The 57,671-nt window shown below is 41.3% G+C and carries 55 protein-coding genes, 1 tRNA gene and 1 pseudogene (2 of these 57 running past the window's edge); 40 read left to right on the forward strand and 17 right to left on the reverse strand.

Features of this window, described 5'->3' with window-relative positions; translation table 11 throughout:
- Positions 1-1,015 carry the 3' portion of an IS91 family transposase gene (locus MTP09_RS11325; protein ID WP_243548492.1) on the forward strand. 92 nt of this gene lie to the left of the window's left edge, so the window shows 1,015 of its 1,107 coding nt (coding positions 93-1,107); its start codon lies off the left edge, out of view; it ends in the stop codon at positions 1,013-1,015.
- A gap of 249 nt (positions 1,016-1,264) precedes the next feature.
- On the opposite strand, the gene MTP09_RS11330 is transcribed toward MTP09_RS11325, so the two are convergent.
- Together MTP09_RS11330 and MTP09_RS11335 are read right to left on the reverse strand one after the other, a co-directional pair.
- Positions 1,265-1,594 (reverse strand): DMT family transporter, encoded by a 330-nt coding sequence (locus tag MTP09_RS11330; protein ID WP_035590939.1) that lies wholly within the window; start codon positions 1,592-1,594, stop codon positions 1,265-1,267.
- Positions 1,595-1,857: 263 nt separating this feature from the next.
- The gene (locus tag MTP09_RS11335) at positions 1,858-2,451 is read right to left on the reverse strand and encodes a pentapeptide repeat-containing protein (RefSeq protein ID WP_243548493.1); all 594 of its coding nucleotides are present in this window, start codon (positions 2,449-2,451) and stop codon (positions 1,858-1,860) included.
- A 472-nt stretch (positions 2,452-2,923) separates the two neighbouring features.
- Between MTP09_RS11335 and MTP09_RS11340 the strand changes: the two genes are divergently transcribed.
- Positions 2,924-3,703 (forward strand): tyrosine-type recombinase/integrase, encoded by a 780-nt coding sequence (locus MTP09_RS11340; RefSeq protein ID WP_035572951.1) that lies wholly within the window; start codon positions 2,924-2,926, stop codon positions 3,701-3,703.
- Positions 3,700-4,866: an IS91 family transposase gene (locus MTP09_RS11345; RefSeq protein ID WP_024564049.1), complete on the forward strand. Its 1,167-nt coding sequence runs from the start codon at positions 3,700-3,702 to the stop codon at positions 4,864-4,866. The genes MTP09_RS11340 and MTP09_RS11345 overlap by 4 nt, the downstream gene beginning before the upstream one ends.
- A 248-nt stretch (positions 4,867-5,114) precedes the next feature.
- On the opposite strand, the gene MTP09_RS11350 is transcribed toward MTP09_RS11345, so the two are convergent.
- Entirely contained in the window at positions 5,115-5,600 is a 486-nt protein-coding gene (locus MTP09_RS11350) for a M23 family metallopeptidase (protein WP_243548494.1), read from the reverse strand.
- A 207-nt stretch (positions 5,601-5,807) separates the two neighbouring features.
- On the opposite strand from MTP09_RS11350, the gene MTP09_RS11355 reads away from it, so the two are divergent.
- The gene (locus tag MTP09_RS11355; RefSeq protein ID WP_024567409.1) at positions 5,808-6,878 is read left to right on the forward strand and encodes a tyrosine-type recombinase/integrase; all 1,071 of its coding nucleotides are present in this window, start codon (positions 5,808-5,810) and stop codon (positions 6,876-6,878) included.
- A gap of 30 nt (positions 6,879-6,908) precedes the next feature.
- Here the strand turns inward: MTP09_RS11355 and MTP09_RS11360 are convergent, their stop codons facing one another.
- A complete protein-coding gene (locus tag MTP09_RS11360) occupies positions 6,909-7,379 on the reverse strand; it encodes a GNAT family N-acetyltransferase (RefSeq protein WP_024565583.1) in 471 nt (156 codons plus the stop codon).
- 671 nt (positions 7,380-8,050) lie between these two features.
- Here MTP09_RS11360 and MTP09_RS11365 point away from each other — a divergent pair.
- The 28 genes and pseudogenes from MTP09_RS11365 (at position 8,051) to MTP09_RS11500 (ending at position 39,582) form a co-directional block, all read left to right on the forward strand.
- Positions 8,051-8,959, forward strand: coding sequence for an IS1595-like element ISBbi1 family transposase (locus MTP09_RS11365; RefSeq protein ID WP_095073168.1), 909 nt, complete (start codon positions 8,051-8,053; stop codon positions 8,957-8,959).
- Between the two features lie 71 nt (positions 8,960-9,030).
- On the forward strand, positions 9,031-9,846 hold the full coding sequence (gene sul2, locus MTP09_RS11370) for a sulfonamide-resistant dihydropteroate synthase Sul2 (protein WP_001043260.1): 816 nt from the start codon (positions 9,031-9,033) through the stop codon (positions 9,844-9,846).
- Between the two features lies 1 nt (position 9,847).
- A pseudogene (locus MTP09_RS11375) lies at positions 9,848-10,348 on the forward strand (IS1595-like element ISBbi1 family transposase); the annotation flags it as partial.
- Between the two features lie 28 nt (positions 10,349-10,376).
- Positions 10,377-11,015: an HlyD family secretion protein gene (locus MTP09_RS11380; RefSeq protein ID WP_214649541.1), complete on the forward strand. Its 639-nt coding sequence runs from the start codon at positions 10,377-10,379 to the stop codon at positions 11,013-11,015.
- Positions 10,997-11,680: an HlyD family efflux transporter periplasmic adaptor subunit gene (locus tag MTP09_RS11385; protein ID WP_243548495.1), complete on the forward strand. Its 684-nt coding sequence runs from the start codon at positions 10,997-10,999 to the stop codon at positions 11,678-11,680. The genes MTP09_RS11380 and MTP09_RS11385 overlap by 19 nt, the downstream gene beginning before the upstream one ends.
- 968 nt (positions 11,681-12,648) lie before the next feature.
- Positions 12,649-13,443, forward strand: a complete 795-nt coding sequence (locus MTP09_RS11390) for a hypothetical protein (protein ID WP_024565584.1) — start codon at positions 12,649-12,651, stop codon at positions 13,441-13,443.
- A 23-nt stretch (positions 13,444-13,466) separates the two neighbouring features.
- Positions 13,467-13,817, forward strand: coding sequence for a hypothetical protein (locus MTP09_RS11395; RefSeq protein WP_024565585.1), 351 nt, complete (start codon positions 13,467-13,469; stop codon positions 13,815-13,817).
- The gene (locus MTP09_RS11400; RefSeq protein ID WP_024565586.1) at positions 13,814-15,283 is read left to right on the forward strand and encodes a relaxase/mobilization nuclease domain-containing protein; all 1,470 of its coding nucleotides are present in this window, start codon (positions 13,814-13,816) and stop codon (positions 15,281-15,283) included. The genes MTP09_RS11395 and MTP09_RS11400 overlap by 4 nt, the downstream gene beginning before the upstream one ends.
- A 2-nt stretch (positions 15,284-15,285) precedes the next feature.
- Positions 15,286-15,939: a ParA family protein gene (locus MTP09_RS11405; RefSeq protein WP_024567408.1), complete on the forward strand. Its 654-nt coding sequence runs from the start codon at positions 15,286-15,288 to the stop codon at positions 15,937-15,939.
- Between the two features lie 62 nt (positions 15,940-16,001).
- On the forward strand, positions 16,002-16,535 hold the full coding sequence (locus MTP09_RS11410; protein ID WP_024567407.1) for a hypothetical protein: 534 nt from the start codon (positions 16,002-16,004) through the stop codon (positions 16,533-16,535).
- A 36-nt stretch (positions 16,536-16,571) separates the two neighbouring features.
- Positions 16,572-16,895, forward strand: a complete 324-nt coding sequence (locus MTP09_RS11415; protein ID WP_024567406.1) for a DUF4134 domain-containing protein — start codon at positions 16,572-16,574, stop codon at positions 16,893-16,895.
- A gap of 1 nt (position 16,896) precedes the next feature.
- A complete protein-coding gene (locus tag MTP09_RS11420) occupies positions 16,897-17,211 on the forward strand; it encodes a hypothetical protein (protein WP_024567405.1) in 315 nt (104 codons plus the stop codon).
- A complete protein-coding gene (locus MTP09_RS11425) occupies positions 17,183-20,257 on the forward strand; it encodes a TraG family conjugative transposon ATPase (protein WP_243548496.1) in 3,075 nt (1,024 codons plus the stop codon). The genes MTP09_RS11420 and MTP09_RS11425 overlap by 29 nt, the downstream gene beginning before the upstream one ends.
- A complete protein-coding gene (locus tag MTP09_RS11430; RefSeq protein ID WP_024567403.1) occupies positions 20,244-20,966 on the forward strand; it encodes a hypothetical protein in 723 nt (240 codons plus the stop codon). Before MTP09_RS11425 ends, MTP09_RS11430 begins: the two co-directional genes overlap by 14 nt.
- A gap of 43 nt (positions 20,967-21,009) precedes the next feature.
- Complete coding sequence (locus tag MTP09_RS11435) at positions 21,010-21,717, forward strand: hypothetical protein (protein ID WP_024567402.1); 708 nt, start codon at positions 21,010-21,012, stop codon at positions 21,715-21,717.
- A gap of 2 nt (positions 21,718-21,719) precedes the next feature.
- A complete protein-coding gene (locus tag MTP09_RS11440; protein WP_035590942.1) occupies positions 21,720-22,385 on the forward strand; it encodes a hypothetical protein in 666 nt (221 codons plus the stop codon).
- 17 nt (positions 22,386-22,402) lie between these two features.
- A complete protein-coding gene (locus MTP09_RS11445; protein ID WP_243548497.1) occupies positions 22,403-23,233 on the forward strand; it encodes a hypothetical protein in 831 nt (276 codons plus the stop codon).
- Between the two features lie 2 nt (positions 23,234-23,235).
- Positions 23,236-24,486, forward strand: coding sequence for a hypothetical protein (locus MTP09_RS11450; protein ID WP_243548498.1), 1,251 nt, complete (start codon positions 23,236-23,238; stop codon positions 24,484-24,486).
- 5 nt (positions 24,487-24,491) lie between these two features.
- Positions 24,492-25,106 (forward strand): conjugative transposon protein TraK, encoded by a 615-nt coding sequence (traK, locus tag MTP09_RS11455; RefSeq protein ID WP_055041580.1) that lies wholly within the window; start codon positions 24,492-24,494, stop codon positions 25,104-25,106.
- A 2-nt stretch (positions 25,107-25,108) separates the two neighbouring features.
- Positions 25,109-25,462 carry a hypothetical protein gene (locus tag MTP09_RS11460; RefSeq protein WP_243548499.1) on the forward strand — a complete coding sequence of 118 codons (354 nt, stop codon included), beginning with the start codon at positions 25,109-25,111 and terminating at the stop codon, positions 25,460-25,462.
- Entirely contained in the window at positions 25,458-26,666 is a 1,209-nt protein-coding gene (gene traM, locus MTP09_RS11465) for a conjugative transposon protein TraM (protein ID WP_243551654.1), read from the forward strand. The genes MTP09_RS11460 and traM overlap by 5 nt, the downstream gene beginning before the upstream one ends.
- Before the next feature lie 2 nt (positions 26,667-26,668).
- Positions 26,669-27,538, forward strand: coding sequence for a DUF4138 domain-containing protein (locus tag MTP09_RS11470; RefSeq protein ID WP_076782001.1), 870 nt, complete (start codon positions 26,669-26,671; stop codon positions 27,536-27,538).
- 248 nt (positions 27,539-27,786) lie between these two features.
- A complete protein-coding gene (locus MTP09_RS11475) occupies positions 27,787-29,781 on the forward strand; it encodes a type IV secretion system DNA-binding domain-containing protein (RefSeq protein WP_243548500.1) in 1,995 nt (664 codons plus the stop codon).
- Entirely contained in the window at positions 29,771-30,619 is an 849-nt protein-coding gene (locus MTP09_RS11480; RefSeq protein ID WP_024565603.1) for a M23 family metallopeptidase, read from the forward strand. Before MTP09_RS11475 ends, MTP09_RS11480 begins: the two co-directional genes overlap by 11 nt.
- Positions 30,609-31,319, forward strand: a complete 711-nt coding sequence (locus tag MTP09_RS11485) for a hypothetical protein (RefSeq protein ID WP_185208550.1) — start codon at positions 30,609-30,611, stop codon at positions 31,317-31,319. Before MTP09_RS11480 ends, MTP09_RS11485 begins: the two co-directional genes overlap by 11 nt.
- Positions 31,320-31,331: 12 nt before the next feature.
- Entirely contained in the window at positions 31,332-33,704 is a 2,373-nt protein-coding gene (locus MTP09_RS11490) for a JAB domain-containing protein (RefSeq protein ID WP_185208552.1), read from the forward strand.
- A 75-nt stretch (positions 33,705-33,779) separates the two neighbouring features.
- Complete coding sequence (locus MTP09_RS11495) at positions 33,780-34,460, forward strand: hypothetical protein (protein WP_185208555.1); 681 nt, start codon at positions 33,780-33,782, stop codon at positions 34,458-34,460.
- Positions 34,453-39,582 carry a helicase-related protein gene (locus MTP09_RS11500; protein WP_243548501.1) on the forward strand — a complete coding sequence of 1,710 codons (5,130 nt, stop codon included), beginning with the start codon at positions 34,453-34,455 and terminating at the stop codon, positions 39,580-39,582. Before MTP09_RS11495 ends, MTP09_RS11500 begins: the two co-directional genes overlap by 8 nt.
- Positions 39,583-39,651: 69 nt before the next feature.
- Here the strand turns inward: MTP09_RS11500 and MTP09_RS11505 are convergent.
- The 7 genes from MTP09_RS11505 to greA all read right to left on the reverse strand — a co-directional run bounded on the left by MTP09_RS11505 (position 39,652) and on the right by greA (position 45,718).
- Positions 39,652-39,725: transfer RNA gene (locus MTP09_RS11505), tRNA-Met, on the reverse strand.
- A 47-nt stretch (positions 39,726-39,772) separates the two neighbouring features.
- A complete protein-coding gene (locus tag MTP09_RS11510; RefSeq protein WP_243548502.1) occupies positions 39,773-41,056 on the reverse strand; it encodes a TlpA family protein disulfide reductase in 1,284 nt (427 codons plus the stop codon).
- A 95-nt stretch (positions 41,057-41,151) separates the two neighbouring features.
- Positions 41,152-41,382 carry a signal peptidase gene (locus MTP09_RS11515; RefSeq protein ID WP_243548503.1) on the reverse strand — a complete coding sequence of 77 codons (231 nt, stop codon included), beginning with the start codon at positions 41,380-41,382 and terminating at the stop codon, positions 41,152-41,154.
- Positions 41,383-41,395: 13 nt separating this feature from the next.
- Positions 41,396-43,393: a T9SS type A sorting domain-containing protein gene (locus MTP09_RS11520; RefSeq protein WP_243548504.1), complete on the reverse strand. Its 1,998-nt coding sequence runs from the start codon at positions 43,391-43,393 to the stop codon at positions 41,396-41,398.
- Between the two features lie 88 nt (positions 43,394-43,481).
- The gene (gene clpX / locus MTP09_RS11525; protein ID WP_243548505.1) at positions 43,482-44,663 is read right to left on the reverse strand and encodes an ATP-dependent Clp protease ATP-binding subunit ClpX; all 1,182 of its coding nucleotides are present in this window, start codon (positions 44,661-44,663) and stop codon (positions 43,482-43,484) included.
- 112 nt (positions 44,664-44,775) lie between these two features.
- Positions 44,776-45,165: an HIT family protein gene (locus MTP09_RS11530; protein ID WP_243548506.1), complete on the reverse strand. Its 390-nt coding sequence runs from the start codon at positions 45,163-45,165 to the stop codon at positions 44,776-44,778.
- A gap of 82 nt (positions 45,166-45,247) precedes the next feature.
- A complete protein-coding gene (gene greA, locus MTP09_RS11535; RefSeq protein ID WP_243548507.1) occupies positions 45,248-45,718 on the reverse strand; it encodes a transcription elongation factor GreA in 471 nt (156 codons plus the stop codon).
- A gap of 100 nt (positions 45,719-45,818) precedes the next feature.
- Here greA and MTP09_RS11540 point away from each other — a divergent pair, with 100 nt between their 5' ends.
- From MTP09_RS11540 to MTP09_RS11560, 5 genes are all read left to right on the forward strand, one after another.
- Positions 45,819-46,268 (forward strand): hypothetical protein, encoded by a 450-nt coding sequence (locus tag MTP09_RS11540; protein WP_243548508.1) that lies wholly within the window; start codon positions 45,819-45,821, stop codon positions 46,266-46,268.
- 22 nt (positions 46,269-46,290) lie between these two features.
- Complete coding sequence (dtd, locus tag MTP09_RS11545; RefSeq protein ID WP_243548509.1) at positions 46,291-46,740, forward strand: D-aminoacyl-tRNA deacylase; 450 nt, start codon at positions 46,291-46,293, stop codon at positions 46,738-46,740.
- 63 nt (positions 46,741-46,803) lie between these two features.
- Complete coding sequence (locus tag MTP09_RS11550; protein ID WP_243548510.1) at positions 46,804-47,304, forward strand: hypothetical protein; 501 nt, start codon at positions 46,804-46,806, stop codon at positions 47,302-47,304.
- A gap of 55 nt (positions 47,305-47,359) precedes the next feature.
- Positions 47,360-47,908, forward strand: coding sequence for a hypothetical protein (locus MTP09_RS11555; RefSeq protein WP_243548511.1), 549 nt, complete (start codon positions 47,360-47,362; stop codon positions 47,906-47,908).
- 32 nt (positions 47,909-47,940) lie between these two features.
- Positions 47,941-48,723 (forward strand): alpha/beta fold hydrolase, encoded by a 783-nt coding sequence (locus tag MTP09_RS11560; RefSeq protein WP_243548512.1) that lies wholly within the window; start codon positions 47,941-47,943, stop codon positions 48,721-48,723.
- A 114-nt stretch (positions 48,724-48,837) separates the two neighbouring features.
- On the opposite strand, the gene MTP09_RS11565 is transcribed toward MTP09_RS11560, so the two are convergent.
- Positions 48,838-49,845: a DHH family phosphoesterase gene (locus MTP09_RS11565; protein ID WP_243548513.1), complete on the reverse strand. Its 1,008-nt coding sequence runs from the start codon at positions 49,843-49,845 to the stop codon at positions 48,838-48,840.
- Positions 49,846-50,285: 440 nt separating this feature from the next.
- On the opposite strand from MTP09_RS11565, the gene rpmH reads away from it, so the two are divergent.
- From rpmH to MTP09_RS11580, 3 genes are all read left to right on the forward strand, one after another.
- Complete coding sequence (gene rpmH / locus MTP09_RS11570) at positions 50,286-50,444, forward strand: 50S ribosomal protein L34 (RefSeq protein ID WP_039365072.1); 159 nt, start codon at positions 50,286-50,288, stop codon at positions 50,442-50,444.
- Positions 50,445-50,592: 148 nt separating this feature from the next.
- Positions 50,593-51,303, forward strand: a complete 711-nt coding sequence (locus tag MTP09_RS11575; protein WP_243548514.1) for a cell division ATP-binding protein FtsE — start codon at positions 50,593-50,595, stop codon at positions 51,301-51,303.
- A gap of 82 nt (positions 51,304-51,385) precedes the next feature.
- Positions 51,386-51,847, forward strand: a complete 462-nt coding sequence (locus tag MTP09_RS11580; RefSeq protein ID WP_243548515.1) for a methyltransferase family protein — start codon at positions 51,386-51,388, stop codon at positions 51,845-51,847.
- Positions 51,848-51,851: 4 nt separating this feature from the next.
- Here the strand turns inward: MTP09_RS11580 and MTP09_RS11585 are convergent, their stop codons facing one another.
- The 5 genes from MTP09_RS11585 to MTP09_RS11605 form a co-directional block, all read right to left on the reverse strand.
- Positions 51,852-53,450, reverse strand: a complete 1,599-nt coding sequence (locus MTP09_RS11585) for a hypothetical protein (RefSeq protein WP_243548516.1) — start codon at positions 53,448-53,450, stop codon at positions 51,852-51,854.
- An 83-nt stretch (positions 53,451-53,533) separates the two neighbouring features.
- Positions 53,534-53,743: a YgaP family membrane protein gene (locus MTP09_RS11590; RefSeq protein WP_243548517.1), complete on the reverse strand. Its 210-nt coding sequence runs from the start codon at positions 53,741-53,743 to the stop codon at positions 53,534-53,536.
- Between the two features lie 18 nt (positions 53,744-53,761).
- The gene (locus MTP09_RS11595) at positions 53,762-54,067 is read right to left on the reverse strand and encodes a P-II family nitrogen regulator (RefSeq protein WP_243548518.1); all 306 of its coding nucleotides are present in this window, start codon (positions 54,065-54,067) and stop codon (positions 53,762-53,764) included.
- Between the two features lie 69 nt (positions 54,068-54,136).
- Positions 54,137-57,442, reverse strand: coding sequence for an efflux RND transporter permease subunit (locus MTP09_RS11600; RefSeq protein ID WP_243548519.1), 3,306 nt, complete (start codon positions 57,440-57,442; stop codon positions 54,137-54,139).
- 72 nt (positions 57,443-57,514) lie between these two features.
- A protein-coding gene (locus tag MTP09_RS11605; protein WP_243548520.1) for an efflux RND transporter periplasmic adaptor subunit crosses the window boundary here: on the reverse strand, positions 57,515-57,671 show its 3' end. The gene runs 929 nt beyond the window's last position; only the last 157 of its 1,086 coding nucleotides appear in the window; its start codon lies beyond the right edge, outside the window; the stop codon is at positions 57,515-57,517.

Consider the following 57,671-nt stretch of genomic DNA (forward strand, 5'->3'; position numbering starts at 1 on the left):
ACTTCGGGCTTTGTCGTATTGCCGGACTTCCGCTTTGGGTGGACATATTGATGCGTGTGATAGTTGCGGAAATCTTTCCATCAGTTACAACTCGTGTAGAAACCGGCATTGTCCGCAATGTCAAGGTCATAAAAAGGAAGAATGGATTCAAAAACGGGAGCAGGATTTATTGCCGTGCAGTTATTACCATCTGGTTTTTACGCTGCCTGAAGAGCTGAACAGTTTGGCCATTGCCAATCCCACACTCACTTACAAAACCCTGTTTGAAGCGGCGTGGGCGACTTTAAACCAGTTTGGCAAAACCGAAGGAATCCAACTGGGAATGATTGCCATTTTACACACCTGGGGGCAGAACCTGAGCCTGCATCCGCATCTGCACTGCATTGTTCCGAGCGGTGGAATCAATAAACAGGGAAAATGGAAAAAGAAAGTAAGGACGGATAAATATCTCTTCTCCGTAAAAGCAATGAGCAAAGTGTTCCGGGCAAAGTTTGTGGCTTTATTGAGAGCTAATGGTATGAGTGACCAAAACTTGACTGAAAGGCTTTTCTCCAAAAACTGGGTTGTGTATGCGAAAAGACCTTTTGGTGGCCCCAAGCAAGTCATCGAATATTTAGGCAGATACACGCACAAAGTGGCCATCAGCAATCACCGGATTAAGGAAGTCACAGATAAAGAAGTTCGTTTTGCCTACAAAGATTACCGCAAAGGCGGCGAGAAAAAAGAAATGACTTTATCGAATGTGGAGTTTATCAGGCGCTTCAGTCTGCATATCCTGCCGAAAAGATTTGTAAGGATCCGCCATTACGGTATTTTAAGCAGCAGCTGGAAGCGTGGAAAACTCCAGGATTTGCAAGAAAGTTTAAAAGTGGAACGGAGCGTTTTTGTTCCCCAGACTATGCTCAGAAAATGCCGCTGTTGCAAAAAAGGAAAGCTAGTGGTCATTGCCATTTTCGGGCAACGTGGTCCGCCACAGGATTTTCTTTTCGTCACCCAAACTTTCTCTGCGAAATAAACTTTGCGGGTAAGGGAAACTGTGTTTTGCAGCGAAGAAAAACCGCTGAAACCCACCAATAAAGGCTACCAAATGCCACAAAAAAAGCAGTCCTTCTGAAAAACTGCTTTGTATCTCTAAATTCTAAAAACGATAACTCCATAAGGTTACCAACTGCTGGCAAAAAGCTACCGGAGCTTCCGTTCAACGGGCTTTCATTGTTGGCTTTTCAAGCCCAACGAAAGCTTAGTTATTATCTGCAGGCATTTTTTAGTGTGTTGAAGATTTAGAGAAAAAGTTCATAACAAAAACACCTGCAACAATCAAAATAATTCCAATAATTGCTGCTAAATCCAAAGATTGTTTAAAGATAATTACTGAAATCAATGCAGTTAAGACAATTCCTAAACCTCCCCAAATCGCATAAGCAATTCCTAAAGGTATTGATTTTAATGCTTGAGAAAGGAAGAAAAAGCAAGCAATATATGCTATTATTGTTATTGTCGTGGGTAAAAGTTTTGAAAATCCGTCAGATGCTTTCATAAAACTTGAACCTAAAACTTCAAGAACAATCGCTAATGCTAAATATAAATATTTCATTGTTTGTTATTACTTTTTGTTAAGATAAAATTACTATAATTTAAATTCTTAGATAGTTTTTTTGTGAAATTCCTTCTATGAAATGGGTTTGGATATGCTTGCAGATAACGTCCCGCCGGCTTTGTGGAGGTGGGGATTTTTGTTCCCAAACCTTTCCATTAGGACTGAAGTCAAATATATAAAATTACCTTTAAATTTTGCCTTAAAACCCCACTTTCACAAAACCGCTGTTAGCAGCCGTACATTTTCTATCTTTCTGTTTGTTACTGTTCAATGTCAAGATTATATTTATACAACAATCCCACAAGTCCTAAATGCGAAAATTTAGCTCCTTTCACTTTGTTCTGTTCAGGGTCAAGCGAATAGTTTAATGCTGTGCGGAAGTCCGTTTTTTCAAGGTTTGTCCGCACAAAGGAAGCTAATGTCAAGTCGCAGTTTTTGAAAACAGCCATTGATAAATCCGTTTCGCTAAAGTCCACTTGTTTTAAGGAACAGTCTGTGAAATTTGTCTTTTTCATTTTGCACTGAAAAAAAGAAGAATAGTCAAGAATGCTGTCCTGAAAAGCTACGGAAAATGAAAAACTATTGACTACGCTAAAATCAATGCCCATTAGCTTGCAACCAATAAATTTTATGGTTCTTAACCCTGTGTTGCGAAATACTGTCAGTGAAAAGTTGCAACTTTTAAAAGAGCAGTCCTCAAAAATATTATTGCTTAAATCACTTTTTGTAAAGTTACAGTTCTTAAACTCGCAGTTTAGAAACTCTCTGCCCGATAATTTTTTCTCGGAATAGTTTATGTTTTCAAATGTTTTTGCCTCGTGTGTTACTGTGTCCATTTTAGTTTCTATTTTCATTCTACAAAGTTCGGAATTTTAACGGCGTTCGTTGTATGGCTGCTAACGGGCCGCGCATTGGCGATAGTGGCGGATTAGAAAGCGAAAACTTTCAATTTTGCACTAAGCTAAGCAACAGCCTTTTATTATTTTCTAAATTTAAGAAAAAAGGAAATATAAAAGGCTGTTGCGACTAAAAAAGGAGAAACTTTCAATTTCTCCCTTAAACCGCCATTTTGCCAATGCGATGTTGAACTAAACCTTCGGTAGCTTTCTCAGCGCTATATTTAGTTACTTTGTAAAACTAATTAAAAATCAGTAAAATGGCAACAAAAAAAAGAGTGTAGAAGAGCTTAGAGAAAACAAGATCATCAATCAGGCAAAGCGCGAAGTTCCGGGATTTGCGGAGCTTTTGCATAGGTTTGAACGTACGGTTTCTGTATTGGGAAGAAGCCAAAGTACCTTTCAAAATTACTCCAGACACGTCGCTGCGGTGTCGCTACATTTCGGAAAAATTCCTACAGAATTGGATCCCGAGCAAATTCACGATTACCTTTTTTACCTTCAGAAAAAATCAAAATCACCTTCACAGTCGTATTTTAAACACACCGTTTACGGACTTCGATTTCTGCTTAAATCGGAAGGTTTGAGCTATGATTATTTGAGTCTTCCGGAAATTAAAAGAGAGAAAAAACTGCCTGTAGTGCTTAGTAAACAGGAGGTTTGGCAGATGTTGTCCGGCTGTAAACTTTTAAAACATAAAATTTTGATCGGCATTCTTTACGGCTGCGGATTGCGCTGTATGGAAGTTCGAAATCTCCGTTTGTGCGACTTAGATTTTGGTCGAAAACAACTCAAAGTGGTTCAGGGAAAAGGCAAAAAAGACCGCTATTTACCACTTTCCGAACATCTGATTCGTGGGCTCAAAAAGTATATCGAAGCGGAAAAACCGGAAGATTATCTCTTTGGAGAACCTCGTGGAGGGCGTGCTGGTGGCGATTTCGATTCCCGTTACTCCCAGCGCGGCGTTCAGTGGGCGGTAAAGCAGGCATCAAAAACGGCAAATATCCTGAAAGAAGTGAGTGTCCATACGCTTCGGCACAGTTTTGCGACGCATCTTCTGGAAGATGGGATGGATATTTTGAGCATCAAAAATCTTCTCGGTCACGAAAGTATCGATACCACGCTGGTTTATCTTCAAATTGCCCAGCTTTCAACCCAAAAACTCTTTTCACCGCTCGATACCCTTTTTTCAGAATTTGGGAAAAAATGAGCGGTTTAAAAACCTCAAAAAAACAGTCAGTTCAACCTCAATCTCAACCTCAATACGAAGTCGCCGATGTTTTAAACAAATTAGGTTCAAAATTGGAAGATTTAGGACTTAATTCTTGGCAATTACGAACACTTTCAGCGTTGAAAAAATGCCGTACCTCTGCTTTGGGTGGTCATATTGACGCTTGTGATGAATGTGGAAATGTAAGCATCAGTTACAACTCCTGCCGAAACCGTCATTGCCCAAAATGTCAGAGCAAAAACCGAGAGCAATGGATTGAAAATCGGGAAACCGAACTGCTTCCGGTACCTTATTTCCACGTGGTTTTTACGCTTCCTGATGTATTGAACAAAACCGCGCTTCACGAGCCCAAAATGTTGTACGATTTTTTATTTGAATCTGCCTGGGAAACGCTTCAAACGTTTGGTGAAAATCGAGGTTTAAAAATGGGAATGATTGCTGTTTTGCACACTTGGGGGCAGAATCTGAGCCTTCATCCGCATTTGCACTGCATTGTTCCGGGCGGTGGAGTGGATGAAAGCGGAGCTTGGAAAAATCTACGTTCAGACGGCAAATTTTTGTTTCCGGTAAAGGCTTTGAGTAAAGTTTTCAGGGCTAAATTTTGTGAGAAATTAAAAGATAAAAACTTTGAAGAGTATACCAAAATCAGGCAAAATCTGTGGGAAAAGTCTTGGGTTGTTTACGCCAAAAAGCCTTTTGGAAGCCCAAAATCTGTGGTAGAATATTTGGGCAGATACACGCATAAAATCGCCATCAGCAACCAGAGAATCAGGAAAATTGACGCGGAAACGGTAACTTTTTCTTACAAAGATTACCGCCAAAAAGGCATCAAAAAGCAGATGGTTTTGAGCCATGAAGAGTTTATCCGCCGTTTTGTGATGCATATTTTACCGAAAAGATTTGTAAAAATCCGTCATTATGGTTTTTTGAGCAGCACCTGGAAGCGTATCAAACTTAAAAATCTACAACAAAATTTAGGCATCCAGCCCAAAGAAAAGCTTCCGCCAAAAGCTTTTCAGCCGAAATGTACGTGTTGTAAAGATGGAAATCTTGTGACGATTGCCACGTTCGATCTACGAGGTCCGCCAAGTTGGTTTTTGGAGATGAGCCGAAATTTACCTGCTCCTAAATCTGCATTTTAGCGGATTTGGGTAAGGGAAATGTTAACCTAACGTGAAGGAAAGCACGATAAAACCAAGAAAAACTCGCCAAAATCACCCACAAAAAAAGAGACTCTTCTCAAAGTCTCTTGTATCTCTAAAAATCTTTTGTCGATAAACCCATAGTGTGGGAAAATACCCAACCAAAAGCTGCCGAAGGTTCCGTTCAACAGGGTTTTCATTGTTCGTGCTGCGCACGCAACGAAAACTTAGCTATTAGGCGATGTCCTTTATTTTCCATTTTTTAAAAATTCGATTGGATTCAATTTTTCATTTTTATTCCAAACTTCAAATCCAAGATATTTTTTATCATTCTCAGTTCCAATTTTTCCAATTTTTTGATTTTTAATGATTTTATCATTTTCTTGAACTTTTACTTCAATAAGATTCATATAAACATAAATAAATTCCCCATTTTTTAGTAGAACTATTTTTGTATTATTTTCATCAAGTATTTTTACAATTTTACCAGAATCAATTGCAATAGCATTAGATTCATTCCCATTAGTGTAGATTCGCAATTCGTTTTCAATAGGATTTATTCCTCGTTTAATTAATGTTGTTTCATTTCTACAGCAAATTTCATAAAATTTATATTTATCAACTGGGATATTTTCTTTTAATCCTAAAAGATTTTGTGCATTTTTTGTTTGTCCAAAAACTGTTGAAGTTAAAACAAAAAAAACAAAAATTTGAATTTGTACTGTTATTTTCATAGGATATCGCCTAACACTCAAATATATGAATATTTATGAATCAAGCATCATAAAATCGTAATTTTTTTTGAATCTTTATTAAGTATTTGTATATTAATATTTTATAGCTATATTTGGATTGCGTATTTTAAATTATTGGCGGCGGATAACATCCAACGCCATCTGATTTTAGCTTTTTTTAATATATAAAAAATACGCAGTGGTGGTATGGATTTTTCAGACAAAAGATTTCAGTTTTCCTCCGGAACTCACAACGGCTCCAACGTTATTTGGGTGCAGTTTGAAAAAGACCGGCAGCTCATTTCCTTTCTGCGCGAACACACAAAAGCACGGTGGTCCGCCTCACAAAAAAAATGGTATGTTACCGATAACAGGCACTACCGCAAACTTTTTGGGCTGCCCGAGAAAATAACCGGCAAGGCAGTACTCTCCAAAATTCACCTTGTCAATTTGCCGGAGTTCCAGCGTTTCCAGGAACATCTCCTGCTGAAGCGGTACAGTCAAAATACCTTACGCACTTACAGCATAGAATTTGCACAGTTGCTCTACATCCTAAAAAGTTATCCCGTGCAGGAGCTTTCTCCCGAACGTTTGCGGTCTTATTTCCTCTACTGCCACGAAAAACTGAAACTCTCGGAAAGCGAAATCCACAGCCGCATGAATGCCGTAAAGTTTTATTTTGAGCAAGTGCTCCACCGCCAAAAAATGTTTTTCGACATTCCGCGCCCAAAGAAAAAGCTGCTGCTTCCCAAAATGCTCAGCAAAGCTGAAATCAAGAAAATAATAGCTGCCACACTAAATCTCAAACATTCACTTGTTCTGAAAGTGTGTTACGGCATGGGGCTCCGTGTGAGTGAAGTGGTAGCGTTAAAACTTTCCGATATCGACAGTGCGGAAATGCTGGTGCGCATCGAACAGGGGAAAGGTAAAAAAGACCGCATCGCCGTACTTCCCCAAAGCTTACTGCCCGAATTGCGGGAATATTACCTGAGCTACCGCCCAAAGGTTTACCTTTTCGAGGGTAAAGAAGGCGAGGCATATTCTGTACGGTCTGCGCAGGCGGTATTTAGGAAGGCGATGGAAAAGGCAGGCATTCGCAAGAAAGTCGGTATTCACGGATTGCGCCACAGTTTTGCCACTCACTTAATGGAAACAGGAACCGATATCCGCTTTATTCAGGAGCTCCTTGGGCATAATTCCATTAAAACCACCCAAATCTACACGCATGTGACAGACCTTTCAAAGTCCAGGATAAAAAGTCCGCTGGATTCTTTATAATTTTTTTCTAAAACGGCTGTTCTTTCCTGTTTAAAAGTGTTTCTCCATTTTGATATTTGCTCTTTCGTAAACTCCACTTTCAAGTTCAACTTCTTCAAACCCATATTTTCTAAATAAATGAATAGCCGATTGCAACGTTGTGTTTGAGTATAAAATAAGTATCGTTATTTGTTTTTGTTTGGCAATATTTAAGCAATGTTCAATCAATATTGTCCCAATACCGTGTCCCTGTGCTTTGTCGCTGACAGCCAATTTACCTAATTCGTAAACCGTTTCACTTTTCTTTAACAGTGAGGCTGTACCAACAATTTCACCATTGAGTTTAGCATAATAAATATGGCCGCCTTTGTCTATGATATGCTTTTGGGGATCTGAAAGTGATGCAACATCACCTTCTTCTATACGAAAATATTTTTCAAGCCACTCGTAATTCAGTGTCTTAATTGGTTCAGATAACTCTTCTGAAAATTCTATGATATCAACCAAGTTTTTTTTACTCATTTGCCGGACAATTACATTTATAGATTTTTTTAAATCGACTGTTCTTCCCTGCTTACATCACTTCTTCCACAGTATAGATCCAATTTAAAACCAAAAATAAATTGGAGAAATAACAGATTTATTATAGATTTTTCTATTTTTTTAAAGAAATTAATAACTTAAAGATCCGCTGAACTAAAGCTTCGGCAGCTTTAACAACCGCCTAAATCTGTAACTTTGTAAAATTAACTAAAAACGGGTAAACCGCCCAAAAAAGAGACTCTTTCAGAAATCCCCTGTAAATCTCTAAAATCCTTCGCCGATAAACCCATAATGCTGAAAAAAAACTCCCGAAGCTTCCGTTAAATAGGGTATCACTGTTCGTTATTCGCACGCAACAAGAACTTAGCTGTTGAACTAAACCTCCGGTAGCTTTTCCCATTTGCCGTTTTAGTAACTTTGTTTTTATTAACCTTTTAAAAACTCATGAAATGGCTAAAAAAAAAAATCTACGGAGGATTTAAGGACCAACTATATAGCTCCAACAGATAATTGTATTCATGATGGCTCCACAGTTAATACAAAGAGTTTGGATATTGTTATGACGTATTTGGGACATTTTAAAATTTAATCTGATTCTCCGCAAACACACCTAATATTTTTAGTATATTAGCGCTCAAAAAGCAGGGATTATGAACATATTCAGTTTTACGGCTCATTTCGGTTCGGAGGAAGATTGTCGTTTGCATTTCAAGGAGCAGCGTGATAAGGAAGGGGTTGTCTGCAAGCGATGCGGGGGCACTTCCCATTATTGGTTACAGGGTAAATGGAGTTATGAATGCAAAGGTTGCCGTTTCCGCACCTCGTTGCGCAGCGGTACGATCATGGAGAGCTCCAAGCTGCCGTTTCTGGTGTGGTACAAAACGATGTTCCTGATGAGTTGCACAAAAAAGGGATTCTCCACCAACGAACTCCAGAAGCAATTAGGATTGAAGCGTTACGAACCGGTATGGGCGATGGTACACAAACTCCGCAGGGCGATGGGCAACCGGGATGCAAGGTATACACTGGAAGGGATGATAGAACTGGATGAGGGTTACTTTTCGGTGGCCAGTAAGGAAATCGAGCGAGGCAAGGGTACACGTGGCCGGGGAGCCGAGGGAAAGCAGAACGTTGCGGTGATGGCCGAAAGCACCCCGTTGGAAGATATCGAAACGGGCAAAAAGGAGAAGCATGTGCGTTATTTCAAGGCCAGGGTACTGGATAGCCATCAAAGTGAAGGAATCAACGGCGTGGTCAGGGACTGCATGGAGGATGATGCCATCGTATTTTCGGACAAAAGCACTTCTTACGTTGACATCTCCGATCTGGTGGAATTGCACGTCACCGAGAAATCAGACGCCAAAACCACCAAGGAAACACTCAAATGGGTGCATATCGCAATCAGTAATGCAAAACGGACATTGCTGGGCAACTACCATAAAATCAAAAGGAAATACTTACAGTTGTATCTCAACGAGTTTATTTACAAATTAAACAGACGGTATTTTGGAGACAAACTCTTTGACAGAATAGTAATTGCGAATATAACAGGTGCATAAACGGATAATCAGAATCTTTAAACATCCTAATTAACTACCTGCGGATTTTAGGTATTATTATAGAAGCCCCCATGAATAAATCGCTCATCATTTTCGGCATCGTCAACATAACCTCGGACAGTTTCTCCGATGGAGGCCGGTATCTGGCGCCAGACGCAGCCATTGCGCAGGCGCGTAAGCTGATGGCCGAGGGGGCAGATGTGATCGACCTCGGTCCGGCATCCAGCAATCCCGACGCCGCGCCTGTTTCGTCCGACACAGAAATCGCGCGTATCGCGCCGGTGCTGGACGCGCTCAAGGCAGATGGCATTCCCGTCTCGCTCGACAGTTATCAACCCGCGACGCAAGCCTATGCCTTGTCGCGTGGTGTGGCCTATCTCAATGATATTCGCGGTTTTCCAGACGCTGCGTTCTATCCGCAATTGGCGAAATCATCTGCCAAACTCGTCGTTATGCATTCGGTGCAAGACGGGCAGGCAGATCGGCGCGAGGCACCCGCTGGCGACATCATGGATCACATTGCGGCGTTCTTTGACGCGCGCATCGCGGCGCTGACGGGTGCCGGTATCAAACGCAACCGCCTTGTCCTTGATCCCGGCATGGGGTTTTTTCTGGGGGCTGCTCCCGAAACCTCGCTCTCGGTGCTGGCGCGGTTCGATGAATTGCGGCTGCGCTTCGATTTGCCGGTGCTTCTGTCTGTTTCGCGCAAATCCTTTCTGCGCGCGCTCACAGGCCGTGGTCCGGGGGATGTCGGGGCCGCGACACTCGCTGCAGAGCTTGCCGCCGCCGCAGGTGGAGCTGACTTCATCCGCACACACGAGCCGCGCCCCTTGCGCGACGGGCTGGCGGTATTGGCGGCGCTGAAAGAAACCGCAAGAATTCGTTAACTTTTCGGTGGCCAGTAAGGAAATCGAGCGAGGCAAGGGTACACGTGGCCGGGGAGCCGAGGGAAAGCAGAACGTTGCGGTGATGGCCGAAAGCACCCCGTTGGAAGATATCGAAACGGGCAAAAAGGAGAAGCATGTGCGTTATTTCAAGGCCAGGGTACTGGATAGCCATCAAAGTGAAGGAATCAACGGCGTGGTCAGGGACTGCATGGAGGATGATGCCATCGTATTTTCGGACAAAAGCACTTCTTACGTTGACATCTCCGATCTGGTGGAATTGCACGTCACCGAGAAATCAGACGCCAAAACCACCAAGGAAACACTCAAATGGGTGCATATCGCAATCAGTAATGCAAAACGGACATTGCTGGGCAACTACCATAAAATCAAAAGGAAATACTTACAGTTGTATCTCAACGAGTTTATTTACAAATTAAACAGACGGTATTTTGGAGACAAACTCTTTGACAGACTAGTAATTGCGAATATAACAGGTGCATAAACGGATAATCAGTAAATTTAATAATAAATTGGAAAAGGAAAAAGACATATTAGACAATCTTGAACTACGTTCAGAAAACGTGCAGGATATTCTCACGCAGCCGCCACATTGGATGATTCGATGGGGAAACACGGTAATTTTCGTCATTCTCCTGATGGTTCTCTTGATGAGTTATGTAATTAAATATCCTGAGTTTATACCTGCCCCCATAGTCGTAACTTCCAAAAATCCACCTGAAAAACTTGAAGCAAGAACAAATTCTAAAATTGAAAAAATTTTAGTGAAAGATCATCAGTCTGTAAATAAAAATCAAGTCATGATGGTGCTTCAGTCAGCTGCTGATTACAAGGATATTCTAGCTCTAAAAGATATAGTTGATTCAATGTCATCATCACAAGTTCTCTACTTCCCTACTCAACAGGCATCAACCTTCAAACTTGGCGAAATACAGGGAGAATACAATAGTTTTGCAAAAGCATTGCAGGATGAAAAACTTTTTACTCGTCTTAAGCCCTATGCTCCTGAAAATATTGCAGCAAACCAAAGTCTTGGGGAATACAGGGCAAGGATTGCTACATTACAACAGCAGCGGAACTTAGAAGTTACAAAATTTGACCTTACCAAAAAAAATACTTGCGCTCCCAAGAATTGTTCAATCAAGGTGTAATTGCCGCGATGGAACTAGAAAATGAAAAAACAAAATTTCTACAGGCAGAACAAAATTTGAAAAATATCAATATAACATTGTCACAGATGCAGGAAGCGGTTTCAAATCTAAATAAAACCAAAAGCGGTGCATCAATAAATACTGAGAAAGATAAGATTACATACAGCTCCCAAACGCTCCAATTATTTGAACAGCTAAGAAAATCACTGAGACAATGGGAACAAAATTATCTCATTATTTCTTCTACTGAAGGAGTAGTTAGTTTCCAACAATTTTGGGGCGAGAACCAATTTGTAAAACCCGGTGATATTGTGATGTCTGTTCTACCCAATGATAAGGAATTAGTTGTTGGTCGGATGTTGATTCCATCAGTGAATTCCGGTAAAGTTAAACCAAATCAAAAGGTTTTAGTAAAGCTTGATAATTACCGATACCAAGAATATGGAATCGTTGAAGGCAAGGTCCAAAACATTTCTCTTACTCCAGATGATAAAGGGAACTATTATGTTGACGTTTTGCTTCCAAAAGGATTGCGGACTTCTTTTGGGAAAAAGTTGCCATTTGACAGAGAGCTCAAAGGAAGTGCCGAGATTGTCACCGAGGATTTAAGGCTAATTGAAAGGTTTTTCTATCAAATTAGGAAATTGTTGGGGTATCAAGCTTGATGTTTTTTTTAAAAAAATAATTGTTAATGCTAAGATTTCTTACAGAAACGAGGGATTTCCGTGCATTATTAGTGCAAATTCTCAACAAATAAAGTCATCTTTTTCAAAAACCTGCCTGATTTAACCACAGGCAATTTTTCAACCTGCGTAAATTGGGCACATCCCAATCACAAAGCCGCGTAAAAAAGCCCATTTCCAAGAGAATCTTTTTCATTATTTTTAATTCCAAGATTATCTAAACTAAAATCTAAAAAATAACTCTGAAATAATCATCTACAGAATTTTCAGTCCTTCCGATTCTTTTGTTAAATATGCACTCCCAAAGTAACCACCTGCGAAAAATAGACACAAGTTCAAAATCAACCTGGGTAAAATAGACCCACCCTACATTTTCCTAAATGATAAGCATTCTGACAAAAATTTCAATGATAAAAAGACACACCTTCCTTCAAAACCTGCACCAAATAAACTTATCTTTTTCAATAAGTTGGGTAATTTAGCTACAGGTTATCATGCAACCTGCGTAAATCAGCCACATCCTACTCGCAAACGTGGGTAGAAAAGTTACACCTCAATTCTCCCCGTTTTCCATGTTTTTTTCCTTCCAAAGCAACTTTATCATAAAAAACCGCAAAACAACCCTAATATAAGCATTCGAGGAACCTTTTCAGACCTCTAAAAAAATCAGTAAACTTTTGTTGCAAGATGTGTCTTTGTACCCACAAACTTTTCAAGTTTTGGGACAAAGACGGTCTTGCCTTTTTGCAAAAGGGGAAAAAACGGCGGAACTTGTTTTTTTTAATCACCAAATCTGGTTCAAGCATCTAAACTCGTCTAAATTATTCTTTTTTAATCTTCGGAGAATCTAAACTCGTCTAAATTGTTCTTATTTAGCCCACGCCCCATGAACACTATTGTTTTCACGGATTTGATGTCCCAATTTTGCAACAGAAATTTTAATCAAAAAAATGAAAGCAACCCTCTATGTTCTCCTGACACTTTTTGCCATCAACCTCAATGCGCAGGTCGGAATAAACACACAGACACCCGAAACTACTTTTGATGTAGTAGGAAAACCAAACGACACCTCACATCATGACGGGATTATTCCTCCAAGGATAACGGGCGACCAGTTGGCGAACAAGTTTTACACACAGGCAAAAAAAGGTGCGGTTGTATTTGCCACCGCTCCGGCTTCCAATCTTTCGGGGCAGGTCATCAATATTTCAGAATCAGGAATGTATTATTTTGACGGCAACGTATGGCAGAATTTCGCAAAGGAGAAACAGCCTGTCGAATACAGAATTGTACTCACCTTCGATCCCAACAGCACCGCCGCACTGACAGCAACTTCAACTTGGTCCGCCCCTGTAAACTATTCGGGAAATAGCCACGCCTATCTTACCTCCTCAAAATATTACACCATCGGAACCAAAAATTTCGGAGGACTAAAGGGAGCGGTTTTGTTCAGAAAAGTACAGGGAATTGTAAATGTATGGTTTCAGATGTACAGGTCTTCTGATTCCGCACCGATTACGGGAAACGCCTTCATCAGCATTGCGAGCATCTACAGCGACATCGGATACATTCCCAACCAGATTGTCTTACTGCATACGGAAAATTCCACGCAATATTTTCCAGCCCTGCTGGAGAATTACAGCATCCAGATTCCGCAAACCTCCCTAAACGCAATGTCCACATCCTACTACACCTACGGAGAAGTTCAAGGATATTCCAACTGGATCAAGCCTTATCTGCCCTAATTGATGATTCAACAAAGTCCTTAATGGAAAAAGAAGACTACATAAAATTCAGAATATCCAAAACCAAAAAACAGGACTGGAAAAAAATATGCAAAGACAGAAACCTCACATTGACCGACTTACTGACGGCATCAGTTGAGAACAGAATTTTAGACAACGAAAGAAGACAGATACTGGCGTTCATTGAAAAACAAGACAACGTCTTCATCAAGATAGAGACCAACATCAACCAGGTAGCGAAAATTGCAAACGGACAAAAGTTTATTTCGGAATCAGAACTGAAAAACTTCACCGCAAAGCTTTCAGAAATCGCCAAATTGAAGAAGCAGCAAAACCAAATCTTCGAAAAGATCTATGAAATGCTCGCAAAATGATTGTCAAGATTATTCCTGCTTCAGGCTCGGATTTTCACGGCGTTCAGTACAACGACAAAAAGATGGAGAAAGGAACAGGAGAACTGATGCTGATGAAAAACTTTCCCTCCTTCATCAATGGGGAAAGCAGTCCGGAGCAGGTTCGGGACTACTTCAAATCCATTTCAAAAAATGAGAAGGTAAAGAAACCACAGTTCCACGCCGTCATTTCTGCAAAATATCAGAATCATGGCAAGGAAGAAATCACCGAAATCGCCAAAGACTTCATGCAGGAAATGGGCTACGGAAAACAGCCGTTCATAGTTGTTTACCACAGCGACACCGAGAACAACCACGTCCATATCGTCTCCACAAGGGTTGACAAGCAGACCGGAAAGAAAATCAACGACAGTTACGAACGCTTGAAAGCCCAAAAAGCATTGGCAGATACACTAGAAAAACGATACGGAGTAAGTTCCGAGGAAAAATTAGAAAAACTGCTAAACTATCAAATTGCTTCACTCAGCCAACTGGAACTCCTGCTTGAAAGAAGCGGGTTCAAACTAACTAAAGACACAAATGATGAAAATGACTTTTCCATTCTGAAGAACGGGGTAAAACTTAAAACCATCCACGGTAACCAAATCAGTTTTACCCCCAATTCGGACAACGGACGAATGAGACAGCTGAAAGCCATTTTGAGCAAATACAAAGACCTCTGTTCCAATAAAGTCTTCAAGGTAGAGGACAGAAGGGCGCAGGAATCACTGCTACCGGAAGAAAGGCACAGCGACCATTGGAAACCCAAGATAGAGTTCGAGAGCGAGCTCCAGAAAAAATTGCGGGACATCTACGGACTGGATGTGGTCTTCCACCACAAGGACGGACAGAAACCCTTCGGATACAGCATCATCGACCACAAATCGGGAAAGGTGTTCAAGGGAAGTGAGATCATGAAGATGGACGACCTGTTTGAGATGACCGATGAGAAAATTGACAAGAAACTTTTTGAAAGTCTAAAGGACTATAATCTGGCGGACAGTTTTTCAAAACAAATATTAATGGAGCATCTGAAACGCCAGAATCCCGAAAACGCTATAATAGAATTTATGCTTTTCGAGTCTAAGAAAATAAAGAACAGGGAGGTTTTCAACGCCATAAAAAACGAGGTAAAGGATTATGTCGAAACACAGAATAACAAGGATGTCCACCTCATAAAATCGGAAGATGGAAAATATTATGCCGTCCACTCCAAACTGCATTATGTGGGTTCATTGGAAAACTTAATTGGAGAGAATGCCTATCAAAAATTCCTCAATCCAAGCAAAGAATTGACACCGGAAAGTAGAGATGAAAATCTTTCCAAGGAACTGGATAGAACCATAGACGACCTGATTTTCCAATTCACCAAACCGTCGGGAGGAACAGGGAGAGACCCTGCCGAAGAAGAGTTAAGAAAAAGACGCAAAAATAAAAAAAGAACATAAGAATGATCATCACATTTGCCACCCAAAAAGGCGGAACAGGGAAAACCACCCTCGCCATCGCATTCGCCAACTATCTCTCCAGAATTTCTACAAGGAAGATCAAGGTGTTTGATTTCGACTACCAAAAATCCTTCTTCAACAAATGGAGGGAGGATGCGGACTCGGAACTGCCCAAACTCTACGAGGTGGAAGTCATTGGCGAAGATGACGATGAGCCGCCTTTCGAGGACTTGGAACAGGTTGTCGACCTGAAAGAAAGCAAAGACCTGTTCCTGTTCGATCTGGCGGGAACACTGGACCAGAGATACAGCGATGTTTTGGTGTACAGCGACTTCATCATCATTCCCTTTGAGTATTCCGATGTGTCCGTAAAATCAACCTTGGTATTCAAAAATCTTCTGGGTTTGTTGGAAAGCGAGGCGGAAAGAATCTTCATCCGCTCCAAATACGACAAGGGCTACAAATATCTCAACCAAAAGGAAATGGATATCGAGTTGGCAAAATACGGAACTCTACTAGAAAATCCCGTGTTCAAGAGAAACTGCCTCCAAACCATCGACACGAGAAAACTCACCTACGAGCAAAAATACGCCGTAAAGAAGCCGTTCGACGAAATTATACAGCAGATCAGCGAGGTCAAAAAAGTTGCGCTTTAACGAGAGACAAAAGAGACAAGAAAAAAATAATCCATAAACCACAAACCTCAAATCAATACATTATGTTAAAATACTCACTCATCCTTTTAGGAGCCTACTTTCTGTACTATGCCGGAAATATCGTCTACGACCTTTTCCTAAAAAAAGAGAAAACCGTTCAGACCGATGTTGCAGAAGAATACTCACTCGGCGACTTTGCACAGGCGGAGAATGAGGAACCCACCTTGATCGGCATCGAGGATGTGGAAAATCTCAAAACCCCGAAATCATTCCTAAAAAGCGAACCCATTCCGATTCAAAGACAGAACAATTTTGAAGACAATCCCAGTTTGGAAGAATTGAGGAAACGATTTGAAGAGGAAGAGGATTTGGATGGGACCAGCTCAAAACAGCCCGAAACCAAACACCATGAAAATCCGCCACAGCAAACGGAAATCAGCAAAAAGCCAGAAATTATTGAGCCAATAGTTTCCAAGAAAAAAAATGATGCACAGAGCAAGAAAGACCAATGGAAAGAATTTGTCAACCTTTCTGAAACCAACGTAAAACTGGTGGACAATATTGAGGGACAAAAGGTTTACCACTCGACGATTTAACCAATTTACCATACATAACTAACCTAAATTTTAAAAATGATGAAAAATTTTATCAGAAAAAACGTGACAAAAAAGAAAGTTCTAACCCTTGCCTTGGTGATGCTGGCAATGACCCCGATGCTTGCGCAGGGCGGAGCGACCGCCATCTCCAATGCCGCTTCCGACATTAAGGACTATTGGGACCCCATCAAGCTGATATTAAAGGCAGTCGGTGGACTCGTAGGATTTATCGGAGGATTGAGGGTGTACAACAAATGGACGAACGGCGACCAGGATGTCAACAAAGAAATCCTCGGCTACGGCGGTGCGATGATCTTCCTTATCGTGGTTCCGGAATTTGTAACCGCATTCTTTGCTTAAGATGGGATACTACCTGTACAAGGGGCTCAAAAAACCCCTTGTATTCTTCGGACTCAAAGGCAAATACATCATTTATGCGGTAGCCGTCATCGGCGCAGGTGTGGTTGCGGCACTCATCTTATCCAAATTCGGATTGCTGGGTTCATTATTAGGTTTATTGGTAACCGCAGGAGGTGTCTACCTCATTTTCAAGAAGCAGGACAAAAACGGACTCTACGACAAGACCAAAAATTTTGACCAGATATTCATTTTTCCAAAAAAACTCAACAACAAAAGATTTTTAAAAGATGGTAAAGACAAAGAAACAGGCATTTGACATTCCCTTCATCGGCTACGATTACGGAAAGGATTTTGGATGGGATTTTGATGTCCTCTTCGGACAGTACGGGAATCCGATTATCGGCATCAGAATTAAGAACATTGTGGAACAGTATTCCGCCGACCCAGACAACTACCTGAACTTCCATACCGTGCTGAATCAAGTCGTATCCATTATTGGCGAAGGAAGAATCGTTCAAAAACTCGACATCTTTTCCAAAAAGAGATATACCGCCGAATCCTCCAACCAGTTCCTCCAGCAGAAATACTCCGAGCATTTTGACGGAAGACTATTTAAAACCATCGAAACGGTACTCCTGTTTACGGACATTGTGGACGACAAACTCAAGAAGAAAAACAAGCACTACCAGTTTTCCGAAAAAAGTTACAAGGAACTTCGCGACAAATGCCAAAAGGTGTTGATGCTCTTGAAGCAGAGCGGTTGCGAACCCCAATTTTTATATGAGAAAGATTTTGAATACTACATTTCGGGTGTATTGTCGATGCAGTTTACGGAAACCCCGGTTTTTGACAATATCAAAAGTACCAACGAATATCTCCAAATCGGAAACCGCTTCGTCAAAAATATTTCCTATGTGGATGTCGAAAATATCGACCTGCCTTCAGAAATAGATCCTTTTTCCATATTGGGAGGAAACGGAGCAGCCTCGGAAACGGCGGTGGACAACTTCACCTTCATCAATGAATTGGAGGATTACGAAGCCATCATCTACAATCAGGTCATCACCATTCCCCTGCAGGCGCAACAACAGCGGGAACTCGACAAAAAGAAGAAAAAGCACGAGGGAGCGGCAAACAACTCGCCATCCAACGCCATTATTGCAGAAGAAATCCAGACCCTTCTGCACAATATCGCCATCGACGGACAACTCGTGGTCAATGCCCATTTCTCCCTAATATTTTCAACACATACACTGGAAAAAATGGAAGGGATACAGTCGATGATTGAGAACAAGCTCTTTACGAAGGGGATTATCGTTTCCAAGAATGCCTACAACCAGCTCGAACTCTTCCGCTCCGCCATTCCGGGCAATGCCACGGAACTTCGAGAGTACGATTTATTTATGACGACAAGCGAAGCGGCCTTGTGTTTTTTTTTTAAAGAAAGTTACCCCGTGAACGAGGAATCCAATTTTTATCTGCGTTTTACCGACCGACAAGGCGTTCCATTGAAAGTTGATCCGGCGGACTTGCCGATGAAGACAGGAAGAATCAACAACCGAAACAAGTTTGTCCTCGGTCCGTCAGGTTCTGGAAAGTCCTTCCTGATGAACAATATCGTTGAGCAATACCTGACCTACAATTATGACGTGGTCATTGTGGACACGGGAGATTCCTATTCGGGAACCTGCAAATACAAAGGCGGGAGATACATCCAATACACTGAAGAAAAACCAATCACCATGAATCCCTTTCTGATGGACAAAAAAGAGTTCAACATCGAAAAAATAGAATTTTTGACCAATTTGATTTTCCTGATTTGGCAAGGTCCCGATGCCACGATGTCGTCCGCACAAAAATCTATTTTGGACAATGTGCTGATGTCGTATTACCACCAATATTTCAATTCGGGAACCAGGTGGTATGAGCATAAGACCTCGGAGGAACTCATTCTCTATCTGAACAAATACAACATCCACGAGGAAGACATTATTTCAGATTTTGAGAACCAGTCGAACGGACAGTACAACTATTACGATATTTTGGGAATCGCTTTCGATGCAGGTTCTGACGAGATTAAGGAGGCTTTCCGAAAACTCGCCATCGAATATCATCCGGACAAAAATATGAACAACCCGAATTACGACAGCGAAAAATTCTACAAGGTTTACGAAGCTTATGAAACCTTGAACGATGAAGATAAGAGAAAAATCTACAATGAGACGCAACTCATCCTCATCAAGTCCAACGAGATTATCAGGCAGCCGAAAACGGCGGAAGAATGGAACGAGTCCTTCCGAAAAACCATCATCAAGAAAATTAAGGAGCTCGAAGAAAAATTGGAGGCAAAAGAACTTTCCTTCAACGGATTCTATGACTACTGCGATAAATTTCTGCCCCTTTACCTGAACAATAAGAAACACCACATCACCGAAAAGGAATTTAATCTAAGGACATTCTTGTTCGTGCTGAAGGATTTCTACAAAGGCGGAAGATATGGAACGACACTCAACGAAAGTGCAGACAACACGCTCTTTGACGAACCATTCATCGTCTTTGAAATCGACAATGTGAAAGACAACCCGAAACTGTTTCCGATCGTGACACTCATTATCATGGATACCTTCATCCAGAAAATGCGTCTCCGAAAAGACCGAAGAAAGGCGCTCATCATCGAGGAAGCATGGAAGGCGATTGCCAGCAAACTGATGGGCGGATATATTCTCTATCTCTACAAGACGGTTCGGAAATTTTGGGGAGAAGCAGTGGTTGTTACCCAGGAATTGGACGACATCATCGGAAATGCCGTCGTAAAAGACAGTATTATTAATAACTCGGACACCTTCATATTGCTGGATCAGACCAAGTTCAAGGACAACTTCGACAAGATTGCATCACTGCTTTCATTGAACAAGGTGGAACAAAACAAGATTTTCACCATCAATAATTTGAACAACAAATTTGGAAGAAGCCGTTTCAAGGAATTTTATCTGAAGCGGGGTTCCAAAGGAGAAGTGCACGGCAATGAGGTTTCCTTGGAGCAGTATTTAACCTACACCACGGAAAAACCAGAAAAATCCGCAGTCGAATACTATGTCCAACAATACGGAAACTACGACGAGGCTTTGCAAAAAATTGTAGGCGATTTGAAAAATTTCGGAGACAGCCTTGAAAACTTGGTATCGCTCGTCAACCTTTATCAAAAGCCATTGGACAAAAAGGTGGTTTCCTATTACAGGATGATGAAGAAGACGCACAAAGGGCAAAATATCTTCAAAATCATCTCGCAGGAATTGGAAAACCGAAATATCCATTTTTCAGAATTAATCAACCAAAAACACGAGGAATATGAAAAAGTATAAGCCCCAAAATCCCCAAAGGGGACTTTCAATAAATTCCCTCTCTTGGAGGGTTTGGAGGAGGCTTTTCCTGTTGATTCTCCCCCTTTGGGGGACATGGGGCTTCTCCCAAAACACCTACATCGACCCGACGGTAACGGCGGCGATGATCCTCTATTCAGAAAACTTGAAAGCCAAGCAGAACGATGTGATTGATGAAACCTCCAAACTGAAGGATGCCCAAGCGTGGGTGGGAACCCAGATGGTGGTTGCCAACGATATTCAGAATAAGATTCTGAAAGGTCTGAAGGAAGTTTCGGGAACCTTGCAGAACGGAATCCAGGTGAAGGAGATTTATTCGGAACTCAACAAATGCTACAATTATTCATCGCAGGTAGTTCAGTTGGCATCGGCACATCCACAATATGCCATTTTCGGGGTAAAGGCTTCACAGAAAACCTATGAACAGAGTATAAAAATAGTGACTGATGTCTCCGACATCCTCGCCTCGGGAGAGCTGAACCTTGCCACTGCGGGAGACCGATACAAGATATTGCACAACATTTCCGAGAATGTCAAAAACCTAAAGCTTTGGCTTCTGGCAATCAAGTTAAGACTGGAAAAAGCCAATCGTTTGGGATTCTGGAACTCCATCAATCCATTTGCAGGATACATCAATACCGACAAGGGAATTGTAGAAAATATTATGAACCGATACAAAAGAAATTTCTAGCCCCTGTCCCCAAAGGGGAACAATGTAAAAAAATAAGATGAAAATGAAACATCCCATAATTAACGCTTTAAAAAGCCCCCTTCGGGGGTTTGGGGGCTTGCTGATTTATTTTGTGCTCACTTCATCCAGTGGCGGCTCCACGCCGTCTTGGCAGCAGGAAAACGTATCCTTTCCGATGATGAACCTAGAAATCAAGGCGACGATGGATGAAAACGAGAGGCAGAAGGAGATGCGGAAAAACCAAATTGCCAATGCCACGGTGGAAACTGCCAACAAAACCCAGTGGAACAATTTCAAGGACAAGGTGACCAAAATTCAGGACAGACTTCGAATCGTATCGTTCGCCATTCAAGCGATTCCCACAGGAATTGCGATGAGCAGGGAGATTACGAAAATCACCCAAAACCAGCAAGCCATTATCCATGAAATCAGTACCGCACCTTATTCCATCATCGCGGTTCTGCCTTCACAGGTTCAGTTTGTGGATGATCTGCAAATGGTGACGAGGCTGATTGTCGGGATTGTGGTTTCCTATGGGGCAATGAACCAGATGGAAAAGTCGGAGCGCAAGATTTTATTGGATTATGCCTTGGGAGAAGTCAAGACGCTGAGCAGAAATTCTACCCATATGCTTTTAAAGATTCGGGACATCAAGGCAAAAGTCTTACGAAACAAAAGAGCCTTTCAATACTATGTGAATCGGGACAAACAGGTGGTCGAGAACATTATGAAAAACATCAAATCCTTTTAAAAATGAGAAAACTATTTATCGGAGGAATCTTGTTTTTTTCTGTTGGTTTTGTAAGCGGACAGCAGATTGTTATCAACGACAAACTCTTGGTGCAGATGACCACCAACCACGGCGTAAGGCTGGGAAGCGAGCAGGCATTTCTAAACTCTTATGAAAAACAGAAGGAACTGTACGACGACATTAAAAACAAGACTGCACAGGTCATCGCCATTCAGGAATACATCTACCAACAACTAAAAAATGTCAACTCGGCACTCACGCAGAGCAAAAAGTTAATCTATCTGTACCAATATCTGGGAAAGGTAGCGAACAACTCCAACAAAATGCTGGACTTGTCGGCGCAACATCCAGAATATGCCGTCTTGGTTTCCAAATACTATGTCGAAATCGGCAAACAGGCCTTAAAACTCAAACAGGAAGTTACGCAGGATATTTTGAATGAGAACAAGGATTTCCTGATGGATCCGATGGACAGGGAGATGCTTATTGAAAAGGTGTTTACTCGAGTTAGGAATATCAACGGGAACATCCTCTACATTATACTGAGGTTAGAAAACGCCAAGAAGATTCCTTACCTGTACCAAGTTCCCGTACTAAGAAACTACCTCAATATTGACAAGGCCATTGTCGGAGACATTATCCAAAAATACAAATATGTATTCAACTAAAAACAACAAGTATAAAGATGAAAAAATTAGTCAAAAAATTAGCCCTCGTTCCGCTCTTGCTGACAGCAGTCGGCGTATTCGGGCAGTTTACCGTAAAGCGTTTGAACGACCCCTCCATCGTAGCCCAGCACAAAAGGATGGTGTTCCAGAGTTGGGGCGATTGGCGTCCCTATCCAAAATACCTTTTGGGGATTCAGACCAACTTCGCGTATGCCACCGTTTGGGGAATGTGGGCTCCCAGCAGAAACAGGGATTATAAGGATGGAGAAGATATCCGACCGCTAAAACCGACGGGACTTCAAAACCAGCGTTTTGCCCAAGTGAAATTTCAAGAGGAAGAGGCAAAAAAGATAAAGGCGGCATCCGACACCATCTATAAAAGAAGCGTCCAAGACTTTGCCCATTGGACTTCGGCGACGGTCGATGCAGACCCGCTCTGGTTGCTCTACTACAAAAGGATGCTCAGACCCATTACCGAATTTCCAGACAATCCTCAAAACTTTATCGAATGGAGGCTGAAGAACCAGCAAACCTACGAAACGCTCAATACCACGGGAACTTTAAAAAGACTTCAGGAGGAATTGGACTTAATCAAGGAAAAGTATTCGATGTCGAGATCTATGGATATGCCGAGAGGAAAACGCTTTTTGATGTACCATGACACCCTTATCAAATGGAGAAGGTTTGTGCAGGAATTAAGGAAACACAACGATAAGACGACGCTTCTTTTAGACTACAAAAATATTCTGAAAAACCATTCACCCTATGCGTTGCCACAGGCTTGGACTCCCGCTTCAGACAAGCAGATCGTCCACAACACGATGCAGCAATACAAACACAAATTTTAGTGATGAAAAGAAATATTACACCCTTATTTTGCCTCTTGGCAATATTGCTGCCGTTTATTGGCTTTGCCCAAACCGACGGCGACTACAGCAATTTGCTTCAGTTCTTAAAAGGCGACGGCGCATTTGAGAAATGGTTTATGGAGGTCTTCACCAAACTGGACAACAGCATTCAGGACGGTGCTGTCGGCTCCGCTTTGGTTGGAAGGGCAATCGGAGGATTGGGAGCATTGATGTATCTCGGATACATGGGTTGGCAAATGGCGGCGGGCGACCGGGAATGGGAAATCACCCCGATGCTCAAACCCATCCTTATTGGATTTACCCTGGTGTACTGGAGTGGATTTGTCAATCTGATTCAGGCACCCTTTGAAGCCATTGCAGAACCGGGAATCGCCATCTTCAGCGACATCGAGTCCGAAGTGAATGATTTGAGGATTCAACGATTCAAGAAACAGCAACAGTTACTCGATGCCGTCATCAAACTCAAAGCTGACGAGGATGCGAAGCAGGACGTCATCAACAACACCGGCAAAGATGCAGACGACTCTTGGTTCGACATCAGCGAGGGACTCGACAAACTCATCCAACCCATCAAGGAATGGCAGTTACGGATGGAGTTCCAGCTCCAAAAACTGGTTGCAGAAATTATCGAGTTCGTTTGCCTTTCCATCCTTCGAATCTGTGTCTACCTTATTTTCTTCATCCAAAAAATTTGGGCCTACATCCTTATTATTCTGGGACCTATCGCTGTGGGAATGGCACTCGTTCCAGGATTTGAAAACTCGCTGTACAGCTGGGTTTCCAAGTTCATCAACATCAACCTGTACACCTTTGTTGCCTATACCATCATCAATATCGGTCAGCAACTGATCGCTTCGGGTTACGAGATGGAGATTGAGCGATACGACACCCTTTTAACGAACGGAACCATCACCAATCTGGACGCCTTGATGGTCTATGTGAGCAATTCCGGAATGATTTACAATGGACTTTTTACCTGTGTCGCCTACATCGTGACGGGAATCGGGGTTTTGATGACGCCCACCATTGCCGACACCATTGTTACGGCAGGAGGCGCAGGTGCGATGACCAAGATGAAGAGTGCGGCAGGAAGAATGGCGAGTGCCGCTAAAACAACGGTATTGGCAGCCAAAACGGGCGGAGCTTCAGTAGCGGGAGCAGCAGCAAAATCGGCTGCATCAGGTTCCGCATCGGGAATGGTCAACAGTGCGATGAATAACAACAAAAAATAAATAAGATGCTGATCAAAAATATCGAACAAAGAATAAAAATCAACAAGGTAGTTTCATTGGGAACGGTGGCATTTGCCGTAATTATCGTATTGGCGGGCTTCTTCTTTGCCTATAGGATGATTCAGGATTCCAGAAAGTCCATCTACATTTTGGACAACGGAGTTCCGGTACTGGCAAAGCAGACCGATGTCTTGTTAAACAGACCCGTAGAATACAAAGCCCAAATTGAACTGTTCCACCGACTATTTTTCACCTTGGCTCCCGATGATGCCTACATCAAAGAGAATATTCAAAAATCACTGTACCTCATTGACGACAGCGGAAAAAAAGAATACACCAATCTCAAGGAAAAAGGCTTCTACAACCAGATTGTGGCCTCCAGTTCCATGGTCAGTATTCATACGGATTCCATCTCGCTCAATATGGAGCAACAGAAATTCTCCTTTTTCGGAAAGCAGATGATTACCAGAAAGTCTGCCGTGATTACAAGAAAATTGATTACCGAAGGATACTTTGAGGACATCATCCGAAGTCCAAACAATCCGCACGGTGTGATGCTTAAAAATTGGAGGATTATCGACAACGAGGAAATCTCCAACCAAACCAAAAATTCCTACTAAAAATGAAAAATTTTCTAAAACAAACCGTAAAAAAGGGATTGGAATGGGCGGCAAAAAATCCGAAGAAGTTTTTCACTTATTCGATGGTTTTTCTCTCCTTGTCTTTTATCGGATCGCTGATACAGGGAATTTTCTTTCCGAGTCAGTCGGCATTTAAGATTAAGCCCCCAAACCTCTATTCCAAGAGCAACACGACCCAGCAAATTAATAAAAACCAAGAAAAAGAGATGGAGAAAATAGTTAATGAACTCAAAATTTTAAAAATGAAAAGAGACCGAAAAGAACTCCAAAAAGAAGACAGCCTGAGAATAGAATATTTGTACAACCAATACCAAGAACTGCAACATGGACATTAAGAAAATCAACTTTAAGGAAAAAAAATATGTGATGCCCCTTCTGGCATTGCCATTCCTGCTGCTCTTTGTGTATGTGGGTGCCCAATTTACCAAAGAGGACACCTCTAAAAAAGACAAGCCGAAAGAACTTTCCCTATCTCTGGGAGAAACACGGGACTCCATCATGACGAAGAATGATGCCTACGACGCCTTTTTCAAGAAGGACGACAATAGGACGATGCTCGGAGGATTGGACAAGGAACAGGATAGCCTGCTCAGTTATGAAGACCAGTTGTCCTTGGACCAGAAAAGAAAAATAGACTCACTAAAGGCGGTATCGAGCAGACAAAATCAGCAAGCGTCAAAAGGAGGCAACTCTTCCTACTACAATCCAAAACAACAAAACGAGGACAAGGACTTTAAAAGGTCTTCCGAAATCATTAGAATGCTGAACGACAAATCCTACGGAAAACAGGATAATGAGCAACTATCAGAAAATACAAAATCCGGCAATCAAAATGCCCAGCAGGACCCCGTAAAATATTTAAAACAGCAGATGCTCGTTATGGATTCTTTAGAGAAAGCAAGAGATCCGGAATACCAAGCCAAACTATTGGCGGAACAGAAACTCAAGGCAAACAGGGAAAAGATGGACGAGTTCCTCAATTCCACCTTCAATGTCGGCAAGTCGGGAATCAACAGTGGGTTCAATGCCTTCTACAGAAAGAATGAGAACAGCTTCATCAAAGCCGTGATTGATGAGAACAACAAGGGATTTCTGGGAAGCAGAATCCGGTTTCGATTGTTGGAAGACATCTTCGTCGGCAACAGAAAAATTGAGAAAGGCTCCATCCTTTACGGGCAAATCTCGGGATTTTCCATGCAGCGGGTTGACCTCAAGATTGTCTCGGTATTTACCAAGGGAGAAATTCTTCCCGTCAACCTTTCCATCTATGATATCGACGGTTTGAAGGGACTTTATGTTCCGGAAAGCGTCTTCAGGGACATGATTCGGGAAATGGGGAGCAACTCCGTACAGGGAACACAGATGGATATGGGCGGACAGGGATTTTTCACGAGCATCGGCTCAAAATTGTTCACTTCCACCTCCAAATCCATAGCCAACCTCATTAAAACCAACAAAGCCAAACTGAAATACAACTCCTATGTATTTCTCATCGACGAAAAACAGCTTAAAGACTCACAAAACCAACAAAAGAAATAAAAATGAAAACAGCAATCAATATCCTATTATTCCTTATATCCAACCTTTTTATTGCCCAAACCGCAACCAAGGAACAAGTCATTTCGGAATTGCCCGAACTAGTGATTACGGAGGGCGTCAACCTGCACATCATCTCACCGGAACCCATCCAATATGTGGATTTGTCCACCCAAAAACTCACGGGTGATCTACCGAACACCAATATCGCGAGAATCAAGATCACGGATGCTCCTACCAACGTCGACCCAAAGGAAAAGGCAAAAACCACCTCTTTATTGAATGGCGACAAAATAGGAATAATAACCGTTGTAGGTCAGTCTTTTATTGCCCAATATAAGGCTATTTACAGAAATTCGGAAAATAAAAACACCGTGACCAACATCCATATCCAGTCGGAAGAGATGCAGCCGATTGAACTGGACAAAACCCGTTTTTCCAACTTGGAGCTGACCAAGTTTGCGATGGACATCATCCAGAAGAAGACGGAAGAAAATCCAATCAGGGAGCAGAAAGATCTTAAACTCAGTATGCAGCTCAACAATGTGTACGTTATCAGCGACTATATCTTTCTCGATATGACCTTCAAAAACAGCTCGAACCTGAGTTACGATATCGAAGACCTAAAATTTTCCATCGAGGACAAAAAAATCTACAAGGCGACCAACAATCAAAGCATCGAGATGACACCGATTTTTAGACTTTACGCCCCGAAACATTTCAGGAAAAATTTCAGAAACATCTATGTCTTCAAAAAATTCACTTTTCCGAACAGCAAGGTGATGATGATCCGCCTGATTGAGGAACAACTCTCGGGAAGAACCATCGACATGAAGGTGAATTATTCAGATATTTTAAAAGCAGATACATTTTAGTTATGAACCCATTACCAACAGAATTAATTATTGTCCTTCTCCTGGCGTTCATCGCTTTCATCGCTTCTTGCATATCCATATTTTTTTTATTCCGTCTCAGAAAAGCAAAGAAGGAAATAGAAAAGGAAATTATAAAAATGGCTTATCTGAAAGCGTGGTATAAGGAGATTGCAGTGAAGATTTATGGTAAAGACCGTATTGAGGAAGAAGAGAAAGAGTTTTTAAAAAACTACAATTTATAGGAAGTAATGCAGGAACAACAACACCAAATTAAGATTTACGGATTCCTTCAGAAGGCGGTTTATGCGGTCGTGGCATTGGATTGTGCGTCGCTTTTCTACCTCGATGCAGATATTCCTATAGTTTCAAACCTATTGAAAAATTTCTCGAAGATGAGTTTCTTTTACCCACCCATCAACGCAAAGTTTGCGACCCTGATTCTCATTGGATTGGTCGCTGTCGGGACAAAGGCGAAGAAGAAAAAGGATTTGAACATCGCCACGGAAATCGTAATCCCCATGATATTGGGCTTGTTGATGATTTTTTCTTCACTCGTTTGGCAAAACGAGGCAGGAAACTCCAAACTCCCTAAAATTTTTCCTGCGCTGAATCTTTATCAGGTCATCTATGCCGTATTGTCTTTTTTGGGTGCAGTAATCCTTCAAATGGGAGCAGACGCCATCTCAAAACTCATGCAACAAAAAATGGGAAAAGACCGATGGAATGTAGAGGAAGAAAGTTTTGCCCAAAATCAGGAACTTGTAGAAACGGACACCTCGATCAATATCCCATATCTCTTCAGATACAGTAAAAAAATCAACAAGGGATGGGTCAATATCAATCCATTTCGTGGGACGATGGTGATTGGAACGCCTGGAAGTGGAAAGTCTTTCGGAATCATCAATCCCGCAATCAGGCAAATGATAGCGAAAGGCTTCTGCCTGTGTATTTACGATTTCAAGTTTCCCGATTTGGCGCAGATTGCCTACTACCATTATCTGTTGAAGAAAAGCAAAGATTCAGGGTATGAATACGATTTTCATGTCATCAATCTGAACGAGGTAGAAAAATCCAAAAGGGTAAATCCATTCAAAAAAGAATACATCCAAACCTTGGCGGAAGCACAGGAAATGGCGGAGTCAATGGTATCGTCGCTCCAAAAGGGAGGTTCAAGTTCGGGAGGCGGCTCCGATGCCTTTTTCACCCAATCTGCCATCAACTTTCTTTCGTCGAGTATCTACTTTTTTGCCACCTACGAGGACGGAAAATATTCGGATTTACCACATATCCTGTCCTTTATGAACCGAAGTTACAAGGAGATTTTTGACACACTTTTTACCAACGAGGAAATATTCTCACTGCTTTCTCCCTTTAAGACGGCGTATGAAAACAAGGCATTTGACCAGTTGGAGGGACAGGTCGGAACCTTGAAGATATTTCTCTCACGATTGGCGACCAAGGAAAGTTTCTGGGTGTTTTCGGGCGACGAAGTGGAACTAAAAATTACGAACAGGGAGAATCCTTCCATCCTGATTTTGGCATCCGATCCAGGAACGCAGGACATCAATTCCGCCCTTTATTCATCGGTTTTGAACAGGACTTTACGACTCATCAACTCCAAACACAATTTGCCGGGAGGAATTATTGCTGACGAGTTTCCCACCATCTACATACATAAAATCGACAACGTGGTGGCGACCGCAAGGAGCAACAAAGTGGCAGTCTTATTGGGACTTCAGGAAATCCCACAACTCCGACAGTTTTACAAAAAAGAAGTTGCCGACACCATTTCCGCCATTGTTGGAAATATCCTTTCAGGTTCCGCAAGGGACAAAAATACTCTGGAATGGCTGGAGAAACTGTTCGGAAAAATCAAGCAAAAATCCTATTCCCAATCCATCTCCCAACAAGGAACGACGACCAGCATCAACGAGAAAATGGACTTTATGATTCCTGCAGGAAAAATTGCGACGCTCAAAACTGGCGAAATGGTCGGAATGATTGCTCAGGGCGAGGAAAACGACACCGAGGAATACAAAACTTCGGCGATGAACGGCAAAATCAATTTGGATATGAAGGCCATCAAACAGGAAGAACACAACTATGTGAAAATGCCTTCCTATTACTCATTTGTCGACAAAATGGGAAACAATCGTAAAAACGATGTCCTGATGACCAACTTCAGAAAAATCAATAAGGAGGTTGAATTAATCGTAAATGAATTTACTAAAAATGAAAAATAGAACGACAATAATAACATTAACAATTCTCCTTTTAACAGGCGGTTATTCCATGGCTCAATTCAATACGCTGATGCCGACAAAACCACACAAAACGGAAGACTTTAAAATTATGGAAACCCCAAAAGAGGAGAATTCCAACCAAAAAAAGGAGAAAAAATCGTGGAAAGAAATCTTCAACATCACCCCAAAATCGGAACTGAAAAACGAAACCGAAAGTTCAATGAAGATGTTAACGAGTCAAATCGACTCTCTAAAGACGATGCTTAAAAACTACCATAATGGAAACAATCAAAGTAACGTGGACTACAAAAAGATGAAAGATTCACTATTTGAACTGATGCAAAATTTTCAACCCGAAAAAAAGCAGGAAAAGGATTTTGAAACCACCTTTGAAGGTTTACGGAAAAATATCTCAATGCCTTTGCGCAATAGAATTAGCGTGACTTCGCCTTACGGAACAAGGATGCATCCAATTTTCGGCACTGCAAAAATGCACAACGGAATTGACCTCAAAGCCAACTACGAAGATGTTCACGCCGTGCTTGATGGAATCATTACCGAAGCAGGTTGGGATTCCAAAGGCGGTGGAAACTACATCAAAATCAAACATTTCAACCGATTTGAAACCTCCTATCTCCACCTCTCCGAAATCTACTACAAAGTCGGGGAAAAAGTGAGGGCGGGCTTCATCATCGGGAAAAGTGGAAACACCGGAAACTCTACCGGACCGCACCTGCATTTTGCGGTAAAGGAGTTTGGACAAAGCATCAATCCCTACCATTTCTTAAACGACCTAAACAAAGCAAACAATTTAATCGCAACCTATTATGCAAACTGAAAACCTACCTACCGAAGAACTTAAAAAGTTCGGCATCATCAACGAAGACTTGTCATTTTCAAAAAAACTGAAAGCGGACGACATCCAAAAATTTCTGCAGGGCTACACCATCGTCGCAGACAACGACAAGAACAGGGCAATCTTCCAACTCACGGAAAACAACACCCGACTGAAAGTCATCTTTCTGGAGCGGGATAAAAGCATCTCCGAAATCCTCAAGAACAGTAAGGACAGAATTGTGTATTCCACTATTCAAGACCTTTCAAATCAAAATGAACAGAAACTTTCGCTTGAGAAAAAGGCATTTATCTACGACAAGGAAAACAACATCGTTGCCGAATTCGACCTCATAAAAAACGCCACCGAACTCACCGCAATTATTGCCGACAAAAAGGATGTCGTGGAAATGAACCGCTACAAGAACGAACTTCAGAAACTGAAAAATTTTCTGATGGATAAAATGGACCAATATCCCGAAATCGCCAAGGAAATTTCCAACGACTTGAACATCGTTTCAAGAGAAATCAACACCGTGAACAGCATCTCACCCGATGAAAAACAGATTTTAAAAGGTGGCAATTCTGAAATTGACCTGAACGTCAATGACAGGGATACGTACGAAGACGCGAACCGAAACCGGGAAGAACACGAAGAAGAAATCGTACAGGAACAGGAGAAACGCCGTGGATTCCGCAGATAAATTTTTGAAAAGATGGAAACAGAAACGATTAATTACCAGAGCAAATATGGACCGAACACGAATTTCCAATTTCCGACGGACGAGGATACGCAATATCTCAAAACGTCGGCGGGCGAAGTATTACCCTACAAACTCTTCAGCGGGAGAAATGATGCTGACCCAAATTCCGCCCTCCTACGGGAAAAGGACAATCAAGGATACGCCAATGATTTTGCGCTCGTAGAGAGACAGTTTTCGGAAAATAAAAGTCTTTCATTCATGGCGGGAACCAAAGTTTCCGATGTGAACGATGTGGCTTGGCTTTTCCGTGCACTCGAAGACGAGGCGGTGGAACACACCTTTGCACTCTACAAATTCAAGGACGACAGCTACCTCGTTCAGCATCTTTCAACAGGCGGTATTACTTCCACAGTGGTGGATTTGCGTTTGTTGACGGGAAACGTCTTCAAAATGCAGCCCGAAAGCATCACGCTCGTCCACAACCATCCTAGCGGACAACTGATTTCGAGCAAACACGACCGAATGTTGTTGCAAAGGTTGCACGAAATCTTCGACCACACGGGAATCAAGGTGGAAGACGGCATCGTCATCAATCTTCGTTCGGGGAAATATTTAGTATTCAACGGAGATTTGGGAAGCGACCAAGTGTTGGAACTTTCGGTGCAAAACCAACAGCAGCGAAAAGTCAGCACCTTTTCCTTTAACAAGCAGATTTTTGCCGCCAATTATCAGCCGTTTAAAATCAATAGTCCCGAAGATACCGCCGCCTATATTTCGAGTCAAAAGTTTGGGTTGTCGGACAAAACGGAAGCCATCATCCTGAACAATGCGAACGATATCGTGGGAAAATTCATTCTTCCGCAGCATCGACAGTTCGAGAAACTGACGGAACTGATGACCATCCACGCCGGAACGGGAGTTATCCTTTATGGGAACAATGTGAACGAGCAGATGTATAAGGAATACCGCGAAAAACTCGAACTGATGGGGTTCACAGCATTGGACGCGATTTTATTGGAAAGCGGAAACTACCACTCCCTTTACGAAAAGACCAAAATCAATGTCTATAACCATCTCGTGGACAAATTCAGCAAGAACCAACTGAATGCGGAACCCATTGTCGGCGTATCGGAAAACAACCCAAATAATAGTTACTCTAAAAATTTTAGAAATATGGAAGAACCACCACAAATGGATTACGTCAAACTGTTTATTGACGATTCCGAAGGTAATACCAAGCACGAATTTGAAATCTCCTTGACGGAAGACGACAAAGTGAACTACAGCCAGATTGCCTCAAAAATCCAGCTGTATCGAAAGCCGGAAGACCATGTTTTGCTATTCGTTGGCGGAGAACTGCTTACCTACGAGGGAAATGAGGAAACAGAAAAAATCATCGATTCCCTTAAAAGTCTTTTTCTTCCCGATGAGAAAAAACGGAGCAATTTATTCAGCCAAAGTAATTTTCATTCGAGATTTAAAGAAGAAATGGATGCCACAAGGTCAGGATTTTCGATAGACGACATCATTGGAGAGCCTTCTATAAAAGATTACGCCAAAATGAACGGAGATGACTTAACACAACACCTCAATAAAAACAAAGAATATTTTAACAATCAAACCCCAAACATTATGGAAACACAAAAAGAATTCAACCAGGTAGATTATCTAAAAAATCAGCTTAAATACCTCGGTTTCGGCGAAGATGAAAAACTTCACAAAGAATTGGAAAAAGGCATCAAGTCCAAAAACCAGCAATTCGAAATCAAAACTTCATCGGACAAGGCACTGCCCGGAAACAAGGTCGATTTTGCCTTGAAATTCAACAAGACGGAAAGCGGCGGCGTTTTCCTCAACTCCTACGACGCCAAATTAAAGAATGAGAAAGGCGAAGACATCACCCACAATTTTTCGGTAAACAGAGAAAACACCTTTACCGCGAAAGAAGCAGTAAACCTTTTGGAGGGAAGAAGTGTGAAAATCGAGTTCCACAACCCAAAGAGCGACCAGTCGGAAACCGCCTTCGTGCAGTTCAACTTTGAGGAGCCAAAGACGGAGAAAGGAAACTATATGTTCCAGAATTTCTACAAAAACTACGGTGTCGATACCGACAAAATCGTGGAAAAAGCCAACCTCGTTTTCGAAAAGCCGGAATACAGGGAAAACACCATCAAATCCCTTGAAAAAGGAAATGTGGTGAAAGTGAAATTTGAAATGGACGACAAAATAATGGAAGGAAAAGCGGTGCTCAATCCGCAATACAAGAACCTGAACCTTTACGACAACGACATGAACCGCATCAACACCAACAAACCCTTGCAGGGACTGGAAAATGAAGAAAAACAGGAAAAAGCCCATGTGAAGGAACAGAGCATCAAACGATAATAAATAATACCTGACTATTATCCGAAGGCGGTAAGTCAAATTTTGATTTGCCGCTTTTTTTTAAATGTAATCATTATGAAAATCAAATCCATATTTTTAGTCCTAGTTTCCATACTTTTTTTAAGTTCATGCCACAAGGAAATCAAATCCGAAAAAGGCGGAATAGACCTTATTTCTAATGTCTATTTTGATGCCTCCAGAGGATTGGACAAGATGCAGAGTTTCCACATCTCGAAAATGAGTTATTCGGAAAACCAAATTATCGAACTGGTTCCAGACCACACCTTTCCCGAAATGAATCAAAATGCCTATCTCGTGAGAGATTCTTTGTGCTATCCATTGGATGCTGAAAACGGCAACATCATTCTTTCCGATATTCTTGAAAAACAAAAACCGTCACCAGTTTGGAACAAGAAGGACGGCGCCATTTTCTCAAAAGAAATGATTCCCAACTATAAGAACAGGCGGAAACTCTCCGACACGGTGTTATTCAAGAAAAAATACAGACGCTTCGAAGTCAATTCTCCGTGGAACTATACCCGTTTCTACATCTATCCAACCGACACGATTCTGCCTTATTCCCTCTACAGACACGCCGAAAAGGACTACGGCGGAAGATTGGAGCGCATCGACTCCTACAACAAGAAGACCGACATCTTTGTAAGCCTGCAACTTCTTCCAAGAAAAAACTGGGACGACACGGCGAAAGACATTTTTGAGTTCAACCACTTCGTAAAAAACAGAAAAAGTGAGTGAGACATCCTATTTAAACCATCCTAGTTCAGAAATTTCCGTTATCGAGGGAACTAAAAACGAACTGATTGTCTTTCACAGCAATAACGACAAAGATTCCTTTTTGGAACTTTTAAAACTGAACAATCAGAACAATGGCAGAACCCTTGTAACGGTCAATTCAGGAGAAAATATCGAAAAGTTTGTCGATAGGTTCAAAAACTACGACGGAAAGATATTTCTGTGTCTAACCGGTGATGATGACGGAAATAGGTCTACACAAAAAATCCTCAATGAATTTCAAAATAAAAATATCAAGGACATCCGCCTGCTGTATGGAATTTCTAAAAATGGGAACCAAAACCTGGAAGAATATTTAAAAAATAAACTCCAAGTTCAAGAGAAAAATACTACTTTAGTTGAACAAAAAACGATAAGAAATGAAGACGATGGAACTCAATCCGAAGGAATTTCCGACACTCAGCACTTGGGAGCCGAACTTTCTCAACGAAATTCTGGAGAATCTAACCAAAGAAGCAAACCCAAGCAAAACGGAAATCACTTTGGAGGACAAGCTGTGGACGGCAACCATGCTGGAAATGGACTTGAAGACACAATCTGGAAGCATCTGGTCGGAAAACCAGAGCGAGGACCCGTTGACGGAACACAACCGCAAAATGCTGCAAAAAATGAGGGAGCAGAACATTCCTTGGGCGGAATCGTATCCGGGAGAAATGTATCCAATAGAATAGCAGAAATAGTAAAAACATCTACTCAAAACAATGAGGTATTAGGGGTTCTTATTTCAAAATATAAAGGTCAAAAACTGACCAATGAACAAGTTGCGGAAGTTGTTTCCGCCGCTTGTTTTGTTTCCAGCGATAAGCAAGTTAAACTCAAGGAAAGTCTTAACATTACCGAGGATTTAAAAGAGATCTGTCATCAATTCAAAAGTGGCGGAACAGCTAAAGAAGGCAGGGGAATTTTGGATGAATACTACACCGATTCAAGGATTGTAGATGCCGTCAGAAATTTAATCAAAGACCAGTTTAAGAACAGGCAGGAAATTTCGGTATTGGAACCCAGCGTTGGAACGGGAAATTTTCTGTATGCAGTGAAAGAATTGGGAATCAAGTCCAATATCACTGCCTTTGAAATCAACGAAACCACCGCAAAGATTGCGAAAATCCTTCATCCCGAAGCCCACATCCATCTCCGCTCCTTTGAAACCGAGTTTATCGACGAGAAAGGCAACAAGAAGGAATTTGCCGAAAAATACGATTTGGTTATCGGTAATCCACCCTACGGCGACCATCGCGGATTATACAAAGGTTTGGGAGAAGAACCCAAAATCTCCAAATACGAGGACTATTTTGTCAAAAGGTCTTTAGATTCTCTTAAACCCAATGGAGTTGTGGCAATGGTGCTTCCTTCGGGTTGGTTGAACCGACAAGCCCAACTAAAAAATGCAGATATTTTGGAAGGTTTTCGTCTGCCGAATGGTGCTTTTGCCGGAACTCAGGTAGGAACGGACATTATTATTCTGCAAAAAAATTCCCAGAAAATCTCTACAGATATTTCCAATTATTTTGAAAAACATCCCGACAGGATTTTAGGGGAAACCCGAGAGAAAACCAACCGTTTTGGGAGGTTGGAAAACTATGTCTATGGAAATTTAGAGGACGCCTTATCTAGGATTGAGCAACTCAAAAATAAAAAGCAGACCGAAAGAATTGGAAACCTCTTTGAAGATTTGTTTTTGGAGGTTGATCAACCTAAAGGAGAATCAAAAAGCAAAACTTTAGAAAAAACCATTCCCGCTAAAACAGAAGAAATTGACCTTTCAGAAACGAAAGATAAAATTGAGCAAGTTCTTTCCAGACTTAATGAAGTAAAATTCAAATCTCCCGCGATTGAAAAGGAAATTGAAAAGTATTCCAAACTCCAATCCCAAATTTTTGATAATCCGAAAGATTTTTCGAAAGACCAAATTAATGAAATTCATCGAAAAGCGGATAAAATCATCCAATCACACAGCGAGAAAAATGCGGAATACCGAATTCAGACCAAACCGGAAATCAAGAAAGGGATATTAAAATATCAATTTTTGAAAGCCGATGAAGTGGTGAATGCCTCGCTTCAGAACAGCACCGATATTACCAAAGAACAGATTGAGGCATTTCGGGACACTTCCTACGATGGAACATTAAACAATCACGGAAAGCATTACCAGTTTGCCAACTATATTGACGGAAATTGGGTTCACGATTTCTATTACGGCGAAGGAAATATCTATAAAAAATTAGAGCAACTTAAAATAGACTTTAAAGATAAGTTTTCGGTTGGCGGAACCGAAAATCAGTATGAGAAGCAGAAATCTTTATTGGAAAGCGTCCTTCCAAAACCAAAAACTTTAGATGAAATCTCCATCAGTCCCAACCACGAATTTGTCCACCAGTTTGATTTTGGAACCGTTGAAAAAGAACGCTGGAATCAAAACACGAGACAGACGGAAACCGCAACCGTTCCCTATAACCTTGCTGAAAAATTCAAGGATTTTGTCGGAACACTTTCGAGTGAGGCATTTGCAGGTTCCTCATCTTGGGAGGTCAGAAGTTTTGTAGACAACGAAAACGTTACGGGAAGCGACAAGGAACGGAATGCCTTGGTTCGTGAAAGACGAAAAGCCGCAGCCAATGATTTGTTTCAAAAATTTTTGAGGGAAGAGTTGTCGGACGATTTAAGGGAGCGTTTCGTAAAAGATTTTAACCGAAACTACAACAACCTCTCTGTTCCCGACTATTCAAAATTTCCATTGTTTTCAAAAATCCATTTGAATTTTAAAGGAAGAGAACTGCGCTTAACCGAAGTGCAAAAAGCAGGAATCGGACGACAGACAACCAAAGGTGTTGGATTACTCGCACACGAGGTTGGATTTGGAAAAACATTGTCGGGAATTCTCTCCATGCACGAAGCGATGGAGAGAGGTAACGCAAAAAGACCGCTGATTGTCGTTCCCAATGACAGCATTCTGAAACAGTGGGTGGAAACCATTTTTGAAACCATTCCCGAAGCCAAAGTGAATGTCTTGGGAAATCTCGGAAAAGACTTCGACCTCTCAAAATTCGACAACAAGGATGGGGAAATCACCATCGTCACTTACGAGGGTTTTAACAATATCGGTTTTTCTGAAAATATTACCCAAAATCTGGCTTCCAAGTTCTCCTATATTTCAGAAAATGAATTAAGAAGTGTAAACACCATCAGCGAAAGGGATTTTCAGAAAGAACTGGAAAAAGAAAAAGAACTGGTGGGTAAAATGAAGCGTGGCAAGATTTACGATTGGGAAGACTTTGGTTTTGACCATCTGACTTATGACGAAGTCCACAACGCGAACCATATCGTAGGAAAAGTAAGAATAGAAGACCGCCGATTTGCTTCAGACTTTAGAAATCAAAACCAGCAGACTTCAAAGTTGGGTATCAATACTTGGATGGCTGCGCAATACATCCAAGAAAAGAACGACGGTAGAAATGTTACCTTGCTTTCTGCAACGCCATTTACCAATAAACCACTGGAATATTATTCTATTCTCTCCTTGATTGCGAACAAGAGATTAGAAGAATCGGGCTACTTCAATGTGAATACCTTCTTTGAAACCTTTATGGAGGCAGACAACGACATGGAGATTGACGCAAAAGGTGATGTGAAATTCAAGGCGAATGTTCGACGTTTTAAAAACAATTCGCTGTTTCAGCAACTTTTATCTGAATTTATTGATATCAAAGGCGAAGAAGACAATCCAGAATTGGTGCGGCCCAACCGAATCAACAAGGAATATAAGATTGAGCAGAACTATTTAACGAGTGAGCAATACGAAATGCTCAATGAAAACTTTACCGAAACCCAAAAAGGGGCAATTCTTACGCATATCCTTAATGCCCGTTTGATTGCGATTTCACCATATCTTTCTCCCTATTATGAAGGAGAAGAACCGTCTTTAGAAGAGTTTATAGAGGATTCTCCGAAACTAAAACAAACGATGGATTTGATTCGGCAGAACAAAAACGACATTCCGGATTCGGGACAGATTATCTACTCTGAATTAGCTGTTTCGGAATTTCTGAAACTAAGGGAATATTTGGTACGGGAGGTCGGCTACAAACCGGAAGAAGTCGGAGTCATCACCGGAGCAACCAGCAAACCAAACCGTTTAAAGATTCAGGACGATTTCAATTCCGGAAAAATAAAGGTGGTCATCGGAAGCGAGGCGATTCAGGAAGGAATGAACCTTCAGGAAAATACGACGGATATTTACATGCTTTCTCTTCCGTACAACTTTACCTCTCTACGGCAAGTGGAAGGTCGTGCTTGGCGACAAGGAAATAGGAACGAAAATGTAAGAATCAACTTTATGTTGACCAATGACAGCATTGATGTCTTTATGCTTCAAAAATTGCAATCCAAACAGGCAAGATACTTGGAGGCAATGAAGAAGGGAGCCGATGTTTTGGATATTTCTGACATCAGCACGCAGGAACTGAAAACCGCCATTATCACGAATCCCGAAACCAGAGCGAATATAGAAATTGAACTGATGAAAAAGCAAATTGAAACCGAAAAAAATAAATTTTTGGCTGATTCTGCTTTTGTGCTTCGAAAATATGACAGTTTTATTAAAATTCAGGAAGAAGTAACTAAAGCGCAACATAACTACAACCGAATCTTAGGCTATTCCAAGGAAGAGGGCGACAATGCCGAATACTGGAAAAACCAGCTTCCATTTTATCAAAAAACGATTGATTTGACAAAGGAGAAAGTCCAAGAGGAAATTGATATTCTTTCTCAAAAAGGCGTGAATGTGACGGAGATTGAACAGCAGACAAAAATTACTGAAGATAAGATTGCTGAATTGGATAAAAGGTTGGAGGATTTGCCTAATGTTCGGGAGGGATTGGTTGAGAAGTATAGGGAGGAGAAGGAAATGCAGTTGAAAATTAATGAGACTGGAAATTATTTAGGGGAGCGAGCAATTGAAAATGTGCTCTTATTTAATAAAAATAATTCCGAACGGATTAATATAGCTATAGAAAGACTGGATGTGCAAAAAGAAGCTGAAAAAGAATATTACAAAATAGGGAGATAAAAAACAGGGACTCAAAGTCCCTGTTTTAGTCCCTGTTATACGTAAATCACTGATTTACAGAATTGTTTGTAGCGAAGACGGGAATTGAACCCGTGACCTCAGGGTTATGAATCCTGCGCTCTAACCATCTGAGCTACCTCGCCTGGTTTTGAGTGGTGCAAAGATATAAATATTTTGAAATCTGACAAAATTAATTGAGCTTAAGATAAGTAATCAGATCAGATGCGTGCTCAGGTTTTGCAATAATCTTATTTGCCGAGTCGAGTACAAAATAGGTAGGCGTTGCGTGCACGTTGTATGTTTCACCGTAGGAACTGTACCACCCTCTTAATTCCGTATCATTAATCCAAGGCAGACTCTTCACTTTATTTTCGTAAGCAGTTTTTTCACTGTCCAAAGAAAGAGCGATTACCTCCCAGTTTTGTTTTTTTATGCTGCTGTATTTCTCAATAATCTTGGGTAGCTCGGCTTCACAATGTGAGCATGTTGACGACCAGAAAACAATGATTTTTCTGTCGGCTTTCACTCCATGGATTGATTTGGCAGTAGTATTTGAAGGCCGGTTAAAAGTATAGTCTGGAAAGCGGGCGCCTATCTCAGTGTTTTTATTAGTCTCGATAGTTTTGGCCAACCTGTCGTTAATCGTACATTTTAGATTTTTTGCTTCTGTCAAATATTTATCTTTCAGATCCTGCATTCCGTAGGTGTCAAAAACCTCTATCAATTCTGATAAGACCGTTTGTCCGCGAGGAGTTTCCGTATTAACGGCTTTCAGCAGTTTGTCGATGTCGGAAGTGAGGTTAGTGTTAGGACCAATATTAAGATATGAAACCAGAACCGGTCTCAAAAGAGAGGATGTTTCAAGCATTTCGTTGGAGTTGGTCAAGAACTTAATAATATCATCATGTGTCGGTGACTTTCTTGTAGGGTTTTTTTCAACAAAATTGGCATAGTTGGTTTGATAAAAATTCACAAAAGGATATTTGCTCATATCACCGATTCCTTGTGAAAGCCGAAGAATTTCTGTTTCGAGTGCTTTACCAAAGTTTTCTTTCCCTTTATAATACTCCTTGATCTGATAGAGCGCGGGTAAAATATACTCCTTTTTCTGCTGTATATCCTGTAGTTCGTTCATTTTCGCATTGCTCTCGTCAAGGTAGATCACGTTGCTTACTTTGTTTTTGGCAACCTCCAACCTCATCTTAACATCCTTGTTTTCCGAAATAAAATTAAGTGAGATATTCTCTTCTGGAAAGTAGAGTTTCATCATTCCCGTGTAAGGTTTCGAGACTTTTATCTGCCAAGAGTTTCCTTTTCTTGTCTCTCTACTGTTAAGGATATCTTTCGAGCCATTCAGCGAGTAAAGGTAAACTTCCTTGGGAGTAAAATCTGCTGGGACTTCTATACTTACATTAAACTGAGCAGCCACAGAAACAGTGACGAAGATATTGACGAGTACTATAATTCTTTTCATATAACAAATATAAAAAACTTATGTGATGAGTATCCAAATAATGAGTCACAAAAAAAGCCAAAAAAATTGGCTTTTGATTTATGATTGGGTTGACCTTATTTTTTTTCTGGTAAAAAATTATGAATTTTATTTGATGCCATTATTATTATCATCGCAATGCCGATTAAGATATAGAGATACATGTCCAGTGAAGCATCCGGAGCTCCAGGTCCAACACCTCCACCTCCACCACCTGGCGGTAAGGGAGCTGGCGGATTTTCTGCCGCAACGAAAATAAATCCCAGAAAAAAGATGAATAAAAATATAACCTTATTAATAACTTTCATCGTTTGTGTTTTACTATCTAATAATCTTCGCACTAATTTTTTCACCCTTATCAGAAACTGCCGTTACAATGTAGGAAGCGCTTACTCTTGGGATATCCAAAACAAAGTCCCTGTTTGCAGCGACACCATCTTGAGATAGTACGAGTTTACCGCTCATATCAAAAACCTTCACGTCGGCTTTTTTCCAGTCAGGATCAAATCTAAGGAAGAAACTGTCGATCATTTGATTATAAGCAACCATTGTTCGGGACGGTTTTGCAGCACCTTCCGTATCCAAAACAGTTGTTGATTTACCGTAATATAAGCTGTATTGGTCAGTGGTAACCGGGATGATCTGATTCTGTGCAATATCTAAAATATCTCCGTTAGCAGCTTTATAGTGAAAACCGATGCCAGTGGATAAATCTTTAGCTCCATCAGGTAACAACTGCGCATTCTCTCTGATTTCAAATTTCAGAGATTTGATACTGGTGTTATACAGAGCTAAAGGAACAGCTTTTGCAAAGAAATCAGTTTCATTTGCCTCATTAATGTATAGCCAGTAAAGATTTGAATAATTAGTATCGTATCCACCATTTACAGGATCCTCTTCAAAAGTCCCCATAATGTTTGAACTTCCAAGAGTTGACTGAACCGTTGGCTGACTAGTATGTCCGGTAATTGCGGTAGGATAAACCACATAATAAGCTCTCGCTAGCTCTTTCCCATTTTCATCCAAACCGATTACGCCAAGTTGTTTTACCGTATCTACTAGTTGGCCGGGTCTTGATGCTGTTACAGAATAACTTGTTTGGTCCAGTCTCGGAATATTGCTGAAACGTCTCAGATTATCAAAATTCAAAGTTCGGTTCCCAGAAATTTCTGCGTCATTATTCCTAAGTTTAAGAACAAAAGTTTGCATTGGCTTGATAATCAAACCTACATCACCAGTAGGAGCTGGATTAACCCCTGTGGTAAAATTCACAAATTTTGCGGCGATAGAATAGGTACTTCCGGTTGGAAGCGTAACTACTGAGCCGGGATCATAACGAATTCCCTGTATTGCACTAATTGCGTTATTATCAGTAATAGCAGCTGATTCAACAAGTCCTATAAAACCTAAGTCTAAATTGGTAAAGTAGGGATTCCCAAACTGGTAGATGTTTCTGCCAAAAGTTGGTACAGACCAAGGATTCGATGGATTGACCTGCTCATCCCAATTGTCTTGCAGGTAAGTGTTGTACTTCTCGTTATACTTATTTCGGTTGTTACCACCTATTCCAAAGTTGATTCCCAGAGCTGCGTTTTGTAATGGTTCTGAAATTCCATTTGCGAAAGGAACTCCCTTAATGGTGTAAACCGCCCCGGTCGGTGTTGGAGAAATTGTCGGCATTGATGCAGGTGGATTCCCTGAATCAAAATTCAGCGCTCCAAACATGTAGTAAGTTGTGTTTTTCTGCGTATTAGCCCAAATACTTAAATTATCAGATACCGCTATAGCATTGTTCCATGTAAGGACTTCATTTTTACTCCAGCGTGCATTGGTAAATGTTTTACCAAAAGTTCCGATCGAATTTGCACTTCCAGATAGCGAGGAAATTTGTTTTTGGAAGAAAGGCAACGCAATCTGTTGATATGTTCCGTTACTCGCAGTACGATATTCCTTATCTACAACTGCCGTAATTGAATTTTGCGAAAGGCCATTAATATAAAGTTGGCCGTAAGTTGATGGGTTATCTGCAGAAGAGTGATTTGCAGGATCGTTTAAACGCAGGATGATGTTTCCTCCATCCGTTTTGTTTCCTCCCGTAGCATCCAACGTCTTCAGAACGTCTGAACCAGATCCAACAACCATCATGTTTCCGTGAATGTCGTATCTTCCGTTGCCCTTACTTTGAGCACCGCCTCCGTTATAAACTAAGGCGTTCTCACCGATGTAGAAAATTGCATTTTGGTCAACATGGGTGAGGACTTGCGCACCCACTAAGTAGCTTAAGGCAAGAAGCCCTAATATCCAAATTTTCGTTTTCATCTCTTTGTGTTTCGTGTGTTTTTTGAATATAAAATTCGGTACAAAGATACTTATTTTTCTGTCTAATCAAAAAAAAACGCTCTAAATATCAGAGTTTAATATTACTTTTTGTTAATATGATGTCTTTTTTTGCTGTGATGTCAAACATATAATCTTCCAAAACCTTTTCGGTTGTTCCCCGCAAACCCCTTGCGCCAAGTCCCTTATCTATAGTCTCTTCAACAATTCTTTCTATAGATTCATCAGTAAATTCCAATCGTACTCCATCCATTTTAAAGAGTTCTACAAACTGATTAACAACTGAGTTTTTAGGTTCTTTCATGATTTTAATCATGGTTTCTTTTGTCAACTTATCAAGGTAGGTTACAATTGGAAATCTTCCCAAAAGTTCGGGAATCAGTCCGAATTTCCGCAAATCAATCGCGTTGATCTGACTCAGAATGTATTGCTCCTCTTCAACCTTATTTAATTTCTCTGCACTGAAACCGATTGCCTGCTTATTCAGCCGTCTTTCAATGATTTCCTTAATTCCGTCAAAAGCTCCACCTGCAATAAAAAGGATATTCTGCGTATTGACCTGGATGTATTTTTGATCAGGATGTTTTCTTCCACCTTGTGGCGGAACGTTGACGATGCTTCCTTCCAACAGCTTCAGCAAACCCTGTTGAACTCCTTCTCCCGACACGTCTCTCGTAATACTTGGATTGTCTGATTTCCTCGCAATTTTGTCAATCTCATCGATGAAAACTATTCCTTTTTCGGCTTTTTCCACATCATAATCCGCAACCATCAACAAACGCGAAAGAATACTTTCCACATCTTCGCCCACATATCCAGCTTCGGTTAAGATGGTGGCATCTACGATACAGAACGGAACATTAAGCTCTCTCGCGATGGTTTTTGCCAAAAGTGTTTTTCCGGTTCCAGTCTCACCAATCATGATGATGTTCGATTTCTCGATCTCTACCTCCCGGTTTTCGTTCTGCGCATGCAGCAACCTTTTGTAATGGTTATAAACCGCGATCGACAGTTGCTTTTTCGCCTGATCCTGCCCGATTACGTATTGGTCAAGAAATTCCTTGATCTCTCTTGGTTTCTTAAGGTCTTCGATTTTCTCAGCAGGCGAAAAACCACTTTTCACATTGCTTTCCTTAACAATATTGTGCGCCTGCTCGATGCAGCTTTCGCAGATATACCCGTCACTACCGGAAACCAGCATCTGAACTTCCTTTCTCTTCCGGCCGCAAAACGAGCATTGGTTTGGATTCATATAATGTAATGAAAAATTTAAAAATTAAGAATGAATAACGGCAAGATCGCCGCAGTTTTTTTTTGAAAAAAACGTTGGCAAAGTTACGATTCTTTGGAAATATCTTTTTGATTTACGAGCTCTTGATGAGGTTCTGGATTTCGCCATATTCTTCATCAGAAAACTTCAGACGGACATTCTTGAAATTCATGTCCTCCATTTTGTTAATGGGAATCAGGTGGATGTGCGCATGAGGTACTTCAAGCCCGACTACCGCAACAGCGATTCGCTGCTCAGGAAACGCCTTCTTCATTTTCTTGCCAACTTCCTGAGCAAAACCCCAAAGTTCTTTGAAATCCTCATTTTCAAGATCGAAAATAAGATCGGTTTCCTGTTTTGGAATAACCAGCGTATGTCCTTTCGCAATCGGCATGATGTCGAGAAAAGCGAGATGCCTTTCATCTTCTGCAACTTTATAGGAAGGAATCTCACCCTTCACTATTTTCGTAAAAATGGAACTCATGGCAGTAATTTAAGTGTTAAAAGCTGAAGTATATAACACATCAAAAACGATTCCAACCTCACCTTAATAAATTAAAATTTAGTTAAAGCGAGATCTCTAAAACTTCAAAGGAAAGTTTGTTGCCATTCGGCAAATCGATATCCGCAGTGTCGCCTACGATTTTACCGAGAAGTCCTTTTGCAATCGGCGTGTTTACAGAGATCTTTCCAGATTTCAGATCGCTTTCGTTGTCTGGAACCAATGTAAACTGCTGCTCCTTTTTTGTTGCGTTATTCTTGAGACGAACCGTTGTAAGGATCGAAACTTTCGAGGTGTCGAGCTGGTTTTCGTTGATGACTTTAGAATTCACGATTAAATCCTTCAGTTTAGAAATCTTCATCTCCAACATTCCCTGTGCTTCTTTTGCCGCGTCGTATTCCGCATTTTCAGAAAGGTCGCCTTTATCTCTTGCTTCAGCAATCTGCTGTGTAATTTTTGGTCTTTCGATGGTTTCGAGTTGCTCAAGCTCCTGCTTCATTTTGTCTAAACCTTCTTTGGTTACATAACTTGCCATAATTAATCTTATTTAGCGTTAGTATAAAAAAATAATCCGACATTTGTCGGACAATGTTTTCTGTGATAATTCGTTCAGCAAAGATATAAATTTATTTTAAATGAAAAGATATTTTTTGGCATTTTTATCTTCAATCATCCTCATTTTCAGTTTATTGAATATGAATTCGTGCGGAGAGCGCCAAGAAACCGTCAACTGTTTTCCGCAAGTACCGATCAATGTGGTCCTGAACCTGAATCTCCCAACTTATTTCGCACTGCAGAACGTGGGTGGATGGATTTATGTGGATGAGCAAAATTCCGGAACGCGCGGACTCATCGTTGTACGCACCACCAACGGTTTCAAAATCTACGACAGAAACGCTCCCCATCTTTGTCCTGACCAAAACACCACACTGTCCGTCGAGAACAATATCAAAGTAATTTGCCCAAAAGACGGCGCAGAATGGATACTGATTACTGGCGAACCTACAAAAGTCGCGCAAATCCCACCCAAAACCTACCGCTACAATTTCGATGCTGCAACGGGAACTTTATCAATATTTCTTTAATTAATAATTAGCAACAAATTTCGTGAAAGCGGTTATACAAAGAGTTTCACAGGCAGAAGTAAAAGTTGGCGGAGCGACTGTAGGGAAAATCTCCAGCGGATTACTGCTGCTGATCGGGATTGATGAAGAAGATGAAAAAACCGATGCAGATTGGCTTGTCCAGAAAATTGTGAATCTAAGAATCTTTGGTGACGGTGAAGGGAAACTCAATCTCTCCGTTAAAGATAGTTCTGGTGAAATCCTTTGCATCAGTCAATTCACCCTCATTGCGGATTACAAAAAAGGAAACCGCCCCTCCTTCATCAAAGCTGCAAAACCTGAAAAAGCCATTCCCTTATTTGAATATTTCAAAGGAGAAATCGCAAGATCGGGCTTGAAAACCGAAAGTGGAATTTTCGGTGCAGATATGAAGGTCTCTCTTCTCAACGACGGTCCGGTCACAATCGTAATGGATTCCAAAACCAAAAACTGATTTCATTAACATCGCTTGCATTTCTGTTTTTTTCAATAAATTTGGTTAACATTAAACTTCACTATGAAAAAAACGGCACTGTTCCTCGTTTGCATCGCTTTGCTTTCGTGCAAGAAAAATTCTGAATCCACTTTAACAAATAAAGTCGACAGCACAAAGATCATCGAAAGCATCAACGTCGTCCGCACAAAATACAACGACAGCATCAGAATCCTTAACCAAAAGAATATTTTCGGTGACCTTTCCGGTTCGCGTACGCTGAAGTTTTCCAGTGATGAAGCTGCTCTTTCGGGCAAAATAAATTTCAACAAAACGGGAAGAGACGAATACGACGTCAACGGAAAAGCAGTTTCGGGCAAAAACAAAATTTCTGTAATCGGCAGTATCAGAAGGGTTTCCGACAAACATCTGAATTTTGAGGGAAGGGTCGCGCAGATGATCAATGGCAAAAAATATGTTCGGACAGAAAGAACCACATTCTTAAATGAAGGAAAAGGAAAATTCTGGCGACTTCAGGACAAAGTGAACAGCGAGGGATTTATCGAGTACATCGACATCTATTAATCAAATTATTTTTCGCACAGTCTTTGCAAGGTTAATAAAAGCAAATCCCAAAATCATGAACAAATTAGTTGTCGGTTTAGCGTTATTAACCGCATTTTCCTGCTCCAAAAAAACGGAGCAAACCAGCAAACCAAAAGTCATTAAAGAAACCATTTATGTTGAAAAACCGGTAGAATCGACACCTTCGGTTGGTAATGATTTCAACGATGAAACCACACCTACTGAAGATGAAATTGCACCACCGCAACAAAGTCTGCCGGATTTATCGGGAGTTCATTCGCTCACTTTGCAATGGATTTCTTGGGATAAACCGGGAACAATCAAGTTCGTGCCGATCGGAAAAAACCTTTACAAAGTCACCGGAAAACAGCAAATCGGAAAACAATACCTCACCATCGAAGGCGAGATCTCGCAAGTTTCTGAAAAGGAACTGAGTTTTGACGGGACCATCAAACACAGCACCACCGCCAATGCTAACGGAAAAGAGTGTGTGAAAAAAGGACCTCAAACCTTCCTTTCCACCCAAAACAGAAAATATTGGCGAATGCAGGAAATGCAGAACTGCGACGGGATCGGAACCGACTATATCGATATTTATTTTTAGTTTTGATCATCACGAAAATTCAAACGCAAAATATGCTGAACCACGAAATCACCGGCAACGGAAAAGAAGACCTTATCCTGCTTCACGGCTTTATGGAAAACCTGATGATTTGGGAGGAAATGGAGGAAAAACTCTCGAAGAAATTCCGCATCACCAAAATTGACCTTCCCGGACACGGAAAATCGAAAACTTATGCCGAAATCCATACGATGGAACTGATTGCAGATGAAGTAAGGAAAGTTGCGGAGAAACTGGAACTCAAAAAATTTCATCTTTTAGGACATTCGATGGGTGGTTACGCATCACTCGCTTTTGCCGAAAAATTTCCCGAAATGCTGAAATCCTTGACTTTGTTCTTTTCCACATTTCTGCCCGATGACGACGAAAAAAAAGAACAGCGTCGAAAAAGTTTCCGCGTAATCAAAGACGCCTTTCCCCATTATGTGAATGCAGGGATTCCTAATCTATTTAGTGAAAACGAAAGAGATGTGCTTGAAGGGAAAATCAATTTAGCGAAAGAAGTTGCACTTTCCACAAAACCTGAAGCTGCACTTGCGGCGGTAAAAGGAATGATCGAACGCACCGACAAAACTTCGGTAATGGAAAACTTTGCAGAAAAAATTCTGGTGATTACAGGAAAACACGACACTGCCGTGAAAAACGATCTGCTGCAAAAACAGCTTCCCGACAGAACCAATATCAAGTTCTACCAGTTAGATTGCGGACACAACGGACATTTGGAAAAATCTGAAATCTGCGCCGCGATTATCAACACGGAGCTGCTGCATAACCTGCCGAAGCATTTGGTGTTTTAATTAAGAGTCTGTATAAGTTTTATTCAAGAAAAATATTAGATCGGAAATTTTCTTTACCCCAACCCTAAAGAGCGGAAAATTTCCTTCAAAATAAACAGGACCTAATGATCTTAATCAAAAATCTTCCGCTTCAATTTTTTCTTTAAAATCCTCGATCGTATCCTCGATGGATTTGAAATATTTTCCACCCGCCGCGTTGATGTGTCCGCCGCCGTTGAAATACTTTCTCGAAAACTGATTCACATCCACATCTTCTTTGGAACGGAAAGATATTTTGATAAAATCCTCGTAAAGATCTTCCATAAAAAACGCGGAAACCTGGGTTCCCATAATGCTCAAACCGTAATTTACAAATCCTTCGGTATCTCCTTTCTGGAAACCATATTCCTGAAGTTCCTTTCTTTTGAGCCAAAGTATTGCGACTTTTCCGTCTTTCACCACTTCGATTCTGCTTAAAATCAATGATAATAAGTGAAGTCGTGAAACCGTATTCGTGTCCCAAGTGTTGGAAGCAATCATCGCGGGGTCGGCTCCCTTGTCGATAAGGTTTGCAATAATATGGTGCGTTGTCGCCGAAGTGGAACGGAACCGGAATCCGCCGGTATCGGTCATGATTCCGGTGTAGAGACATTCGGCGATGTCTAAATTGACCAGCTTCTCGTCCTCCATCGCTTCGATGAAGTGATAAACCATCTGCGAAGTTGCAGGAATGGTGGTGTCGGAATAAACGAAATCGAAATCTTCCGGTTGCTGGTGGTGGTCGATCAGGATTTTTATTCCACGTGCTCTTTCAATCCACGGTCCGACTATGTTTCCCGCTCTGTGCGACGCATTGAAATCGAGGATGAAAACCACATCAGCATTTTGGATAGTTTCTGCGGCGAGTTTTCTCTTATATTCAGAGATAATGATCTTCTTTGCTTCCGGCATCCATTTCAGGAATTTCGGGAAATCGTTGGGTACGATCACATCTGCTTCGAGACCTTTCTGCTTCAGATAGTGCTTCAAACCGAGCGACGAACCGATTGCGTCGCCATCGGGATTGTAGTGCGTGATGATGACAATTTTGTTTTCGGGTTTCAGGAGCTGGTTGATGTCTAATAATTCTGAAGGCGTGAACATAAAAAGGTTAATTGTAATTGGCAAAGATAGTTTTTTTGTTTGTTGTGGAATATGGCAGAATCTCTAAACTGAAGAAAAACAAAACCACCAACTTTTCCCGAAACTGCATAAGGAGAACTTCCGCCGCGCAAGCGATTAACTCAATGGTTTTAATTGTTTTAAAAGAATCGTTGAATCTCATCAATGAGATTTGCAGCGGCATCCTTTTTTATTTTTGGCGAAGGGAAAAGTTCGGGCAAAATAAAAAAGATACAGCGGAAAGCGCGACCCGAGGAGAGGGAAAATTTAGAGATTCCCGTTTGTAAGCGATGGAGAGGGATACGCCCAAAACATTTTCATTTTAATAGAAATTTTAAAATTTAATTTGCAGAAAATAAAAAGTTTAGTATCTTTGCACTCTGAAAAATAAGACAAGGTTTTATACTTAAAAATATTGAGCAATGAGCAAGAGAACATTCCAGCCATCCGAGAGAAAAAGAAGAAACAAGCACGGTTTCCGTGAAAGAATGTCTACGCCGAACGGAAGAAGGGTTTTGGCTGCGAGAAGAGCAAAAGGCAGAAAGAGTTTAACTGTAAGTGCAGCGCGCGCTAAGAGATAATCTCTGGAATTATCGATATACAAAATGTGCTTGAAAAGTAAATTTTCAGGCATTTTTTGTTGTTAAAATTTGCTAAAAATTGGCGACTGAAAAAGTAATTCGCTATTTTTGATTCTATTATTCACCAAAAAAATCTTTTTACTACGATATGCCACATTCAACCCAGGAAGGACAGAACGTGATTCACCTGAGAAACGCCAAGATTGCGCAGAAGAATTTCACCGTTCTCAATGATGTGAATCTCAACATAAAAAAAGGCAGATTCTGCTACCTGATCGGGAAAACCGGTTCGGGAAAAAGTTCCCTGCTGAAAACGCTTTACGGGCATATCCCACTCGGAGCGGGCCATGGAAACATCGCGGGATTCGACCTAGAGAAACTCAGAACATCGGATATTCCCAATCTGAGAAGGAAGCTTGGAATCGTATTCCAGGACTTTCAACTCTTGACCGACAGAACCGTGGAAAAAAACCTGCGCTTCGTATTGGAAGCGACTGGCTGGAACGACAAGAAAAAAATGCAGGACCGCATCGACGAGGTATTGGCAAGTGTGGGAATGAAGTCGAAAAAACATAAAATGCCGCACGAACTTTCCGGTGGTGAACAGCAGCGTATCGCAATTGCAAGAGCTTTATTAAATCATCCCGAATTAATTTTGGCAGATGAGCCGACCGGAAACCTGGACCCCGAAACCTCCAACGAAATCATGACGCTCCTGAAACAGGTGGCGCACGAAAATAATTCTGCCGTGGTGATGGCGACACACGATTACCACATGATCCAAAACTTTCCGGGAGAAGCGATCAGATGTGAAGACGGAAAAGTAACGGTTTTAGATACTGCCGAACTTTTCGAGTAAGAGAACACAGAAAGCCATTCCGATCGGGATGGCTTTTTTTTAATCTTTATGAACTGGAGTTAATTTATCATCCACTAAAATCATGAAGACAAGCGGTAAAGACTTCCTATTCGTCGGTATGCAGATGGTTTTGTTTGCACTTTATCTTTTTGATCCTTTGCCAAAATTTGAAATCGCTGGTGTTTTCTCCTATATCGGTCTCGTTGTAGCTCTGTTTGGAATTGTGATCGCAGCGGTCGCTGTACTGAAGCTCCGCTGGAATCTCACAGCTTTTCCGACGCCGAAATCCGGTTCGCAACTCGTCACTTCGGGAATCTATCGATACGTTCGACATCCGATTTACTCGGGAATTCTGCTTTTCGTATTTGGTTATGCAGTTTTCAGAATGTCACTTTTCAAATTGCTTATTACGGTTTTGTTGCTCATTTTGTTCCGCTTTAAATGTGGTTTCGAAGAACAACAACTCCGGAAAAAATATCCGGAGTATATTATTTACCAAGAAAGAACAGGAATGTTTTTTCCGAAAATCTTTACCAAAAAATAGGATTTTACTTTCTCAATAGTTTTCGGGTCACATAAAATTTATCGTCAAAAATAACGGTCAGGACCACGAATTTTTCACTGCTTTTCTCCAGCTGCACATCGAAGCTTTGCTTCCCTGCCGCTTTGGTTGAAGACAAGCCATTCCGGATGATTTTGCCCGAAGCATCGGTAAGTAGCCAATTGATTTTCGTAGTTTTATCTAAGTTAAAGGTTACTTTGAATTCGGTACTGAACGGATTGGGCGAAACGCTGATCTGAAATGGGTTTCTTCCGTCGATTACCTCATCGGTCGCCATCGGGTTTTTGGTAAGCCGCACTTCATACACAGAAGCATCCGCCGACGTAAGCGCAGTCTGATTACTGGAAAAAGGGTTAAGCGAAGAACTTTGAATTCCGCCCACAATATGCCCGATCACAAATGAATTTTCGGTAATGTCGTTCAGTTTCAATACTCCATTCGGATAGTGCGGATTAGTCCAGTTGTACAGAAATTCGGCGCTCGCACCCTTCAGATTAGGCATTTCCTGTGGAAGTTTGAATTCCTGAAGCTGCCCCAAACTGTTTCTCGTAACGCGACTGATCGTCTTCACAAATGGAACCTGATTGTCCTGAATCAACGTTCCATTCTGATAATAATACTGACTTATTCCACCAAAAAACAGGGAATGCATTTCATTTGCGGAAGCATCATAAAGCGCCGCATTTGCAGAATGGTAATTGCTGAGGTATTGGTTGAACGCCGTCACCGGAGTATGTCCTGCCGCCGTAATTTCAACAGGATAGAGGAATGGCAAATCGGCATTGATCTGGAAAACGCCGGAAGAAATCATGAGTCCGGGTTCGCCGTTTGGATAAATCTGAGGAACCAAATTATAATCTCTTCTGCGAAGATGTACCGGATCATTAATCACCGAATAATTGCTGAAACTGAGCTGTGTTCCGCTATTGTCGATATTGAACATCCGGATTTCGTTGGTATAAGTCTGTATGAAAGTCGGGTTGTTCATCGGGTTGTAGCGTCCATCGAAACGGTGTCCGCCTACCAAATAAAATTTACCGTTCAGCTGGTTGAGATGTCCACCGGTAACGGCAAAATTATCATGAGTAATCTGCTTAAAAAATGGGGTAATTGAAGTTCCCGAAATCACCGCATTCATCAATCCAGGAATATCAACGGAGGTCAGATTCGGGTAGGTAATATGGTCGTTTGCCGTGACAGAAAAACCGTATCCGCCGACAATGTACAGCGTAGTTCCGTTCTGGTCAAAATTCATATTAGTGCTCTGCAGCTGCTCTTTCAGTCCGGCAGGAAGCGTGTTTACACTCGCACTCCACAATTGTTGCGTATTGATATCTACCACATAAATATCCGTATTATTGGAAGCTTGCGGAAAAGAACTGAACGGTTGCCGTGCATGCATGCCATCTTTTCTCCCGCCAATCAGCAGCCATTTTCCGTCGTGCTGCGCGTGTACAAAGGAATGCAAACCGGGAAATTCGGGCACGGAAACCGGCACTAAAGAAAGCGTATAATCAAATGAAGTTTGCGCTTTCAGAAGAAAAGCGTGAGCAAAAGCTATAACCAAAAAAGCGATTTTTCTCATGATATTTTTTTTGCAAATTATTAACAAAACATCAGGTATTCTGTAACCTACATTACAAATCCTGCTATTCTATTAAAAATTAATTAGCAACCGCAGCTATCTCCTTCCTTATCTTTAATTCCGAATTTCTCCAGAATATTTCCTAGCAAACACCAGTTGGTAAATGCCGATTGGAAAAGGTTTGCACCTACAAAACCGGTTAACCAGAACCAGTTCTGGTTCACATAGATTCCTAATAATAAGCTTGCCAAAATCATGGTTCCGGCTACGGCGTGAATTGTTCTTGTTTTCATATATTTTAATTTTAATTGTTAAGCAAAATTTTCGAGGGCCAACGTCGCAATATGTATTTTCGATTGAAATTCCTGTTTATTATTGAAGCGCTGAATTCGTTCATAAATCAAATCCACAAAATTGTCGTCCACAAAAACGGTGAACATTAGTGAATCACTTTCTGCAATACCTGATGAGAACCAGTTTTCTGAAGAAAGACTTCCGCCATTGATTTTAAATCCCTTTACTTCGGAATAGGAAAAAACCTTTACTCCGGAATGAGTGAGGATGTCTTTGATGTTTTTTTCGAATTCGTGTATCGCTGTAATTAATAGTAGTTTCATTGTTTTGAATTTTTTTTGAAAACCCTGCCGGAATTTGACTTCCGGCGAGGTCTTCTCATTAAAAATAAACTATGGTGTTTTGTTTTTTACCTGATCATCAGAATCTGCAGCCGGTTCATCAACCGGAGACTCTTCAATTATAGATGTTCCGGGGTAATCGTATTCAGAAGCCATTTCGGCATGAATCTTTTCCCATTTCTTTTTCTCCGTCATATAATAAATCAACGGAACAACTAACAACGTAAGCACTGTAGATACGATTGCTCCGAACACCAGTGAAATTGCCAATCCCTGGAAAATAGGGTCGAACAGGATAATTACTGCTCCAATCACTACCGCTCCTGTCGTTAAAAGAATTGGCGTAGTTCTTACGGCACCTGCATCGATAATCGCCTGTTTCATCGGTACTCCTTCGTTCAGACGGATTTCGATAAAGTCGATGAGCAGCACCGAGTTCCTTACCATAATTCCGGCAAGAGCAATCATTCCGATGAATGAAGTTGCGGTGAAGAATGCGCCCAACATCCAGTGTCCAAGAACAATTCCTACGAGTGACAGAGGAATGGCTACCATCATCACAATCGGTGTTTTGAAGTTTTGGAACCAACCTACAATCAACATATAAATAATGATGATTACTACGGCAAATGCTGCTCCCAAATCACGGAAAACTTCTAGTGTAATCTGCCATTCTCCGTCCCATTTTACGGTGTAGTTGCTTTCATCTTTCGGCTGCGCCATATACAGTTCGTTCAGTTCGTAACCTGCCGGAAGCTGAATATTCCTCAGTTTTTCTTCCATTCCAAGGATGGCATAAGCCGGACTTTCAAGATCTCCTGCCATATCTGCAAGCACATAAACCACGCGTTTTTGGTCTTTACGGTAAATGCTTTTTTCAAGCTCAGTTCTTTCAACTTTCGTGATGTCGCTTACAGGCATCATATTGCCCATTTGCCCTTTCACTTTTAGTGAAGTAATTTCCTGAAGCGTTGATTTATCTGAATTCTCCAGTTTCATCACCATATTCACCGGCTGATTGGATTTTTCGTCATACAGCGTCGAAATCGAATGTTCGCCAAGAAGATAAGTAAGATTTCCAACCAATTGCTGTGGTGCAATTCCGTTCAGCATCGATTTTTCATTGTCGGCGATAATTTTGAATTCCGTTTGAGGTGCTTCCACCATCCAATCGACATCTACAACATCCTCTGTTTTATTCAGAATCTTCTGAACCTCATCTGCAATTCTTACCTGCTCCTCATAATTCGGGCCGTAAACTTCAGCCACAATAGTTGATAATACCGGTGGTCCAGGCGGAACTTCAACAATTTTGATATTGGCATTGTATTTTTTGGCAATTTTCTGAATTTCAGGACGAATCATTTTGGCCACATCGTGCGACTGTTTTTTTCTTTCACCTTTATCCAAAAGATTGACCTGAATATCTGCCGTGTTGCTCGCTCCACGCATATCGTAGTGACGAACCAATCCGTTGAACGTAATCGGTGCCGATGAACCCACATAATTCTGATAGTTCACCACTTCCGGAACGGTTCTCAGATATTGAGCTACATCTTTAGTAACGGCCGCCGTTTTCTCAAGCGTTGTTCCTTCCGGCATATCAATTACCACCTGAATTTCATTCTTGTTATCGAACGGAAGCATTTTCACCGCTACCCATTTCGTGAAGAATGACAACATTGAAATCATCAGAAGAACTCCTGTAATTCCAAGCATTGTCCAACGTTTTTTACCGCTGTCAAGCAATGGCTGTTCGATTTTTTTATACCATTTGTAGATGAAAGTTGTTTCGAGTCCCTGCTCTTCTTTATGCTCCTGATCGTCTTTTACTTTGAGCAAATGATAACCTAAATAAGGTGTAATCGTCAAAGCAATAAACAGTGAAAGCAACATCGCAATCGAAGCACCAATCGGCATCGGCGACATATAAGGCCCCATCATTCCGGACACGAATGCCATCGGAAGAATCGCAGCAATTACGGTGAAGGTTGCTAAAATCGTAGGGTTCCCCACTTCATTAATCGCATAAATGGCGGCCTGCTTAAACGGCAGTTTCTTCATGTGGAAATGCCTGTGCATATTTTCGGCGATGATGATACTGTCGTCCACCACAATTCCCACCACGAAAACGAGGGCGAAAAGCGTAATTCTGTTCAGGGTATACCCAAGGAAATAATAACTGAAAAGCGTGAGTGCAAATGTCAGCGGAACTGAAAGGAACACGACCAAACCACCTCTCCATCCCATGGCAAGCATCACTAAAATGGTCACCGCAATAATCGCCACAGCAAGGTGAAGCAACAGTTCAGATACTTTATATGAAGCCGTTTCACCATAGTTTCTCGTCACTTCTACGTGAACATCATTTGGAAGTAAATTCTTTTTTAAACCATCAACTTTAGTTAAAATTTCATCAGAAATCTTCATTGCATCGGCACCTTTCACTTTCGAAATTGCCAATGTCACTGCAGGATACTCTGCCTGATTTTTCTGTCCGGCTTCTGTATGTTTTCCGAAGCCCATACTCACATAATTGGCAGGTGTCGAAGCGCCGTCAACTACTCTTGCAATCTGCTTCAAATAAACTGGCATATTTGCGGAAGTCCCTACCACAAGGTTTTCTACATCTTCTTTTGAAGTCAGGAATTGTCCTGTAGTCAACAGATATTCTTCATCATTGCTCACGAAACTTCCACTTTGGGAACTTCCGTTGTTCGCCTGAATCATCTGCATCACGGAAAGTGCATCTACATTACTTTCCGCCATTTTTTCCTTGTCGAGAATCACCTGAAGCTGTCTCGGCTGTCCGCCAATCACATTCGTGAGCGAAACATCTTTTACTTTTTTGATTTCCGAAGCGAGTTCTTCCGTCATTTGGCGAAGCTGATAACCGTCGTAGTTTTCACTCCAAAGCGTGAGTCCCAACATCGGAACATCGTCGATAGAACGGGTTTTTACAATCGGTTCATAAACGCCTTTCGGGAACATCATTTTGTTCTTCATCAACTCATCGTAGAGTTTTACGTAAGAACGTTCGGTATCTTCGCCCACGTAGAACTGCACAATAATCATCGCTCTGCCGTTCATTGCCATTGCGTGAACGTGCTCTACGCCTTTGATGTTTGAAATAATTTTTTCAAGAGGTTTTACCACGCGGTTTTCCACTTCCGAAGGGCTTGCTCCGGGATAACCCACCATTACATCGGCCATCGGAACAATGATCTGTGGTTCCTCTTCTCTTGGTATCAGTGTCGAACTGTATGTACCGATAATCATCAACGCAATCATCAACAGAATGGTGAGTTTTGAATTGATGAAAAATTCGGCAATACGTCCTGCGAATCCTTTTTCCATAATATTTTTGAGTTACGAGTTCCGGGTTTCGGGTTCCGAGTTATCTCGAACCACGTATCCCGTATCCCGATATTATTTTGTGGTTACTTTTGCGCCGTTAAACAATTTTCCGCTGGCGGAAACGATGTAAGGTTCTTTTGCGTTCAGTCCGGAAAGAATTTCAACCTGGTCGCCCATATCTTTACCGGTTTTTACCCAACGCAACATTGCGGTATTGGCTGAACTTACG

The organism is Chryseobacterium suipulveris (assembly GCF_022811685.1).
Taxonomy (GTDB): domain Bacteria; phylum Bacteroidota; class Bacteroidia; order Flavobacteriales; family Weeksellaceae; genus Kaistella; species Kaistella suipulveris.

Bases quoted from the DNA above. Each gene is read 5' to 3' on its own strand.
- MTP09_RS11330 (WP_035590939.1), bottom strand. From the start codon at position 1,594: ATGAAATATTTATATTTAGCATTAGCGATTGTTCTTGAAGTTTTAGGT.
- MTP09_RS11335 (WP_243548493.1), bottom strand. From the start codon at position 2,451: ATGAAAATAGAAACTAAAATGGACACAGTAACACACGAGGCAAAAACA.
- MTP09_RS11345 (WP_024564049.1), top strand. From the start codon at position 3,700: ATGAGCGGTTTAAAAACCTCAAAAAAACAGTCAGTTCAACCTCAATCT.
- MTP09_RS11350 (WP_243548494.1), bottom strand. From the start codon at position 5,600: ATGAAAATAACAGTACAAATTCAAATTTTTGTTTTTTTTGTTTTAACT.
- MTP09_RS11355 (WP_024567409.1), top strand. From the start codon at position 5,808: ATGGATTTTTCAGACAAAAGATTTCAGTTTTCCTCCGGAACTCACAAC.
- MTP09_RS11360 (WP_024565583.1), bottom strand. From the start codon at position 7,379: ATGAGTAAAAAAAACTTGGTTGATATCATAGAATTTTCAGAAGAGTTA.
- MTP09_RS11365 (WP_095073168.1), top strand. From the start codon at position 8,051: ATGAACATATTCAGTTTTACGGCTCATTTCGGTTCGGAGGAAGATTGT.
- sul2 (WP_001043260.1), top strand. From the start codon at position 9,031: ATGAATAAATCGCTCATCATTTTCGGCATCGTCAACATAACCTCGGAC.
- MTP09_RS11390 (WP_024565584.1), top strand. From the start codon at position 12,649: ATGAAAGCAACCCTCTATGTTCTCCTGACACTTTTTGCCATCAACCTC.
- MTP09_RS11395 (WP_024565585.1), top strand. From the start codon at position 13,467: ATGGAAAAAGAAGACTACATAAAATTCAGAATATCCAAAACCAAAAAA.
- MTP09_RS11400 (WP_024565586.1), top strand. From the start codon at position 13,814: ATGATTGTCAAGATTATTCCTGCTTCAGGCTCGGATTTTCACGGCGTT.
- MTP09_RS11405 (WP_024567408.1), top strand. From the start codon at position 15,286: ATGATCATCACATTTGCCACCCAAAAAGGCGGAACAGGGAAAACCACC.
- MTP09_RS11410 (WP_024567407.1), top strand. From the start codon at position 16,002: ATGTTAAAATACTCACTCATCCTTTTAGGAGCCTACTTTCTGTACTAT.
- MTP09_RS11415 (WP_024567406.1), top strand. From the start codon at position 16,572: ATGATGAAAAATTTTATCAGAAAAAACGTGACAAAAAAGAAAGTTCTA.
- MTP09_RS11420 (WP_024567405.1), top strand. From the start codon at position 16,897: ATGGGATACTACCTGTACAAGGGGCTCAAAAAACCCCTTGTATTCTTC.
- MTP09_RS11425 (WP_243548496.1), top strand. From the start codon at position 17,183: ATGGTAAAGACAAAGAAACAGGCATTTGACATTCCCTTCATCGGCTAC.
- MTP09_RS11430 (WP_024567403.1), top strand. From the start codon at position 20,244: ATGAAAAAGTATAAGCCCCAAAATCCCCAAAGGGGACTTTCAATAAAT.
- MTP09_RS11435 (WP_024567402.1), top strand. From the start codon at position 21,010: ATGAAACATCCCATAATTAACGCTTTAAAAAGCCCCCTTCGGGGGTTT.
- MTP09_RS11440 (WP_035590942.1), top strand. From the start codon at position 21,720: ATGAGAAAACTATTTATCGGAGGAATCTTGTTTTTTTCTGTTGGTTTT.
- MTP09_RS11445 (WP_243548497.1), top strand. From the start codon at position 22,403: ATGAAAAAATTAGTCAAAAAATTAGCCCTCGTTCCGCTCTTGCTGACA.
- MTP09_RS11450 (WP_243548498.1), top strand. From the start codon at position 23,236: ATGAAAAGAAATATTACACCCTTATTTTGCCTCTTGGCAATATTGCTG.
- traK (WP_055041580.1), top strand. From the start codon at position 24,492: ATGCTGATCAAAAATATCGAACAAAGAATAAAAATCAACAAGGTAGTT.
- MTP09_RS11460 (WP_243548499.1), top strand. From the start codon at position 25,109: ATGAAAAATTTTCTAAAACAAACCGTAAAAAAGGGATTGGAATGGGCG.
- MTP09_RS11470 (WP_076782001.1), top strand. From the start codon at position 26,669: ATGAAAACAGCAATCAATATCCTATTATTCCTTATATCCAACCTTTTT.
- MTP09_RS11475 (WP_243548500.1), top strand. From the start codon at position 27,787: ATGCAGGAACAACAACACCAAATTAAGATTTACGGATTCCTTCAGAAG.
- MTP09_RS11480 (WP_024565603.1), top strand. From the start codon at position 29,771: ATGAAAAATAGAACGACAATAATAACATTAACAATTCTCCTTTTAACA.
- MTP09_RS11485 (WP_185208550.1), top strand. From the start codon at position 30,609: ATGCAAACTGAAAACCTACCTACCGAAGAACTTAAAAAGTTCGGCATC.
- MTP09_RS11490 (WP_185208552.1), top strand. From the start codon at position 31,332: ATGGAAACAGAAACGATTAATTACCAGAGCAAATATGGACCGAACACG.
- MTP09_RS11495 (WP_185208555.1), top strand. From the start codon at position 33,780: ATGAAAATCAAATCCATATTTTTAGTCCTAGTTTCCATACTTTTTTTA.
- MTP09_RS11510 (WP_243548502.1), bottom strand. From the start codon at position 41,056: ATGAAAAGAATTATAGTACTCGTCAATATCTTCGTCACTGTTTCTGTG.
- MTP09_RS11515 (WP_243548503.1), bottom strand. From the start codon at position 41,382: ATGAAAGTTATTAATAAGGTTATATTTTTATTCATCTTTTTTCTGGGA.
- MTP09_RS11520 (WP_243548504.1), bottom strand. From the start codon at position 43,393: ATGAAAACGAAAATTTGGATATTAGGGCTTCTTGCCTTAAGCTACTTA.
- clpX (WP_243548505.1), bottom strand. From the start codon at position 44,663: ATGAATCCAAACCAATGCTCGTTTTGCGGCCGGAAGAGAAAGGAAGTT.
- MTP09_RS11530 (WP_243548506.1), bottom strand. From the start codon at position 45,165: ATGAGTTCCATTTTTACGAAAATAGTGAAGGGTGAGATTCCTTCCTAT.
- greA (WP_243548507.1), bottom strand. From the start codon at position 45,718: ATGGCAAGTTATGTAACCAAAGAAGGTTTAGACAAAATGAAGCAGGAG.
- MTP09_RS11540 (WP_243548508.1), top strand. From the start codon at position 45,819: ATGAAAAGATATTTTTTGGCATTTTTATCTTCAATCATCCTCATTTTC.
- MTP09_RS11550 (WP_243548510.1), top strand. From the start codon at position 46,804: ATGAAAAAAACGGCACTGTTCCTCGTTTGCATCGCTTTGCTTTCGTGC.
- MTP09_RS11555 (WP_243548511.1), top strand. From the start codon at position 47,360: ATGAACAAATTAGTTGTCGGTTTAGCGTTATTAACCGCATTTTCCTGC.
- MTP09_RS11560 (WP_243548512.1), top strand. From the start codon at position 47,941: ATGCTGAACCACGAAATCACCGGCAACGGAAAAGAAGACCTTATCCTG.
- MTP09_RS11565 (WP_243548513.1), bottom strand. From the start codon at position 49,845: ATGTTCACGCCTTCAGAATTATTAGACATCAACCAGCTCCTGAAACCC.
- rpmH (WP_039365072.1), top strand. From the start codon at position 50,286: ATGAGCAAGAGAACATTCCAGCCATCCGAGAGAAAAAGAAGAAACAAG.
- MTP09_RS11575 (WP_243548514.1), top strand. From the start codon at position 50,593: ATGCCACATTCAACCCAGGAAGGACAGAACGTGATTCACCTGAGAAAC.
- MTP09_RS11580 (WP_243548515.1), top strand. From the start codon at position 51,386: ATGAAGACAAGCGGTAAAGACTTCCTATTCGTCGGTATGCAGATGGTT.
- MTP09_RS11585 (WP_243548516.1), bottom strand. From the start codon at position 53,450: ATGAGAAAAATCGCTTTTTTGGTTATAGCTTTTGCTCACGCTTTTCTT.
- MTP09_RS11590 (WP_243548517.1), bottom strand. From the start codon at position 53,743: ATGAAAACAAGAACAATTCACGCCGTAGCCGGAACCATGATTTTGGCA.
- MTP09_RS11595 (WP_243548518.1), bottom strand. From the start codon at position 54,067: ATGAAACTACTATTAATTACAGCGATACACGAATTCGAAAAAAACATC.
- MTP09_RS11600 (WP_243548519.1), bottom strand. From the start codon at position 57,442: ATGGAAAAAGGATTCGCAGGACGTATTGCCGAATTTTTCATCAATTCA.